Origin of the sequence: Acidithiobacillus sp., from assembly GCF_023255755.1 — a bacterium.
In the GTDB taxonomy this organism is placed as follows: Bacteria; Pseudomonadota; Gammaproteobacteria; order Acidithiobacillales; family Acidithiobacillaceae; genus Acidithiobacillus.
Window position 1 is genome coordinate 1 of the sequence record NZ_JAGDVS010000084.1, and the last position, 43651, is coordinate 43651.

Genomic DNA, 43651 nt, shown 5'->3' on the forward strand with positions numbered 1-43651 from the left:
CGGCCCAATGCGCCCGTGCAGCCGCCGTCATTTTCTTGGAATCATCCAGACCATAAAGGGGTGCGCGCAGAATCACCGCCGCAGCCACCAGCGGCCCCGCCAGGGGCCCCCGCCCGGCTTCGTCCACGCCCGCACACCGGGGACCCCAGTGTTCGAGGATTGGCGCGCTTTTCACGGATTCACCGGCTTCACGCCAGCATCTCGCGGAGTACCTGCTGCAATTGCTCGGGAGGATTACCTTCCAGCAGACCGCGCAGTTTTTGCAATTTCGCCACCTGTTCGGAGCCCGCCGGACCCAAAAGCGCCGCCAATGCACCGGCCACCTGGGCGGGCACGAAGGCATCCTGCAGGAATTCCGGGTATACGGCCTCTTTGAGCAGAATATTGGGCATGGCCACGAAAGGGGTCTTCACCAGTCTTCGGACGAAAGCAAAAGTGAGAGCGTTCAAAATATAGACGACCACTGCCGGGCGCTGCATGAGTGCGGTTTCCAGTGTGGCGGTACCGGAGGCGACCAGCACCACATCAGCGGCCGCTAGCACAGTTTGCGTCTGAGCGACCACCAGCCGTGCATCTTCCGGCCCGGCACCCTGTTTCCAGAGCCGCTCCCAGAGGGGGCGTAACTCCTCCCTGGCCAAGGCCACCAGAATCCGCAGATCCGGCATTTGTTCGCGCAAACGTCGCGCCGTTTCGGCATAACGCAACGCCAGCCGTTCCAGCTCACCACGTCGACTCCCGGGTAAAAGCGCAAGCACCTGGCCATCTGCCGCCATGTTCAGCCTTGCCCGCGCGTTTTCCCGATTTGGCGCTGCTGCAGTCTGCGCCAACAGAGGATGTGCCAGCACATGCACCGGCACCCCCGCCTGTGCATAAATGGGCACCTCAAAGGGAAAAAGAACCAGCATGTGGTCCACCACGCGCTTGATCTGATGAATCCGCTGCGAGCGCCAGGCCCAGATCTGTGGACCCACCACGTAGAGCACCCGAATACCCAGCTTTTTAGCCATCTTGGCGATGTGCAGATTGAAAGCCGGATGGTCAATCAGCACCACACAATCCGGTCGTTCCGTCTGCAGATGCTGCCGAATCTGCCCATAGAGCCTGCGCAGGCGGCTGTAGTGTCGCAGGACTTCGACCAACCCGATCATCGCCAGCACTTCACCATCGGCAATGTTTTCCACTCCCGTTGCCTGCAGGCGGGATCCAACCACCCCCGACCATTGCAGATCGAGTCCGGCCTGCGCTGCATTCGCCATGATTTCCAGCCCGAGATTTTCGCCGGAACGCTCTACCGCGAGGATAAAGGCCTTGCTCAAGGCCTTAGCCGTGCAGGGTGCGACGGATCACGGTAGCGATCCTGGCAATCTGCTCCTCACGCAGTTCCGGAAACATGGGCAACGAGAGTACCCGCTCCGCCAGACGTTCTGCCACCGGACAATGGGCGTGGGCCTGGTGCGCAAACATCTTCTGCTGATGTCCTGGAATTGGATAATAAATGGCGCTGGCAATGCCTTCAGCATGGAGGGCGGCCTTCACCGCATCCCGCGCGTTCAACTGAATCGTAAACTGATGGAATACGTGGTGATAACCTGCTGGAGATTCCGGCAATTGCAGGTCGAGACCCGCCAGATGCTCGGCGTACCACCCTGCCGCCTGCCGCCGTCCGGTGTTATAGGCCGCCAGATGCGGGAACTCCGCCCGCAGAATCACCGCCTGCATTTCGTCGAGGCGGCTGTTATAGCCCAACACGTCATGGTGGTAGGTCTGCCAGGAACCATGGTTGCGCAGTCCGCGCAGTTTACGTTCCAGCTCCGCATCCGCCGTCACCACCATGCCACCATCTCCGGCAGCACCGAGATTTTTGCTGGGGAAGAAAGAAAAACAGCCGATATCGCCAAAACTGCCCACCCCCTGTCCGTTAATTTCGGCACCAATGGCCTGAGCACAATCCTCAACCACCCGTAAACCATGCTTCTGAGCGAGCGCCATGATGGCGGGCATATCCGCGGGCAAGCCGTAGAGATGTACGGGGATGATCGCTTTGGTCCGCGACGTAATGGCGGCCTCGATACCGGCTACGGTCATGGCGTAAAAACGATCATCCACATCTACAAAGACCGGCGTAGCACCCACATAAAGCACGGCTTCCGCAGTCGCAATGAACGTAAAGGTGGGGACGATCACCTCGTCGCCGGGCCCGATTTCCAGGGCACGCAGGGCCAGCATCAGGGCATCCGTACCGGAAGCGCAGCCCACACCATGGGCAACACCGGAGAGGCATGCCAGCTCCGTCTCCAACGCACGTCCATGATTTCCCAGGATAAAACTGGCATCGTCCAGAATTTTCCCTATCCCCGTCAGAATCTCATCCCGCAGCGGCGCAAAGTGCGCGCGCAAATCGACCATGGGAATTGTTATATTTTGAGTCATGCATCACCGTCCAAAAAAAAGTCAAAACCTGCACCGGCATTACGCTCAATGCTGCAGAAAAGCCTCCACGGCTATCCGCACCTGCAGCGCCGCCGCCAGCACCCGCCGACCCGCGATGCCATCACAAAACACCGGCCGGTGCGCTACGATGGCGCTCAGAAAATCCTCAATCTCCGCCGCCAAGGCATCCCGTTTGGGTAACTCCACGGCCTCATCACGCACACCGGGAATTCCCGGCACTGTTCCCGCACCGCGATGGTAGATATGCAGGGTGTTGTTGAGAAAATCCACCGAGGCATAACGATCCTGCCAAAAGATACGCATGCGCCGCGCTGGCTCCCGCACTACCCGGGAGGCCGCCAGGTTGGCCACGGTGCCATTGTTCAGCGTCATCCAGGCATTGGCCATATCCGCCTTGTCCGTTACTGCCGCGACACCCACGGCGCGCACGTCCACGGGTTCGGCGCCAGTCAGCAGTAAAGTCAGGTCCAGATCGTGAATCATCAGATCCATGATCACGTCGATATCCAGCGAGCGTGGCTTGAAAGGCGCCAAGCGCTCTGCCTCCAGGTAGCGGGGCGCTCCGTAGCCAGCCCGCCGCAAATGCTGAATAGCCGGATGTACCCTTTTGATGTGACCAACCGCCAGCACCAGATGGCGCTCCTGTGCCATGCCGATCAGCGCGTCCGCTTCTTCGGTATCCAGGGTAAACGGCTTTTCGACCAGGCAGTGTACACCGGCCTGCATGGCCGCTTCCGCTGCCGCGAAGTGGGTAGAGGTGGGAGTGGCAATGGACACAGCATCCACTTCAGCCAGTAATGCACCAACGCTGGAAAAAGCACGGCACCCCAATTCGGCGGCAACCTCCGTGGCCCGTTCCCCATTCTCGTCAAAAACACCTGCCAGTTGTGAGATTGCGGCATATTTCTGCGCATGAAAGCGGCCAAGATGGCCGACACCAATAACGCCGGTTCGTATATTGATCATGGTCGGGTAATTCCGCGATGCGTATTACGAATAAAATCCAAAAGGTAGGCCACCTCTGGAGCAGTCAGTCCGCGCTGCAGCACTTCATCCATCGCGTCTTCCAGGCGCCGCCCTGAGCGAAACAACAGGCGATAGGCGCGCTTAATCTGCAAAATGGTCTCCCGGGAAATCCCGCGCCGGGCCAGACCGCGCACGTTAATGCCATGCAAACTGGCATGATTACCTGCCGCCATCATATACGGCGGGATGTCCAGGGGTGCCATGGTACCGCCGCCGAGAATCGCGTGAGCCCCCACCCGCGCATACTGATGCACCGCCGACAGGCCGCCGAGGATGGCGTGATCTTCGACACTAACATGGCCGGCGAGCGTTGCTGCATTGGCCATCACCACCTGATCGCCAATACAACAGTCGTGCGCCACATGGCAGTAAGCCATGAGGAGGTTGTGATGACCAATCCGCGTTATTCCACCACCTTTCACGGTGCCACGATTGATGGTCACAAACTCACGTATCGTATTGTACGAGCCGATTTCGAGCGCAGTAGGTTCACCTGTGTAGCCAAGGTCCTGCGGAGCAGTGCCGACAGATGCAAACTGAAAGATATGGTTATGGGTTCCCAAGCGGCTGGGACCCTCAATCACTGCATGCGCACCAATTTGACAGTGATCGCCGATTTCCACCTCTGCACCAATGACCGCAAAAGGCCCGATTACGCAATCATCGCCGATCCGTGCCAAGGGATCGACGATGGCCTGCGGATGAATCTGTGCGATCATTGGGCATGCTCGCGTAGCGTCGCCATCAGCAGCGCAGAGGCCACTTCCGCGCCATTAACCAGCGCCACCGTTTCCATCTGCCACATACCGGAACGCCGGCGGCTCACATTGGCGATGAGTTCCAGCTGATCGCCGGGCGTCACCGGCTTGCGGAAACGTGCCTTATCGATCCCGGCAAAATAAACCGCTGCATTCTCGCCATACTTGTCTTCGGAAACAAAGGCGAGAAGGGCCGCCGCCTGGGCGAGCGCTTCAATGATGAGGACACCTGGCATAACCGGAAATCCTGGGAAATGCCCCTGAAAATGCGGCTCATTCATGGTGACATTTTTCAAAGCACGTAAACGCTTCCCAATCTCTATTTCAACCACCCGATCCACCAGCAGAAATGGATAGCGATGTGGCAAGCGTTTAAGAATATCCTGAATATTCAGCTCATTCACGATCAGACGGCTCCCCGTTTGTAGATAAATCCTGCCCGACTTTACGCTCGATTCGCTTCACCCGACGGAACAGTGCATCCAGCCCGTCGAGACGCGCGACGACACGTCTCCAGCGGTTCACTTCCTGTGCAGGGATCACCCCTGAATAAACACCGGCACGACGCAAAGAATGAGTCACAGCGCTCTGTCCAGCGATCATACAGCCATCGGCAATTTCTATGTGACCGCTAATCCCTACCTGACCACCAATACGGCAATGACGGCCAACCCGCGAACTTCCCGCAATACCTGTCTGTCCGGCAACAACCGTATGCGCGCCGATCTGGACGTTGTGCCCGATCTGCACCAGATTGTCTATCTTTACCCCATCTTCAATCACCGTGTCTGCCAGTGCGCCGCGGTCAATGCAGGAGTTGGCACCAATCTCCACGTCATTTCCAATAAGTACACGACCCACCTGCGGTATCTTCAGAAACCGGCCACCTGCCTCGGCAAAACCAAAACCATCGGCACCAATCACTGCGCCCGCATGGATGATGCAATCGGCACCCAACTTGCAGCCCGCATAAACTTTAACACCGGGATAAAGATGTGACCCACGTCCCACCTCCGCGCCCGCACCGATAAAGGTGCCGGCCTCCAGCCAGACACCTGCCGCGATCACCGCTCCAGCCTCTATCTGCACGTAGGCATCAATGCGGGAATCAGGATCCACCTGCGCGTCTCGCGCCAGTTGTGCGGTATGATGCAGTCCAGGCTGAAGGGCGCCCTGCGGATAGATGTACTGCATAATCCGCGCAAATGCCGCGTAGGGATTGTCCGTCAACAGACAGTTCCCGGAAAAATTCTCCGCATCCTGCGGAGTAATAACCACAGCTCCTGCCTTACTCGCTTTTAACAGAGTTCGCAAATGCGGGTCCTGATAAAAAGTGAGCTCCCCACTGTCGGCCGTATTGAGCGGTGCCACTGCACTAATCTGATACCCCGCATCGCCACGCAATTGGGCGCCAGCCACTTGCGCAAGATCACCGAGGAGATACAAGCCACGCGCCACGCTATTTACCGCCAGCCGACTGAACTGGAACTGGTTTATTCGCCATCGCTGCCACCACCTGCGAGGTAATATCAATGGCGCCATTGACATAAAGCACAGATTTATCATTGAGGATGACCGTATAATGCCCGGCGCGCCCAATCCTGCTCACCACTTTGACCAATTGATCCTGTATATTTTTCAGAATCTGATTACGTTGATAGTTCAAACCATCCTGGGCCTGTCGCTGGAACTGCTGCAAATTGAGAATCATACTTTGCAACTGCGCCTCTCGTTCCTGTCTTTGTGCATTGGTCAGATGCGGAAAATCTTTTTCCAGGGTCTTTTGAAAGGTGTCGACCTGTTGCCGCCTGGCCTCGATTTCCTTCTGCTTCGCTTCTACCTGTTTGTTGAGGCTGATCGCACCGGCCTGCGCCTCAGGCAATTCGCGCAAAGCGCGGTCGAGATCCACAAAGCCGATCTTCAGCGGGTCTGCCCACGCCACCGCCGAAGTTAGCATCAATAGAAGAACGATCCCAATACGCAGTTGCCAATTCATACCCTAACACCGCACCATTAAAAGTTATTACCCACGGTGAACTGCAAGGGCTGGGTCAAATCGTTCGGTTGCTTGTTGAGCGGTACGGCGACAGACAGGCGTAGCGGTCCCATCGGGCTGATCCACAGGAACCCGACACCCGCCGTCGTCCGCATTTGACCTAAATTCGGAAAATAATTATTTGACGAAGAGCCATCTGCATTGACCCCATAAACCCATCCACTGGCCGTAAATAGGGACATCCGGAAATTGTTATTGTCTGCGAGGCCAGGAAGCGGGAAATACAAACTGGCATTAAACAGTAACTCGCGAGTGCCGCCCACAGGATAGCCACCTACCTGTGGTCCTAACGAATAGGTCTGATAACCCGGCAGGGTGGTCGGACCACCCAGGTAGTAGTTATTAAAGAATGGTACATTTAGGCCACCATAACCGTTGATAAAGCCATAGCGCCCGCTCAACCCACCCGTTAACCAGGAAGTGATGGGATGATAGTAGTCCGCCTTAATCTCCGCCTTGTACCAGCGTAGCTTCGCGGGGGGCACCGCCGCCTTCAGCGCCAGACTTCCGTAAAAGCCTTTAGTGGGAAATATCGGGGAATTCCGGCTGTCGTAAGTCAGGTCATTCCCAACCGTCAACGCCGTGGCCGTACTACCAAATGTATTGACGTAGTTCTGGTAAATTGCTGGTGGATTGGTAAACAGATTAATCGTCGTGTTACTAAAGCCCAACGACATATAATCATAGACATACTGCATCACCGGGATACCCAGCGTGGCGGTTCCGCCGTAATCAATTTCCTGATAAGGGGCTACGGACAGAATGGAAAGATTGGTGTTGTTCCGATATAAGCTGAAGCCGAGACTGATGCCGTCCGGCGTAAAATACGGGTCTGTAAAGGAGAGATTGTATGCCGTCCCCAGGCCGCCCACATTCGCCGAGAACGACAGGGCGTTACCCGTACCCATAAAGTTGTTCTGACTGATCGAACCGTTGAACAAGATACCCTGGGCATTGGAGTAGCCGACACCGATACTAAAACTGCCCGTAGGCCTTTCGCTCACATGGACATCCAGATCCAGTTGATCTGGATGCCCAGGAACCGGTATGGTTTTGGTATCAATCTTGTCATAAAAACCCGTTTGCTGCAGACGCAGCTTGGAGCGTCGGATCAGCGCACCATCATAAAGTGCGCCCTCCATCTGCCGGAATTGACGCCGTACCACATAGTCCCGGCTTTTATCATTACCGGTGATCTCAATGCGGCGAATATAGACCTTGCGACCAGGATCCACCGCAAAGGTCAGAGCCACTTCGTGGGTTTTTTCATCCACTTTAGGCACCGGCGTGGTATTGGCAAAAGCGTAGCCCAAGTCTCCCAGCTTATCTGCAATAGCGCTATTGGTGTCGTTGATTTTGGCTCGGGAAAACACTTGTCCCGGCTTGATCTCCACCAGTTTTTCCAGTTCCGGCTTCGGTACGACTAAATCACCACTCAGACCTACCGATTGGATATGATAGAGATCCCCTTCGTTCACATTGACAGTGATATAGACAAAGCGTCGATCTGGAGACACTTGTACCTGGGTGGACTCGACATCAAAATTCAGATAACCGCGATCCAGATAATAGTTATGGAGTTTCTCCAGACCCTGCATAAGTTTTTCACGCGAATAACGATCATTTTTGGTAAAGAAGGAAAAAGCATCCGGCGCACCGATACTGAAAAGACCGCGCAGACGACTTTCAGTGAAGGCATGATTACCAACAATGGTCACCTGCTTGATGGTCGCTTGCTCACCTTCCTTCGCGTCAATATGGATGGCTACCCGGTTACGCGGCAACTTTTCTACTCGCGCATGAATCTTGGCATTGTAATAGCCCATGCCTTCATACTGTTCCTGCAGACCATGCACCACCTGATCGAGGATCGAACGATTAAAGATGTGCCTGTCCACTAGGCCGACACCCTTGAGCGTGCCGTTCACATCGCTTTTGGAAAAAGCCTTGATGCCCTCCATCTTGATACTGGAGATGATGGGCCGCTCTTGCACGATGACCAGCAGATTGTCGCCAGAACGGGCAATGGTCACATTCTTGAAGAATCCCGTGGAATAGAGATCCTTGATGGCCTGCTGGGCCTTCTGGTCATCCACCTGCTCGCCAATATGGATGGGCAGGTAGTTGTAAACCGTACCAGGCGCGATATGCTCCAGCCCACGAATTTCTATATTCCTGACTGTAAAGGGCGTAAATGCCCAGGCTGGTGCCGCCCAGGCGGCGGTAACACAAGCCACACTGGCAGCGAGGAGAATGGGGGAGGCCGAACTGAGGCTGAATTTTTTCACGGTGTCAACAATCTCATAATATCATTGTAGAAGGCGAAGGACATGAGCATCAGAAGCAGCACTATACCGATCTGCTGCGCTTTTTGCACCACCGCCGCAGGGAGTGGTTTACCACGCACCATCTCCACGGCATAAAACACCAAGTGGCCCCCATCCAGAATCGGAATGGGCAGAAGATTAAGCACTCCCAAACTGATGCTGATCAGCCCCAGAAAAGATAAAAATGGCGCCAGGCCGGCTTGTGCAGACTGCCCGGCAAATTCCGCGATGGCAATCGGACCGCTGATATTATCCGGAGATACAAAACCCTGCACCATCCGCATGATCATCTCGACGGTCATGAGCGACATCTGCCAAGTCGTTCGCACCCCATAGATCAGGCCCTCCAGAGGGCCTCGCTCGCGCAGGACGATCAAATTTTTGGGCAAGGGTGCCATGATGACGCCGATGCGGCCTACCGGCTTTCCGGCCTTGTCCAGAAACATCTGCGGGGTGAGACTTACGGCTTTTGTAAGCCCTTGTGCTGTCAGATAGCGCAACTGGATGACTTTATCGGGGTGCGACTCGACATGCCGGGCCAGACTCTCCCAACTGGGAATCGGATGACCATCCATGGCGACAATGCGGTCCCCTGCCCGCAACCCGGCCAGTTGTGCCGGGCTATGCGGCTCTACGGCACCGATGACGGCGGGCAGGTAGGGCTCCATTCCAATGACTTTACTGATAAAGTCTGGCCCCACCGTGTCAGCGGTAAGCGTCTGCAGAGACAGCACGTGGGTCGCCTGAGCACCGTCACTGCGCATCGTCTGCAGGGTCACCGGGGTGCGTGCAACCGCTGCTGAGAGGAGCCCCATACGCATATCTTCCCAGGTATAGACAGGCCGCCCGTCGAGCATCGTGATACGTTCGCCCGGATGCAATTGCGCCTGAGCCGCAAGGGAATGATCCTGTACCAGACCGACGATGGGTGCCAATCCCGGGATACCGAGCCATGCCACTCCCGCATAAGCCACTATGGCAAACAGGAGATTGGCCATCGGTCCCGCCAAGGCAATCAAAAAGCGTTTACCGGGCGCAAGGTTATCAAAGGCCCGTTTACTGTCTTCGGCCGGGACTGGCTCACCACTCTGTTCGCCAAGCATTTGAACGTAGCCGCCCAGGGGTAGTGCGGCAATCACATACTCCGTCTGATCCCGCCCCCAACGGCGACTGATCAGGGTCGGCCCAAAGCCTATACTAAACCTAAGCACCTTAACGCCCATCCATTTGGCGACCGCAAAATGACCAGATTCGTGGATCAGCACGAGGATGCCGATAGCCAGAATAAAGGCCCCTATGGTCTCAAGAATCTGCATTTGCTCTCAGGAACGTCACTGCATACCCGATCTATGCCGGCTAAGATGGCGGACTGCGGCTTCCCGTGCGCACTGATCGATGGCCAGCACCGCATCCAGATGATCCGGGGCAGCAGGCTGTAATTCGCTGAGTGTGTCTTCAACAACGGCCGCAATACGCGAGAATGGCAGGGCGCCATCCAGGAAGGTCTGCACCGCCACCTCATTAGCCGCATTCAGCACAGTCGCTGCGGCTCCACCCGCCCGCAGGGCGTTAAAGGCCAGCGCCAGACAGGGGAACCGCTGCAAATCGGGTTCTTCAAACTGCAAGTTCGGCCCGCGTGTCAGGTCCAGCGAAGAAACCCCACTTTCCATGCGCTCCGGATAGGCCAGGGCATGGGCAATGGGGGTGCGCATATCGGGGTTACCCAATTGCGCCAGCACGGAGCCATCCACATATTCCACCATGGAATGGATGATGCTCTGCGGGTGGATCAGTACATCAATCTGGGATGCGGGGAGATTAAAGAGCCAATGCGCTTCGATGACCTCCAGACCCTTATTCATCATGGTCGCGGAGTCTACGGAAATTTTCCGGCCCATGACCCAGTTGGGATGTGCGCAGGCCTGATCCGGTGTTACGGACGCCAGGCGTTCCACGGGCCAGGTCCGGAAAGGTCCCCCGGAAGCCGTCAGCAGAATGCGGCGCACGCCTTTGCCTTCGGCAAAGCACTGGAATACGGCATTGTGCTCACTGTCGATGGGGAGCAGTGTCACCCGGTGATGCCGCACCTGCTCCATGAACAGACTACCCGCCATCACCAGACATTCTTTGTTGGCTAAATAGACTTTTTTGCCAGACTCCACCGCCGCCAGGGTCGGTAACAAACCGGCGGCACCCACAATAGCCGCCATCACTTCATCGACACCTGGCATACGCGCTGCCTCTGCCAGCGCTTCCCGGCCGCTTTCCACACAGATATGCTTCAGGCCCGCATCACGCAGGGCGACGCGCAACTGCTGCGCGGCTTCCGGAGCGACCATCACCACCAACTCAGGATGATGCTGCTCGCACAGCACCTGCATCTCTGCGACACGGTGATTACCCGTGAGCGCAACGATCCGGAATTGATCGGAGTGACGCGATACCACATCCAGGGTGCTCTTGCCGATGGAGCCTGTAGCCCCGAGTATGCAGATGCCTCGTGTCATTTCCACCAACCCAGATAATAAAGTCCGGCTACAAACGCCGGAATGCCCGCACTCATGCTGTCCAAGCGATCCAGCAGGCCACCATGCCCTGGCAACAACTGGCCACTATCTTTGCAATCGGCGCGGCGTTTTAGAAAACTCTCGGAAAGATCTCCCAAGACCGCGAAAGCGCCCGTAAGCAAGCCCAAAACAGCGCCGGAAAGAAGGCTCTGGACTGCCGCACCTATCCACACCCAAGCGCCCAGTGTGCCCATAATGGCGCTGGCAAGCAAGCCGCCCAGCAAGCCCTCCCAGGTCTTGCCAGGGCTGATGCGTGGTACTAATCGATGACGCCCCCAGATTTTACCAAAAGTCATCGCACCCACATCATCCGCGCTGATGACCAGAATCACCCATAACAAAAACTGTGGGGCACGCTGCTGCAAGGACAGACTGAACAGCAGTGCAGGTAAAAGCACAGGAAACACCGTCATAGCGCTCACCGGGCGCTGCCAGGCCGCGGCCTCGCGTAACAGCGATGGCGGCATCAGCATCAGCAACGCCGCGAGCAGCGCCCACCAGATCACGCTGCCCTGTGCCAGCGCAGACCAGGGAAGATGCTGCGAGAGGATGAGCATCGGAAGCAGCGCTGCCAATAGCAGGGCCAACCCGTTTGGCCAGACTATCAGACTGAGATGACCCCACTCCCGTCCTGCCAGGAACGTCAGCAGCATGAGGAAAACAAGAAAAACCCAGAAAGGCGCCCAAAAAATCAGCACAAGAACCAGCAGGAATAACAAGGAGGCGGTAATCAGTCGCTGGCGGAGCAATCGTCCTCCAGAACTTGATCGCCCGTCCGTCCGAAGCGCCGTTGCCGATGCGCGAAAGATTGCAGGGCGTACTCCAAGGCCGTACGGTCAAAATCCGGCCAAAGCGTATCACTGAAATAAAACTCGGTGTAAGCCAACTGCCAAACCAGGAAATTACTGATGCGCTCCTCGCCACCGGTACGAATCAACAGGTCGGGCTCGGGAATGTCTGCCAGGCAGAGATACCGGGCAATATGTGCCTCAGAGAAGTCTTCAAGGGCGAGTTCTCCCGCCAGCACTGCCGCCATGGCGGCACGTGCTGCCTGCGCAATATCCCAATGTCCGCCGTAATTCACCGCAAGATTGAGCTGGAGTCGCCTATTGTTACGGGTAAGCGCCTCAGCCTCTTCGACGAGCTGGCGTATATCACGGTCCAATGCACTGCGATCGCCGATAATGCACAAGCGAACGCCATTCTCATGGAGTTTACGGGCTTCTCGCCGTAACAAAAGACGGAAGAGATTCATCAACAAACGCACTTCGAGGACCGGACGCCGCCAATTCTCGGTGCTGAAGGCAAAAAGCGTCAGGTAGGGAATGCCGAGATCCACGCAGGATTGCACCATTTCCCGCACCACTTCCGCACCGCGCCGATGGCCAGCCACCCGCGGCAAGTGCTGACGGTAAGCCCAGCGGCCATTGCCATCCATAATGACGGCAATGTGGCGTGGCATAGCAGGCAAGCTTTCGTCAGCGGAAGACATGAGATCAGACCTCCATGAGGTCAGCTTCCTTCGCCTCCACCACCGCGTCCACTTCGTCGATAAAGCGGTCCGTCAGCTTCTGAAATTCTTCCTCGGCGCGCCGTTCTTCATCTTCCGAGATGGTTTTCTGTTTGTGCAGTTCTTTAACCTGAGAAATGCTGTCGCGACGGATGTTGCGAATAGCTACACGCGCACCCTCACCCTCCTGCCGGACCACTTTGACCATTTCCTTGCGGCGTTCTTCGGAGAGCGCCGGCAGCGGAACCCGCACATTATCCGAACCTGCCACTGGATTTAGGCCCAGGCCGGCATCGCGGATCGCCTTATCAATCTTGGGAATCAGATTCTTTTCCCACGGTGTGACAAGCAGCGACCGGGCATCGGCGACCGAGACCGAAGCGACCTGCGCCAAGGGCGTCGGCGCCCCATAATAGTCCAGTTGCACATGGTCAAGCAGCCCGGCACTGGCCCGGCCCGTCCGCAGCCGGGTGAGCTCTCCCTTCAGAGATTCAATGCTCTTCTTCATCCGAGTTTCGGAGTTCTTTTTAACCTCTTGAATACTCATGCAATCTCTCTGCGCACCGAAGTGCCTTCCTCTTCACCCAGCATCACCCGCATCAAAGCGCCGGATTTATTGATGGAAAAAACGATGATCGGCATGTCGTTATCGCGGCAAAGGGTGATGGCCGTTGCGTCCATGACCTGCAGATTCTGCTCTAGCACCTGACTATAGGACAGTTCCCGGTAGCGCATGGCCTCAGGGTGGGTAACCGGATCATCGGTGTAAACGCCATCGACCTTGGTTCCCTTAAGCACTACCTCGGCATTGATCTCCACAGCGCGCAGACTGGCCGCCGTGTCGGTAGTGAAAAAGGGGTTACCGGTACCGGCACCAAAAATCACGACCCGCCCCTTCTCCAGATGACGGATAGCCCGCCGCCGGATATAGGGCTCCGCCACTTGCTCAATATGCAGCGCCGACAGCACCCGGGTCGGCAAACCCAGATGTTCCAGGGCATCCTGCACTGCGAGCGCATTCATGACCGTCGCCAGCATACCCATGTAGTCGGCGGTAGCGCGGTCCATACCTTCGGCCGCCTTGGCCATACCCCGGAAGATATTGCCGCCACCAATCACGATAGCGACCTGTACTCCGGTATCAGAAACGTCCTTTATTTCCCGTGCCATACGCTGCACGACATCACGGTCCACGCCATACTGGCCCTCGCCCATGAGTGCCTCCCCGCTGAGTTTGAGGAGGATGCGGGAATACACGGGCGCAGTCATTCAGGACCCCCGGACTTGTGCCATAACCTCGGTGGCAAAATCCGCGGTGGGGGCCTTCTCAATCCCCTCACCCACCTCGAAACGCACAAACTCCAGCACCTCGACATCTGGGAATCCCTGCACCAGTTGACCGACACTGCGATCAGGATCCTTGACGAAGGGCTGCCCGGTGAGGGCGATTTCGTTGAGCAATTTGTTCAGGCGTCCGGAGATCATCTTCTCAATGATGTCGGCGGGCTTACCACTGTCTGCCGCCTGCGCAATGAGAATTTCTTTCTCACGGGCCAGACGCTCAGGAGAAACCTGGCTGGGGTGAATCACCTCGGGACGTGCCGCCGCCACATGCATGGCCACATCGCGACCAAGTTCATTGGTAGCCGCCTGGCCCTCCAGAGCCACGAGCACACCGATGCGGCTGCCATGAATATACGCGCCGACCACACCCTCTTTGACCTGCAGATGCTGCAGGCGGCGCAGGCTGATGTTCTCGCCGAGTTTGCTGACCAGCCCCTTGCGGCGTTCTTCCACTTCCGCGTCGGCCAGTAAGGCGTCCGCTTCCTTGAACCCCTGCGCCAGAGCCTGCTCAGCACAATCTTTCGCCAGCGCCAGGAAATCTTCATTTTTGGCGACAAAATCGGTTTCACAGTTCACTTCGAGCACTATGCCCCGCTTCTGGTCGCCACTGAGGGCGGTGACAATGACCCCCTCCGCAGCTACCCGACTCGCCTTTTTGTCGGCCTTGGCCAGACCACGCGCGCGCAGGAGGTCGATAGCAGCCTCCAAATCACCATCGGCTTCGGTCAGCACCGTTTTACATTCCATCATGCCGGCGCCGGTGCGCTCGCGCAGTTCTTTGACCTGTTGTGCACTGATAGCCATGAATGCTCCTTGGTTCTGGTGAATGTTTTAGTCGGCGTCGATTTCGATCGTTTCTTCGTCCACCTCGACAAATTCGTCGAGCAGCGCAGATTCCCCACCGTGACGGCCATCAAGAATGGCATCGGCCACCAACGCGGCATACAAACGGATAGCACGGGTGGCGTCATCATTACCGGGGATGGGATAGTCAATGAGCAACGGATCACAGTTGCTGTCTACCACGCCGATCACCGGAATACCCAGTTTGCGGGCTTCCAGCACGGCAATGTTTTCATGACCGACATCAATCACAAAGATGGCGTCCGGCAGACCGCTCATGTCCTTGATACCACCGAGACTGCGCTCCAGCTTGTCGCGCTCGCGGGTCAGGGTGAGCACTTCTTTCTTCGTCAGCTTGTCCATGGTGCCGTCGGCCGCCATCTGATCTAATTCATCAAGACGACGAATGGACTGACGGATGGTCTTGAAATTGGTCAGGGTACCACCCAACCAGCGCTGGTTGACAAAGAAGGCGCCGCTGCGGCGGGCTTCCTGCTCGACCGCCTCACGCGCCTGGCGCTTGGTGCCGACAAAAAGGACACGGCCATGCTTGCGGGAAATCTGCTCGATAAAACTCAGCGCGGTGCGCAGCATCGGCAGGGTGTGCTCAAGGTTGATGATGTGAATGCGGTTACGCTCACCAAAGAGATACGGCGCCATCTTCGGATGCCAGTAACGGGATTGATGACCAAAGTGGACGCCGGCTTCCAGCAGGGCGCGCATGGTTACATTGCTGCTCATAGGGTTTCTCCAGTTTTCAAGGGTTATGATCCGCCACGCGCCCCAGGCAGCCATCCTCGCGGACACCCGGCTGACCTGTATCGGTGCGTGTGAGTATTAGGCCGAAGCCCAGCGCGTTTTAGCATAAAACCGGGCTCTCTGGCAAATCGCAGTAAAGTTCAGATGGCCTGAAATGGCTGTTTTTCCCTTCGTGATGCGGCCACCGCGCGTCATTTACTGTGCCCATGCCACCACCAGTACACCCCCGCCCCCACAATTAACACTAGCAGCAGCACGATCTGCACATGCTGAACGCCTTGCAACAGGCTCTGTAGCGAGGCGCCGAGGCCATAGCCAATCCCGGCGATGGACGCCGCCCACACCGCCGCGGCAGCCGGGTTCATCCACAGATAACGCCGCGCTGGATAGCGATGGACCCCCAGCAGAATAGGAGTGATGGTGCGGGTGCCATAGATGAACCGGAAGAGCAGCGTCACCCAGTCACCAAAGCGGCGAATCATATCCTCTGCCTGGTTCACATGGCGGCGCAGAAAGCGCGGCAGGATATTCAGCAGGCGTTCGCCATAACGATAACCGAGTTGGTAAAGCACCTGATCGTTTAGGGTGCTGCCCAGCCAGGAGATAAATATCACCATGGGAAGATCCAGGACGCCGGCATGCGCCAAGGCACCGGCAACAATCACCACAGCCTCCCCTTCCAGCAGGGTGCCAACAAAAAGGATCCAGTAACCATACTGGCGCAGGAAGGCAATAATCACCACTAACGTAATAGGTTGAAGATGCAACCAGCTCAGCACCTCGTTGATCACATCAATGGTTGCGTCCTCCCCTTCTGCCGGAAGCAGCTCCGGCAAGCGCAACAATAGCAAAGGTGCTGGCAGACGCAAATTGGTTTTGAGGCGGGTTAAGAAACGCTATCCAGGCTATTTCGGTACTCCTCGAGGAGCGTATCGATAATATGCGTCCAGGTTTGTCCTTCTGCACGTTGCCGGGCACGCTGGCCCATTTCCCGTAAACGCGCACGATCCATAAGCAGCTTGCTTATGGCGCTGGCGAAATCACCATCCAGGGGAAGCAGGACACCTTCATCCGGCGAACGAAAATGTTCATTGACGCCGGAGGCGTCATAGGCCAGTACCGGCAAGGCGCTGGCCATAGCCTCCAGCACGACATTACCAAACGTCTCGCTACAGGAGGGGAAACAGAACAGATCCGCACTCGCATACCATCGCGCCAGATCCTCACCCTTTTGTATGCCCTCCAGGGAAAAACCGGCGAGGCTCTGCCGGATGAGACCAGCCGCCAGGGGGCCGTCACCGATCAGGGCGAGATGCAACTTGCCCGGCCCTTGCCAGGTTTTCCGCAAGCGTTCGTAAGCGTTCACCAGAACAGATAGATTTTTTTCATGAGCTAGGCGCCCAACATAAATCAAGAGCGCGTCGTCCCCATCCAGCCCAAGTTGCGCGCGTAGCGCCGCGCTGCGCCGGCGGGGGTTGTAGAGCGTCGTATCCACCCCACGTCTCCACATGGCGAGGTTAAGGAAGCCCTGCGCCTGCAGGTGAGCGAAAGTTCCCCAACTGGGTACCAGGGTTTTGCGGGTAGCATTGTGGAAATACCGCAGATAGCACAACACTAGCCCTTGCAGGAATTGCAGGCGATAATGCCGGGCATAGCTGTCAAAATTCGTGTGAAAACTGCTCACTACGGGGATTTTAAGGTGACGGGCTGCCCAAAGTCCGGCGAGGCCCAGCGGGCCTTCCGTAGCAATATGTACCAGATCGGGGCGCAAGGCCCGCAATCTTTGACCGATGTGGCCAGACAGACTGTATCCCACCCGAACCTGCGAATAGAAAGGTAAAGACAGGGCATGAAACAGGTCGTCCCCTGCCCTTTCACCCGTCTGCCGCGGGCGCAACACGGTGACCCGATAACCGCGTGCGCGGAGATGCTCTACCATACGCTGCAGCGTATGGGCTACGCCGTTCACCTCTGGTGGATAGGTTTCCGTGATGAGGGCCAGGTGAGCAAAACCTTCTGACATGCGTGACCCACGCCTCGCGTCGATAAAACAAATGGTTTAGAGGATTACCATTGCAGGCAAAAATCTGGCGTGATCCACTCCTGCTCCTGCTCCAGATCGGCAGCCATCAGCGGCATTTCTGTCAGCCATTTCAGTGGTAATGCCAGCACCAGTTTTTTACCGGACACAGTCAAACCCGGCGGTGCCGTCAGTGGCGTCGCGCCACGATGAAACAGGATAGCCAAGCGGAGCAGGATCGCCAACTGCTGCAACACCGCCACATCTTCAGCCGCGATACCCAGAGCACGTAACTGAGCAAGGCCCGGAAGGCGTTTACGCTGGGCGCGCACGAGCGCGGCAACAACGCCCTGCTCACGACGAGAGAATCCCGCAATATCGGCATTCCGCCAGACGTATTCACCATGTTTGTGAAATCCCGAATGGGCGATGTCGAGGCCGATATCATGGGTCAGAGCGGCCCAATGCAGCCATTGCTTATGCCCGCCGTGGAGCGGCCAGGATACGGCTGCCGTCTTGAAAAAATGCTCCGCCCACTGCGCTATGCCCTGGTTACGCCGCACCTGGCTGTGAAAGCGTTCCTGCAGGCTGCGGATGCTCATTTCCCGGGTGTCTTCCTGATGGATGCGCCCGAGCAAGTCATAAATGGCCCCCTCGCGCAAAGCGCCCTCAGAAAAACGCATTTCCTGCAGACGCAAGGACTCGAAAAGCGCGAAGAGAATGATGAATCCACCCGGAAAAACGGCGGCACGATCCGCCTTCAGGCCTTTCAGTTGGGTCAGCGCACGTACTGAACCGAGACGCGTCATTTGCTCGCGCAGCCAGTGCATGCCAGCGTGGGTGATGCGCGAACCCTGACCGTTCTCCGCGAGGACACGGGCAATCGCCTTGATGGTACCCGAAGAACCCACCGCCTGATCCCAGCCATGGCGGATAAAATCATCAAGCATGGGTTCTACCGCCATACGCACCCGTTTTTCAAGACGCTCACAGGCGCCCGCCGTAATCAGTTCATCGGGAAAGTAGGCCCGGGTAGAGGCCACACAGCCAAAATGCAGGCTTTCCCGCAGATCGGGGGTAAAGCCCTGGCCCGCAATCAACTCCGTACTGCCCCCCCCGATATCCGCAACCAAACGCCGTTCACGCGCGTCTACCGCCAAGCTGTGCGCCACGCCGAGGTAAACCAGACGCGCTTCTTCGCGGCCAGCCACGATTTCCACCGGGTAACCGAGCGTTTTTTCGATGGCATGCACAAAGTCTTCTCCAGCACTCGCATCGCGCAAGGTATTCGTGCCGATCACCCGCACCCGCTCCGGGCGGATACCGCGCAGACGCTGTCCGAAGCGCGCCAGGCAGTCCAGTGCGCGCTGTTCTACCGCAGGATCAAGGCTACCGTCATCGCGCAAACCTTCAGCCAGACGAACGCCCTCACGCAAACGATCATGCAGACGGATATCAGAGCCAATTTCTTCTGCAACCACCATATGAAAGGAGTTGGAACCCAGGTCCACGGCCGCCAGAAAGTTTTTGAGTTCTGCTGTGGCTGTGGATTCCACCATGGCTATTTCCTCTGGATACTTTGTTCTACCTCGTCTAATGGAAGATGCCGGACACTTTTCCCTTTAGCAAGATAAATGACGTATTCGCAGATATTCCGGGCATGATCGCCAATACGCTCAATGGCCTTGGCGATAAAAAGCGCATCAATGGCCGGGGTGATGGTGCGCGGATCTTCCATCATGTAGGTAATCAGACGGCGCAAGGCAGAACGGTATTCCTGATTGAGCACCTCATCGCCTTTGGCGACGGCAATGGCTTCCTCCGCATCTGCACGGGCCAGGGCGTCCATGGCGCGGCGCAACATATTCAGGGCATAGTCGGCCATGACGCCCACGTCTCTGAGAAAGGCCGGATTGTCGTTACGCGCGCCATGTCCCATGGCCAGGGCCATGTCGGCAATTTTGCTGGCCTTGTCGCCCATCCGCTCCAGATCCGCGATGGTCTTGATCAGGGTCATCACCAAACGCAGATCACTGGCGGCAGGCTGACGCGTAGCCAGAATATTGATGCACTCTTCTTCAATACGCACCTCGTAACCATTCACCTCATGGTCACGGCCAATCACCTCACGGGCCAGTTCGGCATCTGACTCCTGCAGTGCCCTGACAGCATTCGTGATCTGCTCCTCCACCACCCCCCCCATGGCGAGCACCAAGGCGTGGACCTCGTGGAGTTCTTCATCAAAACGCTGGGAAATATGTGGTTCTTTGTCCATAGCTGCACTCCTTAACCGTAGCGACCCGTGATGTAGTCTTCTGTCTGTTTTTTACCGGGATTGGTGAATAACTGATTGGTAGGCCCAAATTCCACCATCTCGCCGATATACATAAATGCCGTGTAATCAGAGACTCGCGCTGCCTGCTGCATGTTGTGGGTGACGATCAGAATCGTAAACTGATTGCGCAGTTCACTCACCAGCTCTTCAATCTTGAGGGTAGCAATAGGATCCAGCGCCGAAGTCGGCTCATCCAGCAGGATCACCTCTGGTTGCACCGCCACTGCGCGTGCAATACACAGGCGTTGCTGCTGCCCGCCGGACAACCCCAGCCCGCTAGTCTTGAGTTTGTCCTTCACCTCTTCCCAGAGAGCTGCCTGGCGCAACGCCTGCTCCACCCGCTCGTCCATCTCCACCTTGCGTAATTTTTCATAGAGCTTGATGCCAAAGGCGATATTGTCATAGATGGACATGGGAAAAGGCGTTGGTTTCTGAAATACCATACCGATTTTAGCGCGCAGCATATTCACATCCATGCCGGGAGCGAGAATATTCTCGCCATCCAGCAGTACCTCGCCGGTCGCCCGTTGCCCAGGGTACAGAGAATACATGCGATTAAACACCCGCAGGAGCGTCGACTTGCCGCAACCCGATGGCCCGATGAACGCTGTCACCTGATTCTCTGGCATTTCCAAGTTGATATCTATGAGGGCCTTGTTGCTCCCGTAAAAAAAATCCAGGTGGCGGACGGATATTTTGGTTTTCTGAGGTTCCGACATTAACGCGGACTCCTGTCTTTGATAAGAAAGCGAGAAACGAGGCCCAAGACTAGCACAGCCATGGCAGCTATCAACGCACCCGCCCAGGCCAGATGCTGCCATTCCGGATAAGGACTCATGGCAAATTGAAAAATGACTACGGGGACATTGGCAATCGGCTTGTCCAGATTCATGCTGAAGAACTGATTATTGAGCGCCGTGAACAACAGCGGTGCGGTCTCGCCGCTAATCCTTGCCACCGCCAGCAGAACCCCGGTGAGTATACCAGAACGCGCAGCCCGATAACTCACCTGAACGATCATCTTCCAGTGGGGCGCCCCCAGGGCCAGGGCCGCCTCACGCATGGTGCCGGGGACCATGCCCAGCATCTCATCCGTGGTGCGCAGGACGACGGGCAAAAGCAAAATAGCCAGTGACAAGGCCCCGGCAAGACCCGAGAAGTTCCCCATGGGTACCACCATGACTGCGTAAATAAACAGGCCGATCACGATGGAAGGCGCGCTGAGCAGAATATCATTAAAAAAACGGATGACCCCCGCCAGGCGGCTGCCTTGCGCAAACTCGGCGAGATAGGTGCCGGCCAGGATTCCCACAGGGGTACCGATCAGCACCGCCACGCCGATCATCAGCAGGCTGCCCACGAAGGCATTGCGCAGCCCGCCAATGCTGCCGGGCGCGGGCGTGTCACCGGTAAACAGTTCCAGGTTCAGGGCGGTAGCGCCATAAGAGAGGGTGGTCCAGAGAATCCAGACCAGCCAGAAGAGGCCAAACAGGGTCATGGCGACCGCCATGCCCAGATTGAAAATATTCCAGAAGCGGCGGCGCAGATAACGGACGTTCATAGCCGCACTCATAGGCCCGCTTTCCCTTGTCCCTGACCGAGATGCCAGAGCATCAGTTTGGCCAGCACCAGCACCACGAAGGTAATGATGAAAAGAATGAAACCCAAGGCCATGAGCGCCGACTTGTACATGGGTGAAAAAGCCTCGGCAAACTCGTTCGCCAGCGCTGCGGCGATAGAGTTTCCGGCGTCGAGCAAAGAGATATGGAGGTCCTGGGCATTACCGATCACAAAAGTTACCGCCATGGTTTCACCAAGGGCACGACCCAGACCGAGGAACACCCCGCCGACTACCGCCGTACGGGTATAAGGGAGAACCACATGGCGCGCCACTTCCCAAGTCGTGGCACCGAGGCCATAGGCCGACTCTTTGAGCATCGTTGGCACAACCAGAAAAACATCGCGCATGATCGCGGAAATAAAGGGGATCACCATGATGGCCAGAATAATACCGGCAGTCAGCATACCAATGCCCATCGGCGGGCCGCGAAACAGCGCACCAATACCGCGCAGGGCACCCAGATGATCATTGAGCCAAGGCTCTGCGCTGCCCAAAACCGGCGCAAAGACGAAAAGACCCCACATGCCGAAGATGATACTGGGGATACCCGCCAGCAGTTCAATGGCGCTGCCGACCGGTTGGCGCAACCATTCGGGTGCGAGTTCACTGATAAATAAGGCGATGCCGAAACTGATGGGCACGGCGATCAGCAGGGCGATCAGAGAGCTGACCAAAGTCCCGTAAATCGGTACCAGAGCGCCGAAGTTCTCCGTAACCGGATCCCAGGCATCGCTCCAGAAAAAAGCGAAGCCAAAATGATGAAAGGCTTCCCACCCGCGCAAAAAAAGGGACAACGCCACCCCAACCAGCAGGAGCAGGACCAAAAAGGCGAGCCCACCCGTCAGCCAGCGGAAGCCCCGGTCCATGACATGCAGGCGTCGTGATCGCGCCGGGCTGATGCGAGATGGCACAGCGGGGGACGGCACCGCCGCCTTCCGCATTCCCAACTCTGCGTCGCGGGTATCGTCCATATCTTAGTTCACTGGCCCAGAGTCCTTTTCCAGTACGCCTCAATCTGCGTCACCGTAGTTTTTGGTAATGGCACATAATCCAGGCTCCTGGCTTCTGCTTGCGCCTGCGGGGCTGTCAGGAACCAGCGCGCAAACTTCAGGACTCCGGCATTAGCCGTCTTATCGGCGTCCTTGCGCATAAGGATGTAAGTCGCAGCGGAAATGGGCCAACTTTGGGCACCCGGCTGGTTGGTGAGAATCATGTAGAAATCCTCTACCTTGGTAAAGTCCGCATTCGCCGCGGCGGCCTGGAAAGTGGCCAGATCAGGGGTCACCACTTTGCCCGCAGCATTGATCATTTTGCCGTAAGCCATGTGATTTTCCTTGGCATAGGCATATTCCACGTAGCCGATGGCACCGGGAATCCGCTGTACATATGCAGCGACGCCCGCATTACCCTTGCCACCCACACCAACAGGCCAGGAAACAGCAGTGTTATCGCCCACCCGTTGCTTCCATTCCGGGCTTACTTTGGCCAGATAATTGGTAAAGTTGAAGGTAGTGCCGGAGCCGTCAGAACGATGGACCACGGTAATATTCATATCCGGCAGCTTAACGCCCTTATTGAGGTCGGCAATGGCCGCGTCGTTCCATTTCTTGATCTTACCCAGGTAAATACCGGTGAGCACAGTGCCGTTGAAGGTCAGTTCACCGGGCTTTATACCGGGGACATTCACGACGGGGGTAATGCCAATAATCACTGCCGGAAACTGAACGAGCTGGTCTTTGCTGAGATATTCAGGCTTGAGGGGCATGTCGCTGTTGGCGAAAGCGACGGTTTTGGCCTTGATTTGGGCAATCCCGCCACCAGAACCGATAGCCTGATAGTTCACCATGGTGCCCGTTTTCTGTTTGTAGGTTTCTGCCCATTTGGACAGGACGGGATAAATGGCCGTGCCGCCTGCGGCGGAAATGGTTTCCGCCTGCGCCAGCCCTGCTACGCCCAAGCTCATCACGCCCAACATAAAAGCCACGCCATTGAACTTCATAATATCCCGCCCCTTATACAGGTTTAGTTAAAAGCTGCACAGAAACTATAGCAAGATTTTATTACAATTTTATGACACTGCGGAGTCGGGGGGGAAACTGCGGGCGAGATGAAGCGGAAAATGCGCAGTAAAAGTGGTTCCCTTACCCACTTCACTGGCTACTTCCAGATGCCCCTGATAACGCTCGACAGCGTGACGGACAATGGCCAGCCCCAACCCCGTGCCCCCCATGCGTCGGGAGCGACCTTTGTCCACCCGGTAAAAACGCTCGGTGATACGCTGCAAATGCTCGGCAGCGATACCATCGCCGGTATCCTGCACCACGAAAAGCAGCTCGCCGGGGCGACGCTCCCAGCGTACGCTGACGGCGCGGTCTGCCGGGGTATATTTGATGGCGTTTTCTAATAAATTGCGAATGATACTGGTCAGGTCGATGGTTTCTGCGAAAAAGCCCAAGTCGCTATCCAGCGCTGTGTCGATCTGCAACCGTTTTTGCATTATCGCGGGCGCCAGGGTGTCCAATGTGTTGTGTATCATGTCCGCGAGCATCAGTGTTTCGCAGTGTTCCGGATTCGCTTCGGCGGCCTCCATGCGTGCCAGAGACAGCAGGTCTTCGACCAAAGACTGCATGCGCAGTGTCTGCTGTTCCATGAGACGGAGTTGACTGCTCACCTCATCGTCGGCGGCGATGGGACTGTCCAGCATGTTTTCCAGGAAACCGCGCACCACCGTCAGCGGGCTGCGCAACTCGTGGGAGACATTAGCCACGAAGTCCTGACGGACCTGTTCAAGCTGGCGGATACGGGTCACGTCCCGGAAGATGACCAAAGCGCCGGCATCGGCGAGGGGATAGCGCATACCCTCCAAAATCTGTTGTGCATCTGCCGGGGCGGGGAGTTGCAGGCTGGGCGGCCCTTCGCCAGCGAGAAAGGCCCGCAGATGCGGGGTACGCAGCCAGAAGGCCAGCGGCTTGCCCGCGTCATCGGGCCACTGCAGTTGCAGCAAGCGGATACCGGAAGGATTCACCCAAAGTAACTGACCGCGCTCATCCATGAGCACCACGACGTCGGGCATGGCCTGCAAGGCGTCACGCAATTGTACAATCTGGGCACTCAGCAGACGGTGCTGTGCCTCCTGATCACGTCGCCAGTGGTAGCCCTCGGCAAAAGTCTCCTCCCACATCCCCCCCGCCAGCGGTGGCAGTAAGGTGTCCGGGTTGCGGAACCAAGCGCTGAAACTCTGGGATTGCTGGCGATGCCAGCCGACCCAGAGCGCCAGCAAGAGAGCGATGATCACCGGTGGGAGGTAGGACCAGGCGCGCAGATCATCGTCGGCGGCCAGAAAAATCGGAATCAGTGACCAGAGCACTACGGGGTAAAACCAGGCACGGAGGTACTTCACGTCGAAAAGAGATGCTGACGTGCGCTGCGGTATGCTGAACGCGCAAAAGCCGCCGTACCAGTCATCGCCCGCCGCCCACCACTTCGCGCTGGGACCCCAAGGCGCTACAGCGATAGCCTTCGCCCCTTACTGTTTCGATGATATGCGCATAACCATGGTGGTCCAACCCCCGCCGTAAGCGGCGAATGTGAACATCGACCGTCCGCTCTTCAATAAAACTCTGCCGCCCCCAGATCTGATCGAGCAGCATGTCCCGCGAAAAGACCCGTTCTGGATTGGTCACAAAGAGACGCAAAAGACGGAACTCGGTAGGGCCGAGATGGATCTGCACTTCACCGGCGTACACCCGATGCGCGCGCAGGTCCACATGCAGATCACCGAGCCGCACTCGGCCTGCTGCCGTACCGCCATAACTGCGTCGTAACAGGGCATTGACCCGCGCCACCAACTCCCGCGGAGAAAAAGGTTTGGCCAGGTAATCGTCCGCGCCCGATTCAAGACCATGCACACGGTCACTTTCCTCACCGCGCGCCGTGAGCAAAATGATAGGCAGTTTCTGGGTCTCTTCACGCCGGCGCAGAGTACGGCACCATGCCAGGCCATTCTCGCCAGGAAGCATCCAGTCAAGAACGAGCAACTGCGGCCCCCAGGTCAGGAGTACGGCTTCCGCAGATTCGACACTTCCCTCACAGCGCACCTCAAAGCCATGACGCTGCAGGGTGACGCGCAGGAGTTCCTGGATGCCTTCCTCATCCTCCACCACCAGGACGCGGGAGGATGCCTTGTCTTCGTCCATACCTGCCTTTTGCTCGGACACACTCATCGTCCGCTTATTGTGGCGCAAGCCCTGGCGGGATGCCAAGACACTGCGAACAAAGATAACCCGGTCAGTGCGGGATGGGAAGGATCAACCTCTCAGGCGCGGCGGGCACGACCCGAAGGCGCCACTCCTGACCCGGGCCGACCCCGCCCTGCGGCCTGAGCCGGACGGCGCGGAGCCGATGACGGCGCATGGCTGGAGAAAGACTGTCGCGGCTCAAAACCGACGACGATCTCCCGGTCAAAGGAGCGACGCAGCAGCTTTTCCACATCCTGCAACTGCTTACGCTCCTCGCTGCTTACCAGCGATACGGCTTGGCCATTATTGCCAGCACGACCGGTCCGTCCGATGCGATGGACATAGTCCTCGGGCACATGGGGGAGTTCAAAATTAACTACGTGGGGCAACTCGCTGATATCGATGCCGCGGGCAGCGATGTCCGTCGCGACTAAGACCCGCACCTTGCCTTCCTTGAACTCCGCCAGAGCGCGGGTACGGGCACCCTGACTCTTGTCGCCATGGATGGCCATAGCCTGCATGCCATCCTGGGACAAATGCCTGGCGAGGCGGTCGGCACCATGCTTGGTGCGGGTGAAGACCAGCACCTGCCCCCATTGATGTTCTTCAATCAGATGGGCGAGGAGTTCGCGTTTGCGATCCTGATCGACGGCAAAAACCCGCTGCGCGACATTGTCGGCAGTGGCATTGCGCGTCGCGACTTCGACGCTGGCCGGGTTATTGAGCAGGCCATCGGCCAGACCGCGGATTTCTGGCGAAAACGTCGCCGAGAACAGCAGATTTTGGCGTTTTTTCGGCAATACCGCAAGGATGCGTCGGATGTCACGGATAAAGCCCATGTCGAGCATGCGGTCGGCTTCGTCGAGCACCAAAATTTCGACGTGAGAGAGGTCGACGCTGCGCTGCTGGATATGATCCAGCAGGCGACCGGGGGTAGCGACCAATACGTCTACACTGCGGCGTAGTTTCTGCATCTGCGGATTGATCTTGACACCACCGATGAGCACCAGCGAACGCAGGGAAAGATAGCGCCCGTACAACTGCACGCTCTCCTCTACCTGCGCCGCCAGTTCACGGGTGGGAACCAGAATCAGCGCGCGCACACTAGAAGGACCACGCGCCGCGGTATCTGCGGTGGCGGACAGTTTGTGCAGAATGGGCATGGCAAAGGCAGCAGTCTTGCCGGTACCTGTCTGCGCACCGGCCAACAGGTCGACGCCGGACATGACCACTGGGATGGCCTGCTCCTGAATGGGGGTGGGGGTAGTGTAACCGCGCTCGGCCGCAGCACGCCAAATGGGCTCAGAAAGCCCAAGGGATTCAAAAGATGACATAATTTTTTACTCCGAAAACACCGGCCTCGCCACAGGGGCGCCAGTCTATGGCAGACGCTTCATCAAGGTGGGGACCAATGCGACGCGCGTCATGCAGACTGAGGCATGACGGCAGGCGCACTTTAACAGAACATACCGATCATTACGAGCGATAACGCATTCAGTCGGCAAACTTCGCTACCTGGCCGGATGTCATCATACTGAAATATTCACCTGCTACACTCAGGGCATGACCAGGCGGAATGAAGCATATGAATAAGGCATGGCAAGACCTTCAGGAAGCCCTTGAAGGGCTGCACACGCGGATTGTCCAGAGTGAAGCAACCCAACTCACTCTTTTGGAGCAGCAAGATCCCAGTCTTCCCTGGCATCCCGGTATCCGTAACATGCTGCACTACCTGGCCCTGCGTAGCGTCGATTTGCGTCCCCTGCAAGATGCCTTGTCAGATGCCGGACTCTCCTCTCTCGGTCGCGCAGAAAGTCATGTACTTGACAGCGTGCAGTGTACCTTGCAGATATTACGCGCCGCCCTGCAAATGCCGCCTGCCGACTTCAGCGGAACCACGGCCATCACGCGAGGGCAAGGCCAGCAGGCCCTTACGAACAACACGCTGGCCCTGCTCGGCAGTCCGCCCCACCAACGCAGCACCCACATCATGGTGACGCTATCCGGCGATCGCGTTGACGATTCTGATTTTTTCCGCAATTTATTAACTGCCGGCATGAACATCGCGCGTATTAACTGCGCCCATGATGACCAGGCCATATGGCAACGGTTGGCTGAGCAAGTCCGCACCGCGAGCCGGGACACTGGTCAGCCCTGCCGGATTCTCGCCGACCTCGCCGGGCACAAGATTCGCACCGGCCCGCTTCCCGAAGTTCCGGGAGTGATCCATTTGAGTCCTGAACGTGACCGCCTCGGTCGCCTGCAAACGCCAGCACAAATGACCGTGCTGGCCTGCCATAAGGAGGTAGCGCTTAGTCCCGCAGGGATAGATTGCCTACTCCTTATGGCATCCGGCAGCGCCATGCCGCAGCAAGGCGAAGACTTGCTCTGCCACGATGCCCGCGGCAAGGAGCGTGTACTCGTGGTTGAACGCATTGAAGGTCAGATCATCACCTTACAGGCCATGCAGGGCTGCTACTTCACTGCGGGGAACCCCTGGCAAAGCCGGCGTCGCCGCCATGTGCAAGGACACTTTGTGGGCATTCCGCAAAGCGCACTCCCTCTGCATCTGGAAGTCGACGATCAGCTCCTGCTGCAAAGCCAACCAGGGCCCGGGGCACCGGCACAGAAGAGTCGCCCGGCACGCATCGCCTGCACCCTCCCGGAAGTCGTTGCGCAACTGCCCGTCGGCCAGGCGGTGTGGATGGACGACGGCAAAATTGCCGCCATGGTCATGGAACAGGGTCCTGAAGGTGCCTTGCTGCGCATCACCAAAACCAAACCAGGGGGTGCCCGCCTGCAAGCAGGCCGTGGTCTCAATTTTCCCGGACTAGCACTGAATCTTCCGGCCCTCAGTGCCAAGGACCTGGAGGATCTGGACACCATTATTCCTTTGGCGGATCTCATCGGTTTTTCTTTCGTAGAGAGCGCCGAACACATGCGTGGCATGCTGGAAGCCCTGCGTCAGCGGCAAGGTGAACACCTGGGTGTTATCGCGAAAATAGAAACCGCTGGCTCCTTTCACAAACTACCGGAGATACTGCTGGCCGCCCTCGGACGCCAACCGATGGGTGTAATGATCGCGCGCGGCGATCTGGCTGTAGAAGTGGGCCCTGAACGACTGGCGGAAGTACAGGAAGAGATTCTCTGGCTGGCAGAAGCGGCGCATTTGCCCGTCATCTGGGCCACCCAGGTGCTGGAACAACTCACCAAAAAGGGCATCATCTCCCGGCCCGAATTCACCGATGCGGCCATGGGTGTGCGCGCCGAGTGCGTGATGCTCAACAAGGGTCCTTATGCGGTGGAGGCCGTGCATACGCTGAACGACATTCTCATCCGCATGCAGGCGCATCAACACAAAAAATTCAGTCGGTTACGTGCCCTGCATTGGGGTGCATCCACAGTATCGGCAAGTCAGTGACTGGAACTACCGCGCCGACGCTGGGTACGGCGGCTGCGGATTTGCCACAGGGTCAGCAACAGTCCCATCACCACATAGGAAATCACGGCGATAAACAGTACCAGCGGCGGATGCACGGCAACCAGGGCAACAGCCAGCACCACCAGAATGGCTAACGCAAAAGGCACCCGCCCATGCAGGTCGAAATCCTTGAAACTGCGGAAGCGGACATTACTGACCATCAACAGGCCCAACGCGTAGACCAGTCCCAGCGCCAGATATTCACTAATCTGCGTCAGCCAGGGGTAACCCTCCCCTACCGCCACCCAGACCAGACTAGCCAACACGGCCGCTGCCGTAGGTATGGGCAAACCCTGGAAGTAGCGCTTGGATGCGCTATGTATCTGGGTATTAAAGCGGGCCAGACGCAGGGCACCACAGGCGGTATAAACAAAGGCCCCCAGCCAGCCAAAATTGCCGAAATCCCGCAGCCCCCACAGAAACACCAAAATGGCCGGTGCCATACCAAAGGCAATCACATCCGCCAATGAATCATATTCCGCGCCGAACGCGCTTTCCGTATGGGTCATCCGTGCCACACGCCCATCCAGCCCATCGAGAATCATAGCGATGAAGATCACGATGGCCGCCACCCGGTAATGTCCGTTAATGGAAGCGATGATAGAGTAGAAACCCGCAAAAAGGCTGGCCGTAGTAAAGAGGTTGGGCAGGACATAAACGCCACGGCGCGGATATCTGGGATTCATGCCTGCTGCTGCACACCCAAGGTCGCAATATACTGGGCGCCCGAACGCACCCGCTCCCCTATAGCCACCAAAGGCTGGGCACTGAGCGGCAAGTAGGTATCCACCCGCGAACCAAAACGGATAAAGCCGAAGCGCTGGCCCGCGGTCACTACACTGTCCGCAGCGACATAGCAGACAATCCGCCGCGCGACCAAGCCCGCCACCTGCACAACAGTCACGTCACTACCATCACTCGCCTTGACCCAAAGGGCATTGCGTTCATTCTCCAGCGACGCCTTGTCAAGCGCCGCATTGAAGAATTTTCCCGGAAAATACCAGGTTTTTCGCACTTGCCCCCCGACCGGCATGCGATTGACATGCACATCAAAAACATTCATGAAAATGCTGATCTTGAGCGCGGGACGGGACAGATAAGGGTCTTCAACCTGCTCAACGGCGATCACCTTACCATCCGCCGGACACAGCACCGATCGCTCCGACAAGGCAGGCAAAGGTCGCCGCGGGTCGCGGAAAAACTGGAGGCTGAAGAGGAACAACAGATAGAAAGGCAATGCCCACCAGCCATTCGTAAATATCTGGAGCACGATGGCCACGCCCAGAAAGAGCGCGATAAAAGGCCAGCCCTCGCGCGCCAACAAAGGATAAGGATAGTCTGTTTTCATGCGCAGAGCGTATCAGGAGCCGGACAACGATAAAAGGGCAGAATCACCACAGGCGCATTGCTTTTTGCGCACAGCCATTCTGCCCCCTGCAGATTGTCGCCAATCCCTGTCGCGAACTCAGTTACGCGAGCGGTCCACGATCCGGCTCTGACCAATCCAGGTCATCATGGAACGCAGCTTGTTGCCCACCACCTCGATGGGATGCTCGGCACCTATCCGGCGCATGGCCTGCATGGTCGGCTTACCAGCCTGATTCTCCAGGATAAATTCTCTGGCGAACTGGCCATTCTGAATTTCTGTCAGAATCTTCTTCATTTCCGCCTTGGTATCCGCATTGACGACGCGCGGGCCGCGGGTCAGGTCGCCATATTCGGCGGTGTTGGAGATGGAATAGCGCATGTTGCTGATGCCGCCTTCGTACATGAGGTCGACGATCAGTTTCAACTCGTGCATACACTCAAAGTAGGCCATTTCCGGCGCATAGCCGGCTTCCACCAAGGTCTCAAAGCCCGCCTGCACCAGCGCCGTGGCGCCGCCACAAAGTACCGCTTGCTCACCGAAGAGGTCGGTTTCGGTCTCTTCCCGGAAGCTAGTCTCGATCACGCCAGCACGGGTGCCACCGTTGGCCTTGGCATAAGACAGGGCGATGTTGGTGGCATTGCCGCTGGCATCCTGATGTACTGCAATCAGGCTGGGCACGCCGCCGCCCTGGGTGTAGGTGGAACGCACCAGATGCCCCGGCCCCTTGGGCGCCACCAGGAAGCAGTCCAGATCGGCACGCGGATGAATCTGGCCAAAGTGGACGTTAAAGCCGTGGGCGAATACCAATGCCGCGCCCTGCTTGATGTTCGGTGCGATCTCATCGCGATACAGTGCGCTCTGACCTTCATCGGGGGTCAGGATCATGATCACATCGGCTGCTGCAACCGCTGTGGCGACTTCCTTGACTGCCAACCCGGCCTTACTGGCCTTTTCCCAGGAGGAGGAGTCCTTGCGCAGACCAACCACTACGCTCACGCCGGAATCCTTGAGATTCAACGCATGGGCGTGCCCCTGGGAACCGTAGCCGATGATGGCTACTTTCTTCTTCTGGATCAGAGCGAGATCGGCGTCGTTATCGTAAAAAACCTTCATGTGAAACCTCTTTATATAGTTAAGTTATTGCAAAACAACGTTTATTACTTATATCGCCTTGGCACCACGGCTGATGGCGCTGGCACCGCTGCGTACTACTTCAATGACCATACCGGGGTCCAGAGCATGGATAAAGGCATCCAGCTTCTCGCCAGTACCGGTCAGCTCCATGGTGTAGGAGCGGTCCGTCACATCAATGATGCGCCCCCGGAAAATATCCGACAGCCTTTTGACTTCCTCACGATCCGGCCCCACAGCATGGACCTTGATAAGCATCAGCTCCCGCTCAATATGTGGGCCCTCTGTCAGGTCCTGCACGCGAATGACCTCCACGAGCTTATTCAACTGCTTGAGGACCTGCTCCATGATCTCTTCGGAGCCACGGGTGGCCACGGTCATCCGCGAGATACTCGGATCGTGGGTCGGCGCGACGGTCATCGCTTCAATGTTATAACCACGCGCTGAGAACAGCCCTGCCACTCGTGACAAGGCGCCCGCTTCATTTTCCAGCAAGATAGAGATGATATGGCGCATGGGGGCTACACCAGAATCATTTCAGAGAGGGCCGCACCCGCGGGCACCATGGGGTAGACGTTTTCCTGCGGGTCCACCTGGAAGTCCATGAACACCATGCGATCTTTAAGGCGCAGTGCCTCACGGATCACCGGCTCCACATCGGCGGGCGTATCCGCGCGCAGGCCGATATGGCCGTAGGCTTCGGCCAATTTGACGAAGTCCGGCAGGGCATCCACATAACTCATGGCGTAACGATTCTCATAGAAGAACTCCTGCCACTGCCGCACCATCCCCAGATAATGATTGTTGAGACATGCCACCTTGACAGGCAAATGATGCTGCAGACAGGTGGACAACTCCTGAATATTCATCTGGATGCTGCCATCGCCCGTAATACAGACCACCGTCGAATCCGGTTCGGCGACCTGCGCGCCCATGGCCGCCGGGAGCCCGAAGCCCATGGTACCCAGTCCACCGCTGTTGACCCAACGCCGTGGCCGGTCGAAACCATAAAACTGCGCCGCCCACATCTGGTGCTGTCCCACATCCGAGGTAACGATGGCGTTACCTCCCGTCAGTTCATAAAGTTTCTGCACCACAAACTGCGGCTTGATGATGCGATCGTCCTGCTTGTAGTGCAGGCAACCACGCTGCCGCCATTCCTCAATTTGTGCCCACCACGCCTGCATCGCCTGGGGATCATTGCGCTGATCGCTCTCCGCCAGCACCTGATTCATCTCCAGCAGTACCTGCTGCAAATCGCCGACGACAGGCACATCCACCCGCACATTCTTGGAGATGGAGGACGGATCGACGTCCACATGCACAATCCGCGCGTGTGGCGCAAATTTGGCGAGGTTACCCGTGACGCGGTCGTCAAAACGCGCCCCCAGGGCCACCAGCACGTCACAGTGCTGCACCGCCATATTGGCTTCATAGGTGCCGTGCATGCCCAGCATTCCAAGGAACTGGCGATCCGATGCCGGATAAGCGCCCAGTCCCATGAGGGTATGGGTAATGGGTGCGCCCAGCGTGCGCACCAGTTTGCGCAATTCCGCGGAGGCGTTACCGAGGACAATACCGCCGCCGGTATAGAACATCGGCCGCTGCGCACTGGTAATGAGTTGCATGGCTTTACGCACCTGCCCAGGATGGCCTTTCACCGTCGGTTTGTAGGAGCGCAGACTGATTTTTTCCGGGTAGTGATAATGGGTTTTGTGGCTGGTAATGTCCCTGGGGATGTCTACCAGCACCGGTCCGGGCCGCCCCGTCGCCGCCAGATAAAAAGCCGTCTTCAGGGTGCTCGCCAGATCGCGGACATCCTTCACCAAAAAATTATGCTTCGTACAGGGGCGCGTAATACCTACCGTATCCACTTCCTGAAAGGCGTCATTGCCGATGAGCGCAACGGGCACCTGCCCGGTGATCACCACCATGGGCACCGAGTCCATATACGCCGTGGCAATACCGGTCACCGCATTGGTGGCACCCGGCCCGCTGGTGACCAGCGCCACACCCACCTTGCCGGTGACCCGGGAATAGGCATCCGCTGCATGCACCGCTGCTTGCTCATGGCGCACGAGGATGTGCCTGACGGCATCCTGCTGCGCCAGCTCGTCGTAAATGTAGAGCACAGCGCCGCCCGGATAGCCGAAAACATATTCTACACCTTCATCACGCAACGCACGGACTACAATCCCCGCACCCGTCAGCTCTTCTGTTTCCAGCTCGGGACTTGGGCGATCTTGCGTAGTCGTCGGGGACGTCATCGTCGTACTCCTCAGGGAATAAAGTATCAGCGCAGAAAGCTAGACATTTTTTGTGGCGAGGTCAAATAAAAATGCCTTGGCACATATGGATCGTCATCTATGGTACACCGCGGCACCCAGCTTTCTGGCCTAGTGGCTGTGCAGGGACTCCAGATAACCCCGTGCCTTGCTGACCAGCTCCTCGGGCAGCCCTCGCCGAGCCGCGATGACCAGCCCCATGGAACGCCCCGGCACCCCGATCTGCAGCTCATAGGTGGGTTCCAGCCGCTCCTGATCAAAGCGCATGGAGGCGTTACGCAGGCAGGAGTGGGTATCAGCAAAGGCCTTGAGCGGTGTGAGATGGGTGGTCACCATACCCCGCACCCCGCGTCCCGCCAGATGATCGAGCACCGCCATCGCCAGCGCCGCCCCCTCTTCCGGGTCGGTGCCGGTACCCAGCTCATCCAGCAGGATCAGCGTGTGGTCATCGGCTTCCGTGAGCAGTCTTTTGAGGACCTCTACATGCCCAGAATAGGTGGACAACGCAAAGGCTACACTCTGCGGGTCACCCATGTCGACAAAAATACGGGTAAAGTTACCGACCACGGCGCGCCCGTTTACCGGGATATGCAAGCCGCAATGGGCCATCACCGTGAGCAATCCAACCGTCTTCAGCGAGACACTCTTACCACCGGTGTTTGGTCCGGTCACCACCAGAATCGGGCACTCGGCATCAATATGCACGGAGAGCGGTTTGGGCTGCGGACCTCGCTTCTCCGCATAGGCGAGGAGCAGTTGCGGGTGATATGCCTCTTCCAGTACCAGCACCGGCTCATCCACCATCTCCGCCGCTTTGCCGTGCAGATGGATGGACAGTTGCGCACCCGCGATGGCCAGATCCAGCCAGGTGAGTGACTCCACCAGATGCTGCAGGCCGTTCAGACGCGCGCGCGCGGCATCACTGAGGGCGCGAAGGATGGCCTGGTTTTCCTGATCGATACGGCCAGCGAGCTTTTCCAGATGGTTATTGCCCGCCACCATCTCCATCGGCTCAACCAGAGTGCCGTGCCCACCCGGACCTGTGCCGCGCCGCACACCGCGAATATTGTCCACTGCCCCATCGGGCAAATGCACGCAGGCGCGCTGGCCGGACCAGTGGACCTTCGCTCCCGGCGCACGCAGATGCCCCTGCAGGGTTTTCTGAATCTGCTGGCGCTCCGTCTTCAGCTCACCATGCAACTGGCGCAGGGTATCATTACCATCTTCGCGCATACTGCCGTTGGGCATCAGAACAGCGTCAATCCGCGGCAGCAGGTCCGCTGCCGCGTCCAGATGCTCCGGTCCGGCGGGCAAAAGCGCGGGGCGCTTCTCCACATAAGGACGCAACTGCGCACCGACACGCAGCACCAGCGCGAGATTACGAAAGGCGGTGCCTGCCAGCGCAGCACCGGGAGAGGCCACCTGGCGGATGGCGGCTCGCACATCCGGCAGCTCCGGGAGGATCGGCCCCTCGCCCGACTCCAGACCAAAGCGGGCGGCGGTAATGGCCGCCTGCAACTGGCGGGCGACAGCCGGTGTGGGGGCGGGTGCAAGATTGCGCGCCGCATCGGCCCCAAAGGGCGTCGCGCAGAGTTTTTCGAGCAACCGGCGGATGCCCTCGAATTCCAGGGGCTTGAGGTCAGCTTCCATGGGTGTTCCTGATGGTTGGTTCGCCCAAGGGTACAAAAGGCCGGGCGATAATGCCAACCCAATCAGTTTTGGAAAATTTCCCGCCACCAGCGCTTGCGGCCTTCGGGCACCACAAACTCCCCCAAAGGTTCGGGGGGGTCCCGGGAGAGTATCCAGCCAGCCGGAACCACTTTTCCGCTGCTGCCACAAGACGCTCCCAAATTGTTGGGATCGTAAATCTTGATCAGTTGCGGATATTCAAAATCATCCACATAGACGATGCCGAGATATTTCTCTTTGTGGTCGTGATGCAACAGCACATCGATCGCGCCCAACACCTTGCGGAAGGTCGCCGCATCCAGCGGCGCCTGTGGAAAATTTACCCCGACGAAGTACACATACCAGCCATTATCCGACTGTTCCGCAAGGGTTTTCTGAAAATCGTCCCAGCGCGCCCAGTCCCGAATGCCGCGCAGCATCCCGTTGTATAACGTCATAAATTCCGACATCAGACCGCCTCCACAACGCCCTGAAAACTGACCAGCACCCGGCGGCTGACTGGCCGCAGCCGGTGTTCAAACAGAAAAACCCCCTGCCAGACCCCCAGCGCCGCCCGCCCCTCCCGCACCGGAATGATCAGACTATTCTGGGTCAGCGCACTGCGCAGGTGCGCCGACATATCATCCGGCCCTTCATTGCAATGACGAAAACCGGCATCACCATCGGGAACCAAGCGTGCAAAATAATCAAGAATATCTCTTTGCACATCCGGATCGGCGTTTTCCTGCAGCAACAGACTGGCTGAAGTGTGGGGGACGAAGAGATTCACCCATCCCTCCTTGGCACTCGCCTCCCGTAACCACTCCTGCAATTTCTGAGTGAGTTCATATAGTCCGCGCCCGCCATTGTTCATCTGCCATTCACCACTGTACTGCTTCATTCCCCTTCCTCCTGCTCAGCAGCCCCGGTCCCGGTGAAACGTGCCTTTCCTGCCCGCTTAACGCGCCGTCGTACCTGAAAAAAATCCCTTAGCAAAATCGCGGATGACGCCGCCAGTAAACCGCCCTGCGCTATGATACGGTGATTTAATCGATCATCTTCCAGCAGATGGTAAAGACTTTCCACCGCGCCCGCTTTGGGGTCGGTAGCACCATATACGAGCCGCCCTACCCGCGCATGCAGCAGTGCCCCCGCACACATCACACAGGGTTCCAGCGTGACATAGAGGGTCGTCCCAGTCAGCCGGTAGTTTTGCTGGGAGCGTGCCGCCAAACGCAACACGCGCACTTCTGCATGGGCGCTGGGGTCGTGTTCCTGCACCGGCATATTGTGCGCCGCCGCCAGCAGATGCCCGTCCGCATCCACCAGAACAGCCCCCACTGGCACCTCACCGTGCCCCGCCGCCCGCGCCGCGTAGTCCAGCGCCAGCGTCATCCACGCCACGTCCCGGGGATCAAAATCCGCTTCTGTCAATGTCATGGAACTCCTCAATTCACCTCACTAAAAGCCGGATGCTCTCGCAGCGCCACCGGATTCCGGGCGCATTGTAACAATTTCCGCTGCTGCCCGCCTTGACAGAATCGGGAATGCTACTAATTTCTCCCTCACTTGCCCAAAGACCTCGTACTTTGCGCAACTGTTGTTGCTTTTTTGCAAACCGCATTGATGTAATATTTGTCAGACTAAAAAAAAGGGAGTAAACGTGCTGCGCTTACCAAGTCCTCCTTTGCTCGGCCTGGATATTAGTCCGGACGCGGTAAAACTCGTTGAACTCTCGCAGTCCCGAGGGAAGCTTCGCGTCGAACACGCAGACTCCGAGACGCTTCCGCCAGGCGCCGTCAATGATCGCGACATCCAGGACGCTGAAGCGGTCAGGCGTGCGCTGCGCACCATTCTTGAACGATCCCGCATCCGGACCAAGGCCGTGGCGACCGCTTTGCCGGCCAATACGGCCATCGTCAAGGTCATATCGCTTCCGGGCGATTTGGATGAAGTGGCTATAGAAGAGCAGATTCGCTTTGAAAGTGGCCAGTACATTCCCTACAGCATTGATGCCGTCAATTTTGATTTCGCGGTGCTTGGGCCGGACGCCATCAGAAAAGGGTATAACCATATATTGCTGGTGGCGTGCAAAAAAGAAGCCGTCGAAGACCGCGCTGCGGTGCTTGAAGAGGCGGGCCTCAAGCCCAGAATTATTGACGTCAAGCCTTTTGCGCTCTGGTTATTGCATGAGCACCTCGCCAGAGTGTCTCCACAGGAACGCAACATCCCGGGCGGAGCGGTCGTCCTGGTGGAGATGGGTAGCGCCACCACGAATATTTACGTCTTTCAGGAAGGTCATCCGGTTTACTCCCGTGAACATAATTTTGGCCTCAGTCGTCTGATTGAAGAAATCCAGCGCCGCTATGGCCTCGACATCAACGACGCACAACGCATGGAGCGCTTCGGCGGATTACCGCCGGAATATGGGCGTGATGTGCTCAGCCCCTTTGCCCGGAGCATGGCACAGGAACTGTTTCGCTCCCTGGATTTCTTTCAGGCCAGCATGCCGGACATTCCGGCGGGATCGGTGCATCTCTTTGGTGTCGGAGCCCGGATTCCGCAACTTGCCGAACAATTGCGCCAGCTCGTGAACTTTCCGGTTTACGTGCCTGATCCTTTTGTGGGCATGGAAATGGCTCCTCAGATCAGTCGTCGCTTTATGGATGCAGACCGATCGTCTCTGGCTGTTGCCTGCGGGCTGGCGTTAAGGAGGATTCCGGCATGATCCGTATCAACCTACTGCCCTATCGGGAGGCCCAGCGCACCCGGCGCAGCCAGCTTTTGGCGCTAGCTCTCGTCGGCATCCTGTTGCTGGCCGCCCTGTTCTACTACGGTATTTACAGCATTTTCAGTGCGCGCGTCTCTGCTGAGCAGAAAAAAGTGCAATATCTGCAGAACGTCACCACCCAACTGGACAAAAAAATCGCGTCCATTGCCGACCTGCGTAAGAAACGTGATCAACTGCTCGCCCGTGAAGGCATCATCACCGACCTGCAAGACCAGCGGGATATGGTAGTGCGTCTCTTCAACACCCTGGCCAGCGTTACGCCCAACGGCGTGTTCCTGACCCACCTCAAACAGGTGGGCAACGCTATTACCGTCGACGGCTATTCCCAGGCGAATGATCAGGTCGCGGCATTTATGCGCAACATTGAAGCCTCAAAGATTTTTGAGAAGCCAGAACTGAATATCATCAGTAAATCCAGGCTAGGTAATGAAGAGGTGGGGCAATTCACGCTGCAGATGAGCATCCGTACGCCAACTGCCGCGAATAAAAGTGGCGCATCCGCGCAGAATAAGGATACACAGCCATGACCTTTGATGAATTCCGCAACCTGCAAATCGATGACGTCATCCGTTGGCCGGTCAAAACCAAGCTCATCGTCGTCGCCATCATCGTCCTGGTTCTCGGTATCCTGGCTTGGTTTGAGTTCATTTCACCAGAAAATAACCTGTACAATCAACTAAAAACCCAGGAAGGTAGCCTGAAGATCCAGGTGCGGCAAAAGCAAATGCTGGCCGCCTCCCTGCCCGCCTACCAGGCTCAGATCAGGGAGATGAATCGGCGTTTCCAGGACTTTCTGCAGCAGTTGCCCAATCGCACCCAGATCCCTTCTTTGCTGGATGATGTGACTCTGGCAGGACGCAGCCGCGGGCTGGACTTTGAACTCTTCCAGCCTACCGGCGAGGTCAACAAAAACTTCTACGCGAAGATACCGGTCAAGCTTAAAGTGGTTGGTACCTACAGTGATATCGGGCGCTTCGCCGCTGCGGTCGCCGCCATGCCCCGCATTGTCACCATCAACAATATCGACATTGCCCGGATGCCTGATGCGGGTGCAACCAATATCGCCAAGGCACAGGCCGCCCAGAAACTGGTGATGCAATGCACGGCAACTACTTATCACTATCTGGACGGCAGTGACAGTGCCGATGCTCAAAACAAGGACGGGGGCAAGCCATGAAACGCTCTCTCAGTATCATGATGATGCTTACCGGCATGGCGCTGCTGGGCGGTTGCTCGGACGCTGACAACCTCAGCCATCTTCAGGCTTTTGTCGCCGATGGCCCGAAAAGCAACACGCACATTACACCACTGCCCAAGCCCCCCGCCTACGCGCCAAAAGCTTATGAGAATCCGCTCAACCGTGACCCCTTCACGAGCTTCTCAGAGCTGCTGTTGCGCAAGGAAGCTGCTGCCGCCAGTAGCGGACCACGTCCCGCCAGTCATGGACCCGTCCAGCCGCTGGAAAAATACGCCCTTTCCAGCCTGAGCGTAACCGGCCTTGTCCGGGATAACCAGGGCAAGCTCTGGGCCGTAGTCCTTGCGCCGGATAAAAAAATCTATCGCGCGACGATCGGCAGCTACATTGGCACCCATAATGGTCGCATCGTGCGCATTGATGACGGCATGACGAAGCGGTCGGTCACCGTCGAACAATACATGCCCAACGCCTTCGGCGGATTTCAGAAAGAACAGACTGTTTTGCAGATGCAAAACGGCAACTGAACATGACTTGCCTAACCCCAAAGAATACAGAGGATAGCGAAAAGATGAGCACAGCATCCAATACCGTCCGCCACATCCGCAGTGTCACTGCAAGCCGGCAGTCCCGCCCTCCGGTACTGAGGCCAGCAACCATTGCCATCATCGCGGCAACGCTCTGCCTGAGCTCCGGCACCGCCTGGGCCGAGAGTCTGATCAGCAGCGTTACGCCAGTAGCGGATCAGCATGGTACGGTGTTCCTGATCCGCAGTGACAGCCGCCCTGCCTACGACGTGAACACCCTGAATGGCGGTTATCGGGTGCGCATCGACTTCAGTGACGCCCACTTCCTGGCCTCCGTGGGTACCGTCGCCGGCAGCGGCGCCGTGCAGAATGTGCTCACCGAAAATGTTGGTCATCACGCCCGCCTTGATCTGCTGCTGAAGTCACCGCAGGCGATCATGATGGAGCCGGCGCCCGGCGGTTATCGGCTTGCCCTGGTAGCCGATCAAAGTAAAGCCGCAACGGCACCAGCGTTGGCCATGGCGAGCATACCGACCAGCAGCACGACAGAGGTCCCCGTAACCTCTGCGCCGCCCGTGCCCGCCCCAGCCATCACTTCCGGCACACAAATCAACGATCTGAGTTTTACGCGTGGTAAGGACGGTGGTGGGGTTCTGAATCTTTCCATCTCCGGCCCGCAACCGCAGATGAACGTCACTCGTGAGAATGGCGCCCTCATCGTCGAGCTCAAAGACACGGGCATTCCGTCCAGCTATACTCACCGCTTCGGGGTCAGCCAGTTCGGCACCCCGGTTCAGTATGTGGACGGTTACCCGCTGGGGCGCAACACCCGGCTGGTGTTTGCCATTCACGGTCCTTACGAGTACTCGGCCTACCAACTGGGGCAACACACGTTGATTGATGTACATCCCAAAACCACTGAGGCAGACAGCAATCCCGACGCCGGTGCGCGCCTGAGTATGGACTTCCAGAACATCAGCGTGCGCGATGCCCTGCAGGTCATTGCCGACTTTACCCATCAGAATATAGTCGTCTCTAACAATGTGACCGGCAGTCTTTCCATCCGCCTCAAGAACGAGCCGTGGGAACAAGCCCTGCAAGTGATTCTGGAGTCTCAGGGTCTGGCGGTAAAACATATCGGCAACATTCTCTGGGTGGCTCCGGCCAACCAGATTACCAGTCAGGAAGAGGCGCAACTGAAGGCCGCTGCCAGTAAGCGCAAGCTCGAACCGCTGGAGACGGAACTGATCCAGATCAAATATGCAAAAGCCTCGCAGATTGCCTCGCTGCTGCAGGGTTTCGATCAAAACCAGCAACCCGGAGTTGCAGGGGCCGACAATGGCATGAGCATGAATCCCGCACAGAATGCCGCTCTGGCCAGTGCATTGGGCATTCCGAGCTCCAGCCTTATTGGCAACTCGTTGCTCGGTCCACGCGGCTCGGTAGCGGTAGTAACCCGCACCAACAGCTTGCTGGTCCGTGACACCCCGCAGGATATTACCAACATCAAAAACCTGATCACTAAAATCGATCGTCCGGTCCCGCAGGTACTGATTGAAGCGCGCATTGTGCAGATCACTACCAATGCCGCACAGTCCCTCGGTGTACAGTGGGGCGGAACCTATACCGGCGGCGGCGGCGGTGGCGTCGTCAACCTGTCGGGTACTGGTGGTACGGGGGTTACATCGACACAGGGTGGCTCCTACCCGATGTCTGGAACTTCCACCACCAGCGGAACCGGCTTCACCACCCCGGCACTGGTAAACCTGACGCCCTCCACCGCAGGCAGCGCCCTCGCGGGCACCAATCCAGCATCGCTGGGCTTTGCTCTGGGCACCGCCGCTGGCAATCGCATCCTGAATCTGCAATTACAGGCACTGCAAGCGAACAACCGCGCCAAGATTATCTCCAGCCCCAAAGTCCTCACCCAGGACAACGAAAAGGCGGTCATCGAACAGGGTCAGGAAATCCCCTATCAGCAATCCACCAGCAGCGGTGCAACGTCAGTATCCTTCAAGAAAGCGGTGCTCAGCCTGGACGTCACGCCGCACATCTCGCCCAACGGCAAGATTACCCTGGATGTGGATGCGCGTAATGACCAGCCCAACTACGCTCAGGCCCTGCCTTCCGGCATTCCCATTGATACCCAGCAGGTCAAAACCAAGCTGCTGGTTAATAATGGGCAGACGGTGGTCATCGGCGGCATTTACACCGACTCGACCACCCAGAACGAAACCGGTGTTCCATTGCTCAGGGATATTCCCCTACTGGGCTGGCTCTTCAAGAGCCATATCAACAATGTGGCGAAAACGGAATTGCTGGTTTTTCTGACCCCCAAGGTGATTGGCGGCGATGCCCCAGATGGCCTGGGGGGGTCACCTGGTAGCGCTAATCTCGGGCAATGACCAGAAGTATTATCCTCATCGGTCCCATGGGATCGGGTAAATCGACCATAGGGCGGCTTCTGGCCGCCCGTTTGCGCCTTCCTTATGTGGATAGCGACGCACTCATTGTCAGCCATACCGGTGTAGGTATACCCACTATTTTCGAGATTGAGGGGGAATCGGGTTTCCGCGAGCGGGAGCGCAAAATCATCGCCGATCTCTCCACCCGGAGTGAGCCGATCGTACTGGCCACCGGCGGCGGCGCCATACTCGACCCGGCTAATCGCCATCATTTGCGACGCATGGGCAGGGTCATCTATCTGGATGTTAGTGTCGACGAGCAGCTCAAACGTATCCGCCATGACCGCAACCGTCCCCTGCTGCAAAATACCGACCTCAATACACGGCTACAGACCCTTGCCGGGCAGCGTAATGCGCTTTATCAGGAGACCGCGCACTGGCGGGTACTGGGAGATGGTCTGCGCTCGGATCAGGTCTTGCGCCGGATACTGCGACATCTCCAACAGCGGGCGGGGCAAATCCCTACACGGGGATAGCCGGTCAAACAAGCTCAGAACGGCCGCAATGACGGCGGTGCACTTGCCTCAACGTAAAAGAACCACAACAATGGGGTATAAATCGGTCTATAAGAGTAAACATTATGCATAGTCTTCGCGTCGATCTGGGTCCGCGCAGTTACCCCATCCACATAAGCACCGGCATCCTCTCCGATCCGACTCTTTTCGCTCCCGCCCTGAGCAAAGGTCCGGTCGCGATTATCACGGACAGCAATGTCGCTCCACTCTATCTGGAGACGCTGCAAAAAACCCTGCAGAAACTCGAAAAAGACTTGCTGGTCATCATCCTGCCGGCCGGCGAGGAGAGCAAATCTCTCGCGAATATCCAAGAAATCACCGGGCGCCTGCTGAGCGCAGGTTACGGCCGTGGCTGCACCCTCTGCGCCC

The 43651-nt window shown here is 57.5% G+C and carries 43 protein-coding genes and 2 pseudogenes; 8 read left to right on the plus strand and 37 right to left on the minus strand.

Annotated features, from left to right (window positions below; genetic code table 11):
- From Q0C48_RS05495 to Q0C48_RS05630, 28 genes and pseudogenes are all read right to left on the minus strand, one after another.
- Window positions 1-175: pseudogene (locus tag Q0C48_RS05495) on the minus strand (ribonuclease HII); the annotation flags it as partial.
- Between the two features lie 13 nt (window positions 176-188).
- Window positions 189-1316: a lipid-A-disaccharide synthase gene (lpxB, locus tag Q0C48_RS05500; RefSeq protein ID WP_291522269.1), complete on the minus strand. Its 1128-nt coding sequence runs from the start codon at window positions 1314-1316 to the stop codon at window positions 189-191.
- A gap of 4 nt (window positions 1317-1320) precedes the next feature.
- Window positions 1321-2430: a DegT/DnrJ/EryC1/StrS aminotransferase family protein gene (locus Q0C48_RS05505; protein ID WP_291522272.1), complete on the minus strand. Its 1110-nt coding sequence runs from the start codon at window positions 2428-2430 to the stop codon at window positions 1321-1323.
- Window positions 2431-2475: 45 nt separating this feature from the next.
- The gene (locus Q0C48_RS05510; protein WP_291522274.1) at window positions 2476-3417 is read right to left on the minus strand and encodes a Gfo/Idh/MocA family oxidoreductase; all 942 of its coding nucleotides are present in this window, start codon (window positions 3415-3417) and stop codon (window positions 2476-2478) included.
- Complete coding sequence (gene lpxA, locus Q0C48_RS05515) at window positions 3414-4196, minus strand: acyl-ACP--UDP-N-acetylglucosamine O-acyltransferase (protein WP_291522276.1); 783 nt, start codon at window positions 4194-4196, stop codon at window positions 3414-3416. Before lpxA ends, Q0C48_RS05510 begins: the two co-directional genes overlap by 4 nt.
- On the minus strand, window positions 4193-4639 hold the full coding sequence (gene fabZ / locus Q0C48_RS05520; protein ID WP_291522278.1) for a 3-hydroxyacyl-ACP dehydratase FabZ: 447 nt from the start codon (window positions 4637-4639) through the stop codon (window positions 4193-4195). The genes lpxA and fabZ overlap by 4 nt, the downstream gene beginning before the upstream one ends.
- Window positions 4632-5693, minus strand: a complete 1062-nt coding sequence (lpxD, locus tag Q0C48_RS05525; RefSeq protein ID WP_291522280.1) for a UDP-3-O-(3-hydroxymyristoyl)glucosamine N-acyltransferase — start codon at window positions 5691-5693, stop codon at window positions 4632-4634. The genes fabZ and lpxD overlap by 8 nt, the downstream gene beginning before the upstream one ends.
- 1 nt (window position 5694) lies before the next feature.
- The gene (locus tag Q0C48_RS05530) at window positions 5695-6231 is read right to left on the minus strand and encodes an OmpH family outer membrane protein (RefSeq protein WP_291522282.1); all 537 of its coding nucleotides are present in this window, start codon (window positions 6229-6231) and stop codon (window positions 5695-5697) included.
- Between the two features lie 17 nt (window positions 6232-6248).
- Window positions 6249-8579: an outer membrane protein assembly factor BamA gene (bamA, locus tag Q0C48_RS05535; protein WP_291522284.1), complete on the minus strand. Its 2331-nt coding sequence runs from the start codon at window positions 8577-8579 to the stop codon at window positions 6249-6251.
- Window positions 8576-9934 (minus strand): RIP metalloprotease RseP, encoded by a 1359-nt coding sequence (gene rseP / locus Q0C48_RS05540; RefSeq protein WP_291522288.1) that lies wholly within the window; start codon window positions 9932-9934, stop codon window positions 8576-8578. The genes bamA and rseP overlap by 4 nt, the downstream gene beginning before the upstream one ends.
- Before the next feature lie 15 nt (window positions 9935-9949).
- Window positions 9950-11125: a 1-deoxy-D-xylulose-5-phosphate reductoisomerase gene (gene ispC / locus Q0C48_RS05545; RefSeq protein ID WP_291522290.1), complete on the minus strand. Its 1176-nt coding sequence runs from the start codon at window positions 11123-11125 to the stop codon at window positions 9950-9952.
- Window positions 11122-11934, minus strand: coding sequence for a CDP-archaeol synthase (locus Q0C48_RS05550; RefSeq protein ID WP_291522292.1), 813 nt, complete (start codon window positions 11932-11934; stop codon window positions 11122-11124). The genes ispC and Q0C48_RS05550 overlap by 4 nt, the downstream gene beginning before the upstream one ends.
- Complete coding sequence (gene uppS, locus Q0C48_RS05555) at window positions 11916-12677, minus strand: polyprenyl diphosphate synthase (protein ID WP_291522294.1); 762 nt, start codon at window positions 12675-12677, stop codon at window positions 11916-11918. The genes Q0C48_RS05550 and uppS overlap by 19 nt, the downstream gene beginning before the upstream one ends.
- A gap of 4 nt (window positions 12678-12681) precedes the next feature.
- Window positions 12682-13242, minus strand: coding sequence for a ribosome recycling factor (frr, locus tag Q0C48_RS05560; protein ID WP_291522297.1), 561 nt, complete (start codon window positions 13240-13242; stop codon window positions 12682-12684).
- On the minus strand, window positions 13239-13964 hold the full coding sequence (pyrH, locus tag Q0C48_RS05565; RefSeq protein ID WP_291522299.1) for a UMP kinase: 726 nt from the start codon (window positions 13962-13964) through the stop codon (window positions 13239-13241). Before pyrH ends, frr begins: the two co-directional genes overlap by 4 nt.
- Window positions 13965-14843 carry a translation elongation factor Ts gene (gene tsf / locus Q0C48_RS05570; RefSeq protein ID WP_291522302.1) on the minus strand — a complete coding sequence of 293 codons (879 nt, stop codon included), beginning with the start codon at window positions 14841-14843 and terminating at the stop codon, window positions 13965-13967. It abuts the gene before it with no gap.
- Window positions 14844-14870: 27 nt separating this feature from the next.
- Window positions 14871-15623, minus strand: a complete 753-nt coding sequence (gene rpsB, locus Q0C48_RS05575; RefSeq protein ID WP_291522304.1) for a 30S ribosomal protein S2 — start codon at window positions 15621-15623, stop codon at window positions 14871-14873.
- Window positions 15624-15832: 209 nt separating this feature from the next.
- Window positions 15833-16486 (minus strand): DedA family protein, encoded by a 654-nt coding sequence (locus Q0C48_RS05580; RefSeq protein ID WP_291522306.1) that lies wholly within the window; start codon window positions 16484-16486, stop codon window positions 15833-15835.
- A 41-nt stretch (window positions 16487-16527) separates the two neighbouring features.
- Window positions 16528-17664: a glycosyltransferase family 1 protein gene (locus Q0C48_RS05585; protein WP_291522308.1), complete on the minus strand. Its 1137-nt coding sequence runs from the start codon at window positions 17662-17664 to the stop codon at window positions 16528-16530.
- Window positions 17665-17708: 44 nt separating this feature from the next.
- Window positions 17709-19220: a Ppx/GppA phosphatase family protein gene (locus Q0C48_RS05590; protein WP_291522311.1), complete on the minus strand. Its 1512-nt coding sequence runs from the start codon at window positions 19218-19220 to the stop codon at window positions 17709-17711.
- 2 nt (window positions 19221-19222) lie between these two features.
- Window positions 19223-19936, minus strand: a complete 714-nt coding sequence (gene phoU, locus Q0C48_RS05595) for a phosphate signaling complex protein PhoU (RefSeq protein WP_291522313.1) — start codon at window positions 19934-19936, stop codon at window positions 19223-19225.
- An 11-nt stretch (window positions 19937-19947) separates the two neighbouring features.
- Window positions 19948-20715, minus strand: coding sequence for a phosphate ABC transporter ATP-binding protein PstB (gene pstB / locus Q0C48_RS05600; RefSeq protein ID WP_291522315.1), 768 nt, complete (start codon window positions 20713-20715; stop codon window positions 19948-19950).
- Complete coding sequence (gene pstA, locus Q0C48_RS05605) at window positions 20715-21569, minus strand: phosphate ABC transporter permease PstA (protein WP_291522317.1); 855 nt, start codon at window positions 21567-21569, stop codon at window positions 20715-20717. Before pstA ends, pstB begins: the two co-directional genes overlap by 1 nt.
- The gene (pstC, locus tag Q0C48_RS05610; RefSeq protein WP_291522319.1) at window positions 21566-22588 is read right to left on the minus strand and encodes a phosphate ABC transporter permease subunit PstC; all 1023 of its coding nucleotides are present in this window, start codon (window positions 22586-22588) and stop codon (window positions 21566-21568) included. Before pstC ends, pstA begins: the two co-directional genes overlap by 4 nt.
- An 8-nt stretch (window positions 22589-22596) precedes the next feature.
- A complete protein-coding gene (gene pstS / locus Q0C48_RS05615) occupies window positions 22597-23616 on the minus strand; it encodes a phosphate ABC transporter substrate-binding protein PstS (RefSeq protein ID WP_291522321.1) in 1020 nt (339 codons plus the stop codon).
- 69 nt (window positions 23617-23685) lie between these two features.
- Window positions 23686-25017 (minus strand): phosphate regulon sensor histidine kinase PhoR, encoded by a 1332-nt coding sequence (gene phoR, locus Q0C48_RS05620; RefSeq protein WP_291522322.1) that lies wholly within the window; start codon window positions 25015-25017, stop codon window positions 23686-23688.
- Between the two features lie 61 nt (window positions 25018-25078).
- A complete protein-coding gene (gene phoB / locus Q0C48_RS05625; RefSeq protein ID WP_366937016.1) occupies window positions 25079-25813 on the minus strand; it encodes a phosphate regulon transcriptional regulator PhoB in 735 nt (244 codons plus the stop codon).
- Window positions 25814-25932: 119 nt separating this feature from the next.
- Complete coding sequence (locus Q0C48_RS05630; RefSeq protein WP_291522327.1) at window positions 25933-27189, minus strand: DEAD/DEAH box helicase; 1257 nt, start codon at window positions 27187-27189, stop codon at window positions 25933-25935.
- A gap of 251 nt (window positions 27190-27440) precedes the next feature.
- On the opposite strand from Q0C48_RS05630, the gene Q0C48_RS05635 reads away from it, so the two are divergent.
- A complete protein-coding gene (locus tag Q0C48_RS05635) occupies window positions 27441-29276 on the plus strand; it encodes a pyruvate kinase (RefSeq protein WP_291522329.1) in 1836 nt (611 codons plus the stop codon).
- Here Q0C48_RS05635 and pssA read toward each other — a convergent pair.
- The 9 genes from pssA to tadA all read right to left on the minus strand — a co-directional run bounded on the left by pssA (window position 29270) and on the right by tadA (window position 37229).
- Entirely contained in the window at window positions 29270-30022 is a 753-nt protein-coding gene (gene pssA / locus Q0C48_RS05640; protein WP_291522332.1) for a CDP-diacylglycerol--serine O-phosphatidyltransferase, read from the minus strand. The two genes, Q0C48_RS05635 and pssA, sit on opposite strands and share 7 nt — an antisense overlap.
- Window positions 30019-30684 (minus strand): phosphatidylserine decarboxylase, encoded by a 666-nt coding sequence (locus Q0C48_RS05645; RefSeq protein ID WP_291522334.1) that lies wholly within the window; start codon window positions 30682-30684, stop codon window positions 30019-30021. Before Q0C48_RS05645 ends, pssA begins: the two co-directional genes overlap by 4 nt.
- Window positions 30685-30801: 117 nt before the next feature.
- Window positions 30802-31818: a ketol-acid reductoisomerase gene (gene ilvC / locus Q0C48_RS05650; RefSeq protein ID WP_291522337.1), complete on the minus strand. Its 1017-nt coding sequence runs from the start codon at window positions 31816-31818 to the stop codon at window positions 30802-30804.
- A gap of 48 nt (window positions 31819-31866) precedes the next feature.
- On the minus strand, window positions 31867-32352 hold the full coding sequence (gene ilvN / locus Q0C48_RS05655) for an acetolactate synthase small subunit (RefSeq protein ID WP_291522339.1): 486 nt from the start codon (window positions 32350-32352) through the stop codon (window positions 31867-31869).
- A 5-nt stretch (window positions 32353-32357) separates the two neighbouring features.
- The gene (gene ilvB / locus Q0C48_RS05660) at window positions 32358-34103 is read right to left on the minus strand and encodes a biosynthetic-type acetolactate synthase large subunit (protein WP_291522341.1); all 1746 of its coding nucleotides are present in this window, start codon (window positions 34101-34103) and stop codon (window positions 32358-32360) included.
- A gap of 129 nt (window positions 34104-34232) precedes the next feature.
- A complete protein-coding gene (locus tag Q0C48_RS05665; RefSeq protein ID WP_291522343.1) occupies window positions 34233-35771 on the minus strand; it encodes a DNA mismatch repair protein MutS in 1539 nt (512 codons plus the stop codon).
- Window positions 35772-35833: 62 nt separating this feature from the next.
- Complete coding sequence (locus Q0C48_RS05670; protein ID WP_291522345.1) at window positions 35834-36259, minus strand: hypothetical protein; 426 nt, start codon at window positions 36257-36259, stop codon at window positions 35834-35836.
- Entirely contained in the window at window positions 36259-36690 is a 432-nt protein-coding gene (locus tag Q0C48_RS05675) for a secondary thiamine-phosphate synthase enzyme YjbQ (protein ID WP_291522347.1), read from the minus strand. The genes Q0C48_RS05670 and Q0C48_RS05675 overlap by 1 nt, the downstream gene beginning before the upstream one ends.
- Window positions 36687-37229, minus strand: coding sequence for a tRNA adenosine(34) deaminase TadA (gene tadA, locus Q0C48_RS05680; protein ID WP_291522348.1), 543 nt, complete (start codon window positions 37227-37229; stop codon window positions 36687-36689). The genes Q0C48_RS05675 and tadA overlap by 4 nt, the downstream gene beginning before the upstream one ends.
- Before the next feature lie 223 nt (window positions 37230-37452).
- Between tadA and pilM the strand changes: the two genes are divergently transcribed.
- The 7 genes and pseudogenes from pilM to Q0C48_RS05715 form a co-directional block, all read left to right on the plus strand.
- Window positions 37453-38517 carry a type IV pilus assembly protein PilM gene (pilM, locus tag Q0C48_RS05685; protein ID WP_291522350.1) on the plus strand — a complete coding sequence of 355 codons (1065 nt, stop codon included), beginning with the start codon at window positions 37453-37455 and terminating at the stop codon, window positions 38515-38517.
- Window positions 38514-39107 (plus strand): PilN domain-containing protein, encoded by a 594-nt coding sequence (locus Q0C48_RS05690; protein WP_291522353.1) that lies wholly within the window; start codon window positions 38514-38516, stop codon window positions 39105-39107. The genes pilM and Q0C48_RS05690 overlap by 4 nt, the downstream gene beginning before the upstream one ends.
- A complete protein-coding gene (locus Q0C48_RS05695; protein ID WP_291522355.1) occupies window positions 39104-39757 on the plus strand; it encodes a type 4a pilus biogenesis protein PilO in 654 nt (217 codons plus the stop codon). Before Q0C48_RS05690 ends, Q0C48_RS05695 begins: the two co-directional genes overlap by 4 nt.
- The gene (locus Q0C48_RS05700; protein WP_291522357.1) at window positions 39754-40302 is read left to right on the plus strand and encodes a pilus assembly protein PilP; all 549 of its coding nucleotides are present in this window, start codon (window positions 39754-39756) and stop codon (window positions 40300-40302) included. The genes Q0C48_RS05695 and Q0C48_RS05700 overlap by 4 nt, the downstream gene beginning before the upstream one ends.
- A 44-nt stretch (window positions 40303-40346) precedes the next feature.
- Window positions 40347-42707 (plus strand): type IV pilus secretin PilQ, encoded by a 2361-nt coding sequence (locus Q0C48_RS05705; RefSeq protein WP_291522358.1) that lies wholly within the window; start codon window positions 40347-40349, stop codon window positions 42705-42707.
- Entirely contained in the window at window positions 42704-43243 is a 540-nt protein-coding gene (locus Q0C48_RS05710) for a shikimate kinase (RefSeq protein WP_291522360.1), read from the plus strand. The genes Q0C48_RS05705 and Q0C48_RS05710 overlap by 4 nt, the downstream gene beginning before the upstream one ends.
- 104 nt (window positions 43244-43347) lie before the next feature.
- Window positions 43348-43651 (plus strand): annotated as a pseudogene (locus Q0C48_RS05715) (3-dehydroquinate synthase); the annotation flags it as partial.

Bases quoted from the DNA above. Each gene is read 5' to 3' on its own strand.
- Q0C48_RS05665 (WP_291522343.1), bottom strand. From the start codon at position 35,771: ATGGAAGCTGACCTCAAGCCCCTGGAATTCGAGGGCATCCGCCGGTTG.
- Q0C48_RS05510 (WP_291522274.1), bottom strand. From the start codon at position 3,417: ATGATCAATATACGAACCGGCGTTATTGGTGTCGGCCATCTTGGCCGC.
- uppS (WP_291522294.1), bottom strand. From the start codon at position 12,677: ATGTCTTCCGCTGACGAAAGCTTGCCTGCTATGCCACGCCACATTGCC.
- Q0C48_RS05675 (WP_291522347.1), bottom strand. From the start codon at position 36,690: ATGAAGCAGTACAGTGGTGAATGGCAGATGAACAATGGCGGGCGCGGA.
- lpxA (WP_291522276.1), bottom strand. From the start codon at position 4,196: ATGATCGCACAGATTCATCCGCAGGCCATCGTCGATCCCTTGGCACGG.
- phoB (WP_366937016.1), bottom strand. From the start codon at position 25,813: ATGGACGAAGACAAGGCATCCTCCCGCGTCCTGGTGGTGGAGGATGAG.
- tadA (WP_291522348.1), bottom strand. From the start codon at position 37,229: ATGACATTGACAGAAGCGGATTTTGATCCCCGGGACGTGGCGTGGATG.
- pstC (WP_291522319.1), bottom strand. From the start codon at position 22,588: ATGGACGATACCCGCGACGCAGAGTTGGGAATGCGGAAGGCGGCGGTG.
- tsf (WP_291522302.1), bottom strand. From the start codon at position 14,843: ATGGCTATCAGTGCACAACAGGTCAAAGAACTGCGCGAGCGCACCGGC.
- Q0C48_RS05585 (WP_291522308.1), bottom strand. From the start codon at position 17,664: ATGTCAGAAGGTTTTGCTCACCTGGCCCTCATCACGGAAACCTATCCA.
- phoU (WP_291522313.1), bottom strand. From the start codon at position 19,936: ATGGACAAAGAACCACATATTTCCCAGCGTTTTGATGAAGAACTCCAC.
- ispC (WP_291522290.1), bottom strand. From the start codon at position 11,125: ATGACACGAGGCATCTGCATACTCGGGGCTACAGGCTCCATCGGCAAG.
- ilvB (WP_291522341.1), bottom strand. From the start codon at position 34,103: ATGACGTCCCCGACGACTACGCAAGATCGCCCAAGTCCCGAGCTGGAA.
- rpsB (WP_291522304.1), bottom strand. From the start codon at position 15,623: ATGAGCAGCAATGTAACCATGCGCGCCCTGCTGGAAGCCGGCGTCCAC.
- rseP (WP_291522288.1), bottom strand. From the start codon at position 9,934: ATGCAGATTCTTGAGACCATAGGGGCCTTTATTCTGGCTATCGGCATC.
- frr (WP_291522297.1), bottom strand. From the start codon at position 13,242: ATGAGTATTCAAGAGGTTAAAAAGAACTCCGAAACTCGGATGAAGAAG.
- Q0C48_RS05505 (WP_291522272.1), bottom strand. From the start codon at position 2,430: ATGACTCAAAATATAACAATTCCCATGGTCGATTTGCGCGCGCACTTT.
- Q0C48_RS05590 (WP_291522311.1), bottom strand. From the start codon at position 19,220: ATGGTGGAATCCACAGCCACAGCAGAACTCAAAAACTTTCTGGCGGCC.
- Q0C48_RS05695 (WP_291522355.1), top strand. From the start codon at position 39,104: ATGACCTTTGATGAATTCCGCAACCTGCAAATCGATGACGTCATCCGT.
- pstB (WP_291522315.1), bottom strand. From the start codon at position 20,715: ATGTCGGAACCTCAGAAAACCAAAATATCCGTCCGCCACCTGGATTTT.
- Q0C48_RS05635 (WP_291522329.1), top strand. From the start codon at position 27,441: ATGAATAAGGCATGGCAAGACCTTCAGGAAGCCCTTGAAGGGCTGCAC.
- Q0C48_RS05710 (WP_291522360.1), top strand. From the start codon at position 42,704: ATGACCAGAAGTATTATCCTCATCGGTCCCATGGGATCGGGTAAATCG.
- ilvN (WP_291522339.1), bottom strand. From the start codon at position 32,352: ATGCGCCATATCATCTCTATCTTGCTGGAAAATGAAGCGGGCGCCTTG.
- Q0C48_RS05630 (WP_291522327.1), bottom strand. From the start codon at position 27,189: ATGTCATCTTTTGAATCCCTTGGGCTTTCTGAGCCCATTTGGCGTGCT.
- pyrH (WP_291522299.1), bottom strand. From the start codon at position 13,964: ATGACTGCGCCCGTGTATTCCCGCATCCTCCTCAAACTCAGCGGGGAG.
- Q0C48_RS05690 (WP_291522353.1), top strand. From the start codon at position 38,514: ATGATCCGTATCAACCTACTGCCCTATCGGGAGGCCCAGCGCACCCGG.
- ilvC (WP_291522337.1), bottom strand. From the start codon at position 31,818: ATGAAGGTTTTTTACGATAACGACGCCGATCTCGCTCTGATCCAGAAG.
- pssA (WP_291522332.1), bottom strand. From the start codon at position 30,022: ATGAATCCCAGATATCCGCGCCGTGGCGTTTATGTCCTGCCCAACCTC.
- pstA (WP_291522317.1), bottom strand. From the start codon at position 21,569: ATGAGTGCGGCTATGAACGTCCGTTATCTGCGCCGCCGCTTCTGGAAT.
- Q0C48_RS05700 (WP_291522357.1), top strand. From the start codon at position 39,754: ATGAAACGCTCTCTCAGTATCATGATGATGCTTACCGGCATGGCGCTG.
- Q0C48_RS05670 (WP_291522345.1), bottom strand. From the start codon at position 36,259: ATGTCGGAATTTATGACGTTATACAACGGGATGCTGCGCGGCATTCGG.
- Q0C48_RS05530 (WP_291522282.1), bottom strand. From the start codon at position 6,231: ATGAATTGGCAACTGCGTATTGGGATCGTTCTTCTATTGATGCTAACT.
- Q0C48_RS05645 (WP_291522334.1), bottom strand. From the start codon at position 30,684: ATGAAAACAGACTATCCTTATCCTTTGTTGGCGCGCGAGGGCTGGCCT.
- pstS (WP_291522321.1), bottom strand. From the start codon at position 23,616: ATGAAGTTCAATGGCGTGGCTTTTATGTTGGGCGTGATGAGCTTGGGC.
- Q0C48_RS05705 (WP_291522358.1), top strand. From the start codon at position 40,347: ATGAGCACAGCATCCAATACCGTCCGCCACATCCGCAGTGTCACTGCA.